Here is a 57,671-nt window from a genome sequence, read left to right on the forward strand (position 1 = left end):
CATAGAGCAGCGCATCAGCGTTCCCTCGGCGGGCGGCAAGGTTGTTGCGTCCCTCAGGCAGGCCGATTGCGCCCCGCCAATGGGGCGCGCTGTTCTCAAGGACATAGATCTCGACATCCGAGAGGGGGAGATTGTGGGGCTGATCGGACCCAATGGGGCGGGCAAGACGACACTGGCGGCGAGCCTGGCCGGCGTGCTGCGGTTGCGCGCGGGGCATCGGGAGGGGCCAATGGCAGGCATCGCCTTCCAGAACCCGGAGGCCCAGCTTGTGGCGGCGAGCGTGCGGGAGGAAATTCTGGGGGCGATGGACGGGGGCGGGGATTGCCAGGCTGTGCTTGAGCAATGGGGGCTTGCCGGGTTTGCAGAGCGGCATCCGTTCGAGCTCTCGTTCGGACAGAAGCGCCGGCTGGCGCTGGCGAGCCTGGATGCAGGTGGGCGTTGGCCGTTCGTGGTCTTCGATGAACCGTTTTCGGGACTGGACGCTGCGGGGGCGGCGATGGTTGCAGAGCATCTTCTTGCGCTGAAGGAAAAGGGGAAGGGCGTGGTGCTCGTCACGCACGACATGGACATGGCGGTGAAGCTGTGTGACCGGATCGCGGTGATCGCCGATGGCGGGATACTGGCCGAAGGCAAGCCCCTGGACATTCTGGGCGATGCCGCCGTGACGGAGGCGGCGGGGCTTGCGCGGCCGACTTTTGCGCCGGTGCTCGACTGGCTGGAGCGGGTGGGATTGGCGGCGCGGATGCGGGCGGCGGGGTGAGGCGGGATGGCTGTGCTGAATGAGAGGTTTTCGGGCGCACCGCTCGGACGGCTCAATCCGCTGACGGTGTTCGCCGTCTGCCTGGTGTTTTTCGTCGGGGTGGCGTCGTCGTTCGATCCGCTGTTCCAGGTGTCAGTGATTGGCGTTGTCGTGTTGGTGCTTGTCGGTATTCAGCGGGTACCCGTCCTGCTTCTTTTGGCGTTGATGGTGCCGTTCATTCTGTTCGGCATGGGATTTGTCACGACCAATCTGCTGTTTCGCCAGGATAGTGATTTTGCCATGCATATCGTGGGCGGGGATAATGGCGGTGCGGCCCTCTCGGCAGGGCTGACCTTGAGCCTGCGGGCATTGGCGATCGGGACGATTTCGATCCTGTTTGCGCTCAGCGTCGATCCGGGGGCGTTCGTGCGGGCGCTGATCGCGTATCTGAAATTTCCTGTGCGGCTTGGTTATGCGCTGTTCGTGGCGATGCAACTGGTTCCCGATCTTTTGGCCGAGGCGGCTCAGATGCGTATGGCGCGGGCAATGCGGGCCGGTAGGCCCATACGGCGTATTTCTGGGCCATGCGAGATGGCGGCGCTGGCCGTGCCGTTGCTGGCCTTCGCGGTGCGGCGGGCCGGACGGTCGGCGATTGCCATGGAGGCGCGGGGGTTCGGGGGGACGCGGGCACGCACTATGGTGGGCGTGCCGGGGTTTTCTTGGGCCGACCCGGCGTTCCTGATCGCCGGATCGGGTGTTCTTGTGGCGTTGCGGCTCGTTCAGCCCTCGGCTTGAGGGGTTTCGGGAGCCGCATCGGTTGCAGGAGCAGAGGGCGTGACCCGCGGATCGCCCCGACGCTGCGGCGTCAGTTTTTCGAGCTGGGTCTGGTCAAGGCTTCCGACAAAGGTCTCGAAGGTCGGTTGGAGCGTTTCGAGGGCTTCGGCGCGGGCGGTGGTCATGGCAACCATGCCGGCGAAACGGGCGACCAGATCGGGCTGGGCGGCGTCGTCTTCGGCGACTGGAGCGATTTCGTCGCGGGCGGCCTGAACGTCGTCATAGGCGCCAAGGGCTGCGGCACGGAGATCTTCGAGCAGTGCCTTCTGGTCATCTGTCAAATCGAGCAGATGGGTGAGCCGGACGACGGCGATATCGATCGCTTCGGCGCCACGGTCAGACAGGAACATTTCTCCAAGACCGCCGCCCTGACGGAAATGGCCCATCGGGTTGTCGCCGCCAGGGCGGAAGCTGCGTGCACCATCACCGTGAATTTGATGAACGCCGGTGTCGCGGGCGCCGCCGAAGGGTTGAGCGATGGCCGGAGCAAGCGTTGCGGCTCCGATCGAGGCGGCAGCGATGGTTATGATCGCGGTCCGTTTCAGATTTTTCATGTGTCGTCTCCTTTGCATGGGCGGCACAGCTTTTGCGCCGGTGGGAGGAGACTAGGGGATGCAAACTCACGGCAGGCTGTCCGGCAGATGAAATGTTGGACAGGATGGTAAGGCAAAAAAAGGGCCGGGGATTACCCAGCCCTTCTCCATCTTTTTTCGCGCTTTGGATCAGTTTGCCCATTCGCCCTTGCGGAAGACGGGGACGCGTTCGCCGTCCTGAGTGATGCCGTCAATGTCCATTTCGCCCGATCCGATCATCCAGTCGATGTGGATAAGGCTCGAGTTGCCGCCCTTTTCGGCGACTTCATCTTCGCTCAGCTTGTCGCCATCGACAAAGCACTCGGTGTAGCACTGGCCCATGGCAATGTGGCAGGCGGCGTTTTCGTCAAACAGCGTGTTGTAGAACAGAACGCCGGACTGGCTGATCGGAGAGGAGTGGGGCACCAGGGCCACTTCGCCCAGGCGGCGGCCGCCCTCGTCGGTATCGAGAACCTTGTTCCAGACGTTTTCGCCCTTGGTGGCCCGCACCTCGACGGCAACGCCATCCTTGAAGACCATTTCGATGTCTTCGATCACCGAACCGTTGTGCGAGAGCGGCTTGGTGGAGCGCACCACACCATCGACACGGCGGGCGTGGGGGGTGGTGAAGACCTCTTCGGTCGGAATGTTGGGATTGCAGGTGATGCCGTTCTTGGCGAGCGAGGCGCCGCCGGCCCATTCGTGATCGTCAGCGAGGCCGACGACGAGATCGGTGCCGGGGGCCGTAAAGTGCAGATCGCGGAACTTCATTTTATTGAGCCAGTCGCGGCGGGCGTGGATTTCTGCATTGTGCTGTTTCCAGGCTTCGACGGGATCGGCCTGATCGACGCGGGAGGCAGCGAAAATGGCATCGGCCAGCTTTGCGACAGCCTCGTCCTCACCAAGATCGGGGAAGACGAGCTTGGCCCATTGCGGGTTTGGGTATGAAACAATGTTCCAGTTGATCTCAAAGCCCGTGATCTTCTTGATGGCGGGCTTGTAAGCCTTGGAATTGGCGCGGTTGGCGCGGGAGACCTTTTCGGGATCCTGTTCGGCCAGCATCATGGGGTTGTCGCCGGAAATGGCAAGGCGGGCCGTGTTGGAGCCAAAGGCCTTGGCCATGCCTTCATAGAGCCAGCCGGCGGCGTGGTCGAAAGCGTCGTCATTGGCGTGCCTGTAGCGGGCCAGGGTGGCTTCCTCGTCCGAATAGAGCGTGGTCACGAGACCGGCGCCGGCCTTGTAGGCGTGCTCGGTGATCTTGCGAACGAGCGGCAGGGCCGAAAGCGGGGCGGTGATGAGCAGATCCTGACCGGCTTCGAGCCCGAGGCCGGTGTGAACGGCGACCTGGGCGAGCTTGTCGAGCTTTTCCTCGTTGACGGGAGCGTTTGAACGCGAGTCGGACATGATGGGTCTTCTTTGTTTTGGAAATGACTCAGGTTGAACGCCAAAACTAGCGGTTTGACAGCGGTGGCGAAAGGGTGTTCTGGGCTGGCCATGGACAAGCGTATTGCAATCATCGGGGGTGGACCCGCCGGACTGATGGCGGCCGAGGTGGTTTCGGGCGCCGGATATTTCGTGACCGTTTACGAGGGGATGCCGACCGTCGGGCGCAAACTGTTGATGGCGGGCAAGTCCGGGCTGAATCTAACCCATGCCGAGGCGATGGGGGATTTCTTTTCCCGGTTCGGGGCGGCGCGGGCGTTTTTGGAGCCTATCCTTGCAGCATTTGACAACGCGGCGGTGCGCGAATGGGCGGCCGGGCTGGGCAGCGAGACGTTTGTGGGGTCGTCGGGGCGGGTGTTTCCCAGGGCGATGAAGGCTTCGCCGCTGCTGCGGGCGTGGCTCGAGCGGCTGGCAGAGCAGGGCGTTGCCATTCGGACGCGACATCGCTGGGCGGGGTTCGAGGGCGACACGCTGGTGTTTGAAACGCCTGAGGGCGAGGTGCGCGAGCCATTCGATGCCGTGGTGCTGGCGCTGGGCGGGGCGAGCTGGCCCCGGCTGGGGTCCGACGCAGCGTGGGTGCCCTGGCTGAAGGCGCGGGGCGTGGCGGTAGATCCCTTCCGTCCGGCCAATTGCGGGTTCGATGTCGACTGGAGCGAACACTTCGTCGAACGGTTCGCAGGCGCGCCGGTCAAGGCCGTGGCGGCGGGGCCGACCCGTGGGGAGTTCGTTATCTCCCGGACCGGTGTCGAGGGGTCGCTGGTCTATGGGCAATCGGCGGCGCTGCGCGATGGGCTGGAGGTGGGGCCGACGGCGTTGGTGCTCGATCTGGTGCCGGACCGGACCGCCGAGCGGCTCGAGCGCGATCTGGCGCGGCAGCCGGCCAAGGCGAGCTTTTCGAGCCGATTGCGCAAGGGGGCAGGGCTCGATGGGGTCAAGGCCGGGTTGGTGAGAGAGCTGACCGGCGAAGCGGTGCGCGGGGACAATGGTGCGCTGGCCGGGGCGATCAAGGCCCTGGCGGTGCCACTGGTGCGGCCGCGTCCGATCGCCGAGGCAATTTCGGTTGCCGGTGGTGTGGATTTGAACGCTGTCGATGAGGGGCTGATGCTGAAAAAGCTGCCGGGGGTGTTCGTGGCCGGGGAAATGCTCGACTGGGAAGCGCCGACCGGGGGATATCTGCTGACTGCGTGCCTGGCGACGGGCCGGGCGGCAGGGCAGGGCGTGCTCGATCATCTCAAAGCATAGGACGTGCAAAACCATCCGACGGCCATAAGCCTCGGTTTATATAAGCGGTGCCCGAAGGGGCGGTGAACGGCGAAGCAAGCTTCATTCGTAGTGTAGTTTGTGTGCGAAGCCAGCTTCGTCGTTCACACCCGGGGTTTTTGGCTTATAGCGGCTCTCGGGCTGGGGTTTGTCGGGACGCCATCCTTGCAGATGGTTTCCACGGTGCCCCTCTCCCTTTCGGGAGTATGACGTGGATTTTACTCCTCGTCCGGCCATCCGTCCGCTTTGGGCCTCCGCTGGGGCGACCCCCATCGGACCCGGATCGACCTGTCGGATGGGATCGAAGTGCCCGGAGGCCGATGTGGTCCTAAGGCTCGGACCCATGCTCCCCCTTCTCCAATCCCGCCCTCACCGGAAGCTCGTTTGCAACCTCGCCCTGGTGCGGTCGTGAAGGGAGATTGCCATGAGGGGCTGGGGGCGGGGATAAGATTTTTGGAGGCGAGACCGGGATGGCGTGTCACAATTGTGATCGGCCCGGGCTTGTGCCCTGCGTGATGGGTGGGAACAATCCGGTCTATCTGATTGCAGGAGGGAAACAGATGCAGTTGGGAGCATTTTCCATAAGTCTGGCGGTCAAGGACATAACCGCCTCGCGCGCGTTTTACGAAAAGCTCGGGTTTGAGGTCTTTCACGGCGATGCCGAGCAGGGTTGGCTCATCATGAAGTCGCCAACTGCGGTGATCGGGCTGTTTCAGGGCATGTTCGAGAACAATATCCTGACATTCAATCCCGGATGGGACAGCGATGCGCAGCCGATCGGCGACTTTACCGACATACGGGACATCCAAAAGAAGCTGAAGGGCGCCGGTCTGCGCTTCGAGCAGGAGGTGGACGAGGCCGGCAGCGGGCCGGGCAGTTGCACATTGATGGATCCGGACGGCAACGCCATCCTGCTCGATCAGCACGTATAAACGATATTGGCATGGAACGGTTGAACTGGCGGGCAGGGCGCCTAAGTGCCGTGTTTTGGTATTGCGTGATGGAGGCAGCCATGGCCCGTAAGCCCCAGCCGATCAATGGAAAGAACGCCGAGGAGGCCGAAGCGCGGCTGCGCGATCTCAAGCGGCGGTTCGGCCGCGTTTCCGGCCGCTACGGGCAGCGTGGCGGTCCCACTTCGGATAGCAGCGGGTCTCGGGGTGGATTTTCGCTCACCCCGGCCGAATGGGCGATAGCGGCAGGGCTGGTTGTGTTTCTGGCAATAGCGGGTGCCATGGCCTTTGGGTAAGCGATACAGGTCGGGGCCGGGTCCCCGAAAATCCTGCCTTGCGGCGACGGCTGCCCAGGCGCGAAAGTTGCCTGTGTTTTGACAATAATCATGACGTCGGGAAAAAATCGCATGCTAATTTAGGCAATGCCAAGGGGGCGAGGGGCGAAACAATGATAGATGACGAAAAGGTCAGCATCGCTTTCGTTGACGATCATCCGATCTTGCTTGAAGGCATGAAGGCGCTTTTTCAGAACAAGGGGCAATTCAACGTCGTTGCGTCGGGTTCGTCAGCAAACGATGCCCGAAATATTGTAGAGATGCATCACCCTCAAATCCTTTTCATGGATCTGAGCATGCCCGGCGACGTCTTTTCGGCCATGACGGAAATCGTCCGAAAATCGGACTTCACAAAGATCGTTGTCTTCACAGCGTTTTCAAGCGTCGACTCGGCCATGCGGGCGCTCGAGGCCGGCGCGACCGGCTTTGTCCTGAAGGGCGCTACATTCGGCGAATTGTTCGAGGCCGTGAGTTCGGTGCTGCGGGGCGAGATGTATATCACCAAGCTTTATGCCAGCCAGGTTCTCAGCGGCCTGCGCAACCGGACGCGGCAGGAAAGCGTGGATCGCGGGGTCGATCTGAGCGTGCGCGAGCGCCAGATCGTGGCCTATCTGCTCCAGGCGCGCACCAATCGGGAGATCGCCCGCAGTCTTTCCATCAGCGAAAAGACGGTCAAACGATACATGACCAATCTCATGCAGAAGCTCCACGCGCGCAACCGGGTCGAGGTGGCCATGCAGGCGCAAAAGCTCGCCCAGTTCAAGCCGGGACAGCAGGCGTATGCGCTGAGCTAGATCGTTGTTTTGTCGCGCTTCCGAACCGGAAAAGTGGTTTCCACTTATCCTGGAAGCGCTCTAGGGATTGATCGGCAGCAGCACGTTGACGCTGGTGCCGCCGCCCTTGAGCTGGTCGATGAAGAATTCGCCCCTGAGGGCATTGACCCGATTTCGGATGCCGGCGAGCCCCAGCTGCTCACGCCCACCCACCGCATTTTCCTCGACGCGCATTCCTGGTCCTGAATCGGAGACCGTGAGATGGAGATGACCGTCTGAAACGGTGGCGCTCACCTCGGTGCGCGCATTGCGGGCGTGCTTATGGGCGTTGTTGAGCGCCTCCTGCACGACGCGGTAGGCGCAGGTCCTGAGCGGCAGAGGCGAGGTCTGGGGGAGACCGGAAAATTGCACGACTACCTTTGTCCCGGTGAGACCTTCGTGGCGAAGGACTGCGAGTTGCAGGGCATCGCGCAGATCGATCTCTGCGATTTCGGGAAGCACCAGCCCGGCCGAGATGGTGCGCAGGTCCGTTAGAACATTTTGTGCGATCAGGGCGTTCTCCCTGTCTGCCTCGAGCGTGCTTTCGTCCCCCTCCTCTTCGGCGGAGAGGCGCAGGGTCAGCAGGCTGAGCATCTGGATCGGGCCGTCATGGAGATCGGCACCTATGCGGCCGAGAAGCTGCTCGTTGGCCTCGCTGGCGTCGAGACGGGCCTTGTCGGCGATGGCCCGCAGGCCCTCGTTCTGCGCGGCCATAAGGTCGGCCTCTGCTATGCGCTGGTCCAACTGCTGGCGCTGGCTGGCGATTATCGCGCTGCTGCGCATGACGAGCAGGTACAAAATCCCGATCATGGCTGCGGTGGTGGCGCCGACGACGGCCCAGGTGAAGAGCCGGGTTCGCTCCAGATCCTCGGCAAGCCACGCTGCGTGTTCATAATATTCGCCGATCGCGACGATCTCTCCGCTCTGCGCGCTGTGCAGGGGGGCATAGATTTCAATCAGCGGCAGCCCGGTTTCACGCTCGCCCGCCCCTTCGTGATTGTCGAGCGCGTCGAAGGAGGCGACAACTTCTCCGCTGGCGGCCCGGTCGACGTCGGCGGTGTCGAACCGGCGACCGATCAGGTCCTTGTCGGTGCTGTAGATGATGGTTCCGTCGGTGCGCCAGACCTTGACCGAGATCAGGCGTTCGCGGAGCGGGGTATCGGCCAGCAGAGTGTCGAGTTGCGCCATCTGCCCGGGCGCCATCGTGCCGTCCGGCGCCATGTCCTGGACGGCGGGTTCAAGGAAGGTCTCGACAAACACCGAGCTCGATCTTGCGGCGCTGTTGAGGGTGCTTGCGGAAATGCCGGTGGTGATCCAGCTGCCGAGTATGGCCATGCTGACACATAGCGCCCCGCTCCCAACGATCAGAAACCGTGCAGAAAGGCTCAATCGGGCAAACCATCGGGGCAGGGCGTTCAGGTGAGACCAAGGTCCCATAGAAATTGTCCCTTTGGTCGCATCGTTTGTGGGGCCTGACGTCACATCACTTCGCTCGACTATCGTAGCTTACGCCGCTTGCAATCCGACGCGACACTAACAGCCTCGAATTATCGTGTCACCTGCGCCATGCCGGCCCGGGGGCACCCAGCGAATGGCTGTTCGGCCGACAACGGAGAGCGACTATGGTTACCTACATCAAGAGCGATCTGGAGTTCATTCTCAAGCAGATCAAGATATCCGAAGCGCACGCCCTGTATCTGGAATCGGACGGGGTGGACGGGGCACCGCTGTTCGGCGAGAGCCTGAACGCCAATCCGGCCTCCATCCCGGCGTACAATATCGCGTGGGGCCTGCGCACTGTCGATGGCACCTACAACCATCTGCTTCCGGGTCAGGAAACCTGGGGCTCGGCCGACCAGGAATTTCCCGAGTTGCTGGAGCCGCAGTATCGCACCGTTACGGCCATGGTCGATTTCGATGGCGACGGGCCAATGCCCGCCGTTCCCTTCGAGATGACCTATACGCCGGGGGTCGATGCCGACGGGCCGGGGCCGAATGCCACGCCGGGCGATGTCATCGATCCCTCGGTTCGCATCATCTCCAATCTGATCGTCGACCAGACGCTCGGCAACCCTGCCGCCATTCTGACGGCACTGGAGGCCGCTGGCGTTGACGATCCCGGGCTTGTCATCACCGGCCAGATTTCGACGGCATATGCGCCGTTGCGACCGTTGTTCATCGATGTTGCGGAGGCAGCGCGGGTCGAGGCTTCAGCTGCCGCCGCGGCGGCAGCCAGTCCCGGCAACCTTCTGCTGCAGCAGGCTGCCGACGATGCGGCCCTGGAACTGGCCAATGCACAAGCGGCGCTTGACGCGGCAGCCAGCGTTCCAGGCGGGCTCAACGAATTGCTCGATGCCAATGGCATTACGCTTGATGGTGCAAACCTCCATATCCCCAACGTCGCGCCCGACGAGGGACTGTCGGCGCCGTTCAACTCGTGGTTCACGCTGTTTGGCCAGTTCTTCGATCACGGGCTCGATCTGGTCAACAAGGGCGGCAGTGGCACAGTCATGATTCCGCTTCAGCCCGATGATCCGCTTTATGTCGAGGGCAGCGACACGAACTTCATGGTGCTGACCCGGGCAACGCGTGACGCCGGCCCAGACGGCATCATGGTCGATGATCCTTTGACCGCGGTCGATGAATCCGCGGACAATATCGGTCCCATCAACACCACAACTCCGTTTGTCGACCAGAACCAGACCTATACCTCCCACCCCTCCCATCAGGTGTTCCTGCGCGAGTACGAAGCGGGTCCCAATGGCCCGGTCGCGACCGGCAGGTTGATCGAGGGAGCCAATGGGGGAATGGCGACCTGGGGCGAGGTCAAGGCGCAGGCGGCCAATCTTCTCGGCATCGAGTTGACCGATCTGGACGTGGGCAGCGTGCCGCTGTTGCGGACCGATCCTTATGGCAATTTTATTCCTGGCCTCAACGGTCTGCCGCAACTGGTGGTTGGGCTCGGACCGGACGGCATACCCAATACCAATGATGATGAAGTCATGGAAGGCGTAATAGGCACGCCGGTGGATCCCACCGCGGTCGGTGCCGTTCGTACCAACCACGCCTTTCTTGCCGATATCGCCCATACCGCAGTGCCTGACGGGCTTGAGGATGGGGATACCGAAATTGGCGGCAATATTGCCGAAGACGGGGTTTACGATGACGAACTGCTCGACGCGCACTTCATTGCCGGTGACGGCCGCGCCAATGAGAATGTGGGCCTGACCGCCGTTCACCACGTCTTTCACGCCGAGCACAACCGGCTGGTCGAACACACCAAGGAGATGGTGATCGCAACTGGCGATCTCGACTTCATCAACGAGTGGCTGACCGAGCCGGTCGGCGCGGTTCCGGCCTCGCCGGACGGGCTCGAATGGAACGGTGAGCGCGTGTTCCAGGCGGCCAAATTCGGCACCGAAATGCAGTACCAGCACCTCGTGTTCGAGGAGTTTGCCCGCAAGGTCCAGCCGACGATCAATGCGTTCCTGGTGCCCGACGGGTTCGATATCACCCTCGATCCCTCGATCGTGGCCGAGTTTGCGCATGTGGTCTATCGGTTCGGCCATTCGATGCTGACGGAATCGATCGATCAATACAGCGCCGAATTCGTGCCCAACCATATCAGCCTGATTCAGGGGTTCCTCAATCCGACTGCATTCACCGGACCGGGATCGACGATACCTGATGAGGTTGCGGCGGGCGCGATCATTCGCGGCATGACCCGGCAGGTCGGCAACGAGATCGACGAATTTGTGACCGGCGCACTGCGCAACAACCTTCTGGGTCTTCCGCTCGATCTGGCGACGATCAACCTCGCCCGGGGCCGTGATACCGGCGTCCCCTCACTCAATGAGGCCCGGCGCAGCTTTTACGAAGCGACCAACCAGGACGTGCGTCTCAAGCCGTATGAAAGCTGGGTCGATTATGCGGGGCACCTCAAGCATGAAGCCTCGATCATCAACTTCATTGCGGCATATGGCACCCACGACCTGATAACGGGCGAAGCGACTGTCGAAGGCAAGCGCGCGGCGTCCATGGCGATCATCTTTGGCACCGAACAGGGGGTCGACGATGACGGCGATGGCATTGTCGATCGCATGATCGCACCACCGGCGGACGCATTGGACTTCCTGAACGGCCTTGGCGTGTATGCCGATGATCTCGGCGGCCTCGAAAATGTCGATCTCTGGATTGGCGGTCTGGCTGAGGAGATCATGCCGTTCGGCGGTATGCTCGGCGCCACGTTCAACTTCGTGTTCGAAGTGCAGATGGAAAACCTGCAGAGCGGCGATCGGTTCTATTACCTGCAGCGCCTCGACGGCCTGCATCTGTTCGGCGAGATGGAGAATAACTCCTTTGCCGGCATGATCATGCGCAACACGGACGCCGCCCACCTGCCTTCTGATGTCTTTTCAACTCCGGGCTTTATCCTGGAGGTCGATCAGACCCGGCAGTTCAATCTCGACACCGGCGTGTACCTGCCCGGTGACGACGGCGTGCTGGGCGACGATCCGGCAACTGTCGGCGTCGACGAGAGTCTCGACGATGTTGTCGATACCAGCGCGGATCCGGCGGGTGGCGGTATCCTGACGCCCCTGGTCGTTCGCGACGATCCTTCAACGCCGGGCGTTGATACCAACTATCTGCGCTACACGGGCGGTGATCACGTGGTTCTCGGCGGCACCGATCCTGGCAACGCGTCAAACCCGAGTGGAGACGATATCATCATTGGCGGTATCGGCGACGACACGCTCTATGGGGACGGTGGGGACGACGTGCTTGAAGGCGGGTTTGGCAACGACATCATAAATGGCGGCGACGGCGACGACATCATCACCGACAGCGGTGGTGACGACAACATCAAGGGCGGTGCCGGCAACGACGTTATCCACGCCGGACCGGGACTTGATCTGGTGCTTGCCGGGGCCGGTCACGACTTTGTCTTCCTGGGCACCGACGAGGGCTCGGAGGTGTTTGCCGGTGAAGGCAACGACTTTGTCTACGGCAACAAGAATGCCGAACGTATCCTCGGCAATGAGGGCAACGACTGGATCGAAACCGGTACCTTCGACGGTGCCCCTGGCGACAATTTCGACGAGATTTTCGCCCATGACGGCATCGACGGACACGATGTGTTCCTCGGCGACGGCGGTTTCGATGAATTCATCGGTGAAGGCGGTGACGATATCTTCGTGGGAAGCCCCGGTCGCGGCAAGATGGCCGGCATGTCCGGTTGGGACTGGGCGACATACAAGGACAGCGCCTTTGCTGTCGACGCCGATCTCTCGCTGCCGATCGTATTTGACGAAGCGCCCACGATCCCAAGCAATGCGGCGCTCGATGAATATCAGTCGGTCGAGGGGCTTTCGGGCTCGGTGCATGACGACGTATTGACGGGCACCAATATCCTCGCTGAAGACAGGCTGCCATTCGATCCCGTTACCAACCCATTGGGAGGCGCGGAAGGCTACCTTGGCAGTGCTATCGACGCTGAGTCCCTTGAGCTGATTTCGGGACTTGAGGACGTACTGGGGGCAGGGGTCACAGAGTTCAGCGCTGGTGACATCATTCTCGGTGGCGACGGTAGTGATATTATGACCGGCCAGATGGGCGACGATATCATCGACGGCGACAAATGGCTCGACGTGCAGATCGGCGTGTTTGCGCCCGGTGATACCGATCACACGGGAGAACCGCTGGAGTTGCACAACTCCATGACGACACTCGCCCAACGGATGTTCTCGGGCGAACTCAACCCTGGTCAGCTCTCCATTGTCCGGACCATCAGGCAAGCCGATGGGACAAATGACCTTGACGTGGCCGTCTTTGGCGACGTGATGGAGAACTACGACATCACCTTCAATCCTGACGGATCCATAACGGTTGAGCATGACGACGTCTCCGACGATCTAGAGTCCGACGGCACCGATACGCTCAGAAATGTCGAGATCCTGCGCTTTGCCGATCAGGACTTTTCACTCAGCGTGGCGGCGACGGGTGCTCCGGTGATCAGCGACACGACGCCGACGCAGACCCAGAATCTCACGTCGGACACGTCTGGAATAGCCGATCTCAATGGGTTGGGTGCTTTCTCGTTCCAATGGCAGTCATCGTTCGACGGGACGACATGGAGCGACATTGGAGGTGCCACCACCGACTCCTTTACGCCCACGGCCGGTGAGATCAACATGCAGTTGCGTTTGGTCGTAACCTTCACCGATGGTCTTGGAACGCTTGAGACGGTTATTTCCGAGCCGACAAGCGTGGTTGGGGCGACCTTCAATGGTAATGGCGCCGCCAATATTTTCAGCGGCACGGCCGGTGAGGATCACGTAACCGGTGCCGGTGGTGCGGATACGCTTTCAGGTGAAGGGGGAAATGACAGCATTAATGGTGGCGCGGGAGAGGACGTCATCTCTGGCGGTCTCGGCGACGACACCCTCAATGGCGGGGGTAGTGGGGACGTCATGGATGGTGGCGATGGCAATGATGCCATGATCGGTGGCGGCGGCAACGACGTCATGGAAGGTGGCGACGGCAATGACACCATGAATGGCAGTGGCGGCGGAGACCAGATGTCTGGTGGCGCCGGCGAAGACGTCATGACAGGAGGAGTCGGTCCAGACACCATCGACGGCGGCGCCGGCAACGATACCCTGAGTGGCGGCGTCAGCAATGATACGCTGATCGGCGGCGAAGGTGACGATACGATCGATGGCGGCGATGGTACTGATGCTGCCGTATTTTCAGGATCACTCGCTGACTACGACATCGCCTTGAACGGAACTGGCGGTATCGTTGTAACTGACAACGTCGGGGCTGATGGTGTCGACACGCTGGTCGATGTTGAACGCCTGACTTTTGACGGGCAACTCTTCACTGTCGTCAATGGCACTAACAACGCGGACGATCCAATCTCGAGCGGAGCTGGAGCACAGGTTCTGCTCGGCTTTGACGGCGACGACACCATCGATGGTGGCGGCGGCAATGACGCCATACACGGCGGTGCCGGGGATGACACCATCATCTGGTCGGCCGGCAGCGGCAGCGACGTTGTCAATGGCGGGACAGAAGGGGCCGGAGGCGATGTTTTCCAGATCAACGGGGGCGGCGCGACTGAGACGTTCAACATTTACACCCGGAATGCCGCCATCGCCAATATCGGCTACACCGGAAATGCCGAGATCGTCATTACCAGGGCGGTCGGAGCCGGGGCGGCGGTTATCATCGCCCAGTTGACCCAAATCGAGGAACTGGTGGTCAATACGCTGACGGTCTCTTCGCCAGGTGGCTCCGGCGGCGGTGTGGATGGCGGCGATACGATCGCGGTGTTCGGTGATTTTACCGAAACCAGCCTGAACATGAATACCATCACCATCGATGGCACCGCGGGCAACGACACGATCGACATTTCGTCCCTCGGATCGGCGCACCGGATCGTCTTCAAGTCCAATGGCGGGCAGGACACCATCATCGGGGCTCTGCGTGACCAGGATGTCATCGAATTCCCGGAAGGAGCAGTGCTCGAAGACTACGTGACGACGCAGGACGAAAACGGGGTCGTCACCATGAGCAACGGCACGCATTCGGTCAGCTATACTCCGGCTCCGGGCCAGTCGCCCCAAATCGGCGGTGTTGCGGACGAAACGGTCGATGACCCTGTCGAGGACGTGCCCGCAGAGGTTCCCGCAACTGTCCAAATCGGCGCGGACGGCAACGACGTCCTGACCGGCACGGCAGCTGCCGACCATCTGATCGGCTTCAGCGGCGACGACGTGATCGTCGGACTTGCCGGGGCCGACGTGCTGCTTGGCGGCGATGGTGCCGACTTCGTTGCGGCCTGGGCCGGAGAAGACATGGCCTTTGGCGGAGCCGGTAACGACACGATTCTGGGCGGCGACGATGCGGACCTCTTGTACGGCGACGACGGCGACGACCGTCTCTTTGGCGATGCCGGGGACGATATGGTCAACGGCGGGGCCGGCAATGACACCGTTGTTGCCGGAGCGGGCGATGACCGCATCGTGGCCGAGGCAGGGGACGGCGACGACTCCTATTTCGGCGACGAGATCAATGGCGGCTCCGGAATTGACACGCTCGACATGTCCTCGATCCTGGCGAACGTCTCGGTCAATCTGGGGACCGGTCTTGGTGGCTATGGCAGCGCCATGAGTACGCAGACCGGCTCGGACACGCTTTGGGGCATTGAGAACGTCGTCACTGGAGCTGGCAACGACACCATCGCCGCCAGCACCGCCGTCAACGTCATCGATGGTGGTACCGGTCAAGACACCTTCGTCTTCGGCTCTGCCGCTGCAGCACAGGGCGATATGATCGTCGGTTTCGAAGCGGGCGATAAACTCGATGTCAGTGCGATCGACGCCGATGCCGGAACGGCCGGGAATCAGTCCTTCACACTGGTCAACGGCGGACAGAGCGCTGGTGTCGGTCAACTGCTGGTGAGCCACGAAACCCGTGCCGATGGCGATTACACAGTGGTTGAAGGCAATTTGGGTAACGGAAACGAGGCGGACTTCAAGATCAGCCTCAAGGGAACCCATGACCTCGTGAGCACCGATTTCTCGCTCTAGATCCATTGCGGCAGCCCCCAAAGGGCTGCCGCATCTTTCTGTTTTCCCCTTTGGGTCTAAGGATTTCGGAAAATGCGTACATCCAATGTCAGGGCACTAGCAGAGCGTCGCGTGGACGATGCACTGAAACAAGAATTTCGCGGCATCACCGCCTACCTCTTCACCGTCTCGGGTCTCATCAACATACTGGCGCTCACCGGCGCCTTCTACATGCTCCAGATCTATGATCGGGCGCTTACCAGCGGCAGCGTGCCGACCTTGCTGGCGCTTTCAGCGCTGGCGGTCGGCCTTTACCTTTTCCAGGGGCTGTTCGACATCGTGCGCTCGCAGGTGCTTGTGAGGGTGGGGGCGAGGCTCGATCGAAAATTCGCGCCGCTCGCCCATCAGGTTGCCATCGACATGCCGCGATTTGGCTTCTCCACATCGGAGTCGCTCGAGCGCGGCCGCGATGTCGACAACCTGCGCGCTTTTCTCGGCAGCCAGGGGCCCATGGCGCTGTTCGACATGCCGTGGATGCCGATTTATGTCCTCTTTGTATACCTGCTCCATCCGCTGCTGGGTGCCCTGACATTGGGCGGCGCGGTGATCCTGGTGTTTCTTGCCATCCTGGGCGAACTGCTGTCGCGCCGGCTGGCCAATGACACCCAGCAGGCAATGATCAAGCGCAATGCGATTGCCGATTCCAACGCGCGCAATGCCGAGATTCTCAAGGCCATGGGCTTTGCGTCGCGGGCCATCGACAATTTCCGGACCGCCAATGGCGAACACCTCAAGCTTCAGACCAAAGCCAATGATGTGGTTGGAACGCTTGGCGCGATCTCGCGTGTGCTGCGCATGCTGCTGCAATCGGCCATCCTCGGGCTGGGCGCCTATCTGACCATTCAGGGCGATCTTTCGGCCGGCGCCATCATCGCCTCGTCGGTTGCCGCGACAAGAGCACTGGCGCCGGTCGATCTCGCCATCGGCAACTGGAAGAACGTCGTGTCGGCGCGCAATGCCTTCAAGCGGCTGCGCGACACCATGATCGCCATCGGAGAGGCAAAGCCGCCGATGACATTGCCGCCCCCCGCCTCCTCGCTGCGCGTCGAGATGCTGACCGTTGCCGCGCCTGGGTCGGGCCGGATTCTTCTGACCGACGTGGCCTTTGAACTCAAGGCAGGGCAGGCTCTCGGCATTATCGGGCCGAGCGCCGGCGGCAAGACAACGCTCGTGCGGGCGCTTGCCGGCATCTGGCCGCCCCTGCGCGGAGCGGTACGGCTCGATGACGCCGATCTGAGCCAATGGCCGGATGAAAAGCTGGGCGGCTATGTCGGTTATCTTCCCCAGGAAGTGGCGCTTCTCAATGCCACGATCGAGCAGAATATCTCGAGGTTCAACCCTCAGCCCGACAGCGCCGGGATTGTCCGGGCGGCCAAGGCGGCGGGTGTTCATGAGATGATCGTGCGTCTCGATAACGGGTACGACACCCTGCTCGGTCCCAATGGAGACGCTCTCTCTGCCGGCCAGCGCCAGCGCATCGGCCTTGCCCGGGCGCTTTACGGCGATCCGTTCCTGGTCATCATGGACGAGCCGAACTCGAACCTGGACGGCGAAGGCGAGGCGGCGTTGACGGAAGCGATCAAGGGTATCCGCGCACGCGGTGGCATCGCCATCGTCGTCGCCCACCGGCCGAGTGCGCTGGCGGCGGTCGATCTGGTGGCGGTTATCCAGAACGGGCGCATGACCACTTTCGGTCCCAAGGAGGAAATCCTCGCACCGCATCGCGTGACGTCGATGACCGAGCGTCCGTCAAGGGAGGTGACGGCATGATTGAGGTCAAAGGCACACGGCAGGTTGAAGGCGAAGGGCCGAACCCGGGCGATCGCTATGGGTTCGCCGATGCACAGCGGCTGAACCGCATACCGATGCTGTTCGGGTTGCTGATCACCGGTATTGTCGCCTATCTCAAGCTTGCGCTGACACCGGCCCAGGCGGCACAGCCACCCGATACGCCAACTCCTGAGCCCGAGCAGGACCTGGTCATCCAGGCCGCGGCGTCGAGCGCGCCGGAAAAACTGGACGACTATCGCAAAAAGGCAGGTATTGCGGACCCGGCGCACCACCTTGCGCCGCCTCTGCCCATGGAGCCGGGTCAACAGATCAATAACGTCGTCGGTTTTCCCGGGCCGCGCTTTGCGTTGGCTGACTCATCGGTGATCGATTTTTCTGGTCCTCGGCCGGCCACAGTGAAGGGCGGCGACGGGCAGAATGGTGGGCCGCCGGCCCCGGTGGCGGTCCGTCAGGTCGCTAGAGAAGAGTCGCCGCCCGATGAGACGGGCCCGGCACGGCCGCCCACACAGGACCGAGGCAACAGGGCGCCTGAAACCGGCGCGCCCGTGCGGCTCAACAACATCGTGGCCGGCGCCGCCGTGCTGATCGGGCTCGACGAACTGCTGGCCAATGTCGTCGATGCCGATGGTGACGTGCTCAAGGTCGCCAATGTGCGCGCGTCCACAGGGTCTATCGGCAGAACCGAGGATGGGTGGGTCTATTCGAGCCATGCGCAAACGCCCGCTTCGGACGTTGTCATCACGTTTCAGGTCAGCGATGGGGTCGCTGCAGTAACGCACAGCGCCTTTTTCCGGCTGGAGCGGGGCGGGGATATGGTGGGCACGGACGCGCTCGACCACCTTGTCGGGGTGAACCTTGCCGACACTATCGATGCGCGGGGCGGTAACGATCTGATCGATGCGCGCGGCGGAGACGACGTGGTTTTCGGCGGGGCCGGGGACGATCTGATCGTTGCCGGTGCCGGCCACGATCTCGTCTATGGCGGGCTCGGCAATGACAGGATTTTTGGCGGATCGGGCAATGATATCCTGAGCGGTGGCGAGGGGGACGATCAGCTGTTCGGCGAAGACGGCGATGACACGCTTCTCGGCGAAGATGGTGCCGATCGATTGTTTGGTGGTGCAGGCGACGATTTTCTCTCCGGCGGTGCCGGGGACGACATGCTCAGTGACGGCGGGGGCGCCGACAAGCTGTTTGGCGATGCGGGCGACGATACCCTTGTGGCGTCCGCCGACGCTGCCGCCGATGTGTTTGACGGCGGCGCGGGGACCGACACGCTCGATCTTTCTGCCGCAAAGCTGGCTGTCGCTGTCGATCTGGACGGGCAGAGCGCCGTGGGCGAAGAGATCGGCGAGGATACTGTCACCAACATCGAAACGGTTATCGGCGGCTCGGGTGACGATACCATTGCCGGCGGTGGCGGGGACGAGACATTGCATGGGGGCGCCGGGGACGATGTGATCGACGGGTGCGGCGGCGATGATGAGATCCATGACGGCTCCGGCACCGACACGGTGACGGGTGGTGAGGGCGACGACCGGGTTGTGGTCGCGCTCGATGGCGACGACGATTCGTTTGACGGCGGGGACGGGGCGGACACGCTCGACCTCTCCGACACCAAGGTGGGCGTCTCCGTCGATCTTGCGACCGGGCAGGTATCGAGTGCCGAGATCGGAGATGATACCGCGACCGGGTTTGAAGAGGTGGTGGGCGGCGCGGGCGACGACATGTTCCATGTCGGGGACGAGGCGGTCGTGCTGACCGGCGGCGGGGGTGCTGACACCTTCTCGTTCGGTCTTCCTCTTACTGACGCGACAGACCGGCCGCAGGTCATTCACGACATCCTCGATTTCCTGGTCGGCGATCGCATTCTGGTGGCCGAATACGAGTTCTCCAAGACCGGCCGCGACGGCGAGGAAAACCGGTTCGACTATTATTTCCAGGGCGAGGATGCCGAGGACGACCAGAGCGGTCTGCGGCTGAGGATTCGCTATGAACTGGAGGGCGATGAGGAGCGGACGCTGCTGGAATTCGACTACGACGGCAATCAGAACTACGACGTTGTGGTCGCCATCCACGGCCAGCATCAGCCTTACCTTTACGAACACGCGATCATCTAATTTGAAGGGCTCGGGGAGCACCGATCATGACAAGTATTGACGCTGGACCATTGAGCGCAGGGCGACGCCGCCGGGGGCGGGCCGAAGAGTCCACCTACAGTCTGGGGCTTCGGATCGCCGTCAGCGCGTTTTTCGGGTTCCTGCTGGTGGGGGTCGTCGGCGGCTGGGCCGCCACGGCCACGCTGACCGGGGCGGTGATCGCGCCCGGCACGGTTGCGGTCGGCCAGCACGTCAAGGAGGTGCAGCATCGCGATGGCGGCATCGTCGGCGAGATTGCAGTGCAGGAGGGCGATTTCGTCGAAGCCGGCGAAGTGCTGTTGCGGCTGAGCGATGTGGAGACGCGCGCCGAGCGGTCCATCGTGCTCAGCCAGCTCTATGAGCTGCAGGGGCGGGCGGCCCGGCTGCTGTCGGAGCGGGACGGGCTGACCGAAATCGATTTTTCCACGGTGCTTGCCGCCGAAGGCCCGGCGCGTTCGGCCATCATCGGCGGGGAAACCACACTGTTTGTCGGCAATCTCCTGGCGCGGGCGCGCCAGAAAGAGCAGCTCGAGCTCCAGCTTGGCCAATTGAGCCAGGAGATCGTGGGGCTCGAGTCGCAATTGGGAGCGCTCAACGAGGAGATCGAACTGGTCAGCACCGAGCATGCCAGGCTCGAAGAACTGGCCACCGCCGGGCTGATCGAGGGCGCGCGGGTCTATGCCATCAACCGCGAAATCGCGCGGCTGACCGGCGAACGCGGCGAGGCACTGGCCAATATGGCGCGGGCCGAGGGCCGCATGAGCGAAGTGCGGCTGCAGATCATCGCCACAGATGAAACCGCCCGCAACGAGGCGCAGCGCGAGCTGCGGGTCGTTCAGGCGCAGATCACCGAGCTGTCCGAGCGCCTGCTTTCGGCCGAGGACCGGCTGGACCGGGTCGATATCCGCTCGCCCATCGCCGGCATCGTCAACGAGATGAACGTCACCACCGTTGGCGGGGTGATCACCCCGGCGCAGACGCTCGTTACGATCGTGCCCGACGATGCCGATCTGAAGATCGAAATGCGGCTGAGCATTGTCGATGTCGATCAGGTCTCGGTCGGCCAGCCGGTCAAGCTGCGCTTTTCGGCCTTCAACCAGCGCACCACCCCCGAGCTGGAGGGCGAGATCGTCCATGTTTCGGCTGCCGCGCAGCGCGACAGCGCCACGGGCGAGTTGTTCTATCTGGGCGAAGTCGAGATCACCGACGATATCGGCAAGCTGGGGAACGTGACGCTGATCCCCGGAATGCCCGTCGAGGTGTTCGCCCAGACCGCCGAAATGACCGCGTTGAGCTATCTGGTCAAACCGTTTCTCGACCAGGCGGCCCGCGCCTTCCGCGAGGAGTAGGCGCGCGAAAGTGACCGATGGCCATAAGCCCCGGTTTATATAAGCGGTGCCCGAAGGGGCGGTGAACGGCGAAGCAAGCTTCATCCGTAGTGTAGTTTATGTGCGAAGCCAGCTTCGCCGTTCACACCCGGGGTTTTTGGCTTATAGCGGCTCTCGGGCTGGGGTTTGTCGGGACGCCATCCTTGCAGATGGTTTCCACGGTGCCCCTCTCCCTTTCGGGAGTACGACGTGGATTTTACTCCTCGTCCGGCCATCCGTCCGCTTTGGGCCTCCGCTGGGGCGACCCCCATCGGACCCGGACCGACCTGTCGGATGGGACCGGAGTGCCCGGAGGCCGATGTGGTCCTAAGGCTCGGACCCATGCTCCCCCTTCTCCAATCCCGCCCTCACCGGAAGCTCGTTTGCAACCTCGCCCTGGTGCGGTCGTGAGGGGAGATTGCCATGAGGGACTGGGGGCGGGGATAAGATTTTTGGGAGGGCTTTCGCCGACGTCGTTCCTGCCGCGACTCGGGTGCGTGGCGGTCGGGGAGAGAGGTGGGGTCGTTTTCGGCGTTCGGGCCTGAACGTCTGAGGTGCTGCGCAGCAGCGGTGCGGATCCCCGGGTCAAGCCCGAGGATGACGGTGGTGGGGTGGGGAGGTTGGAGATCCCATTGAGCTTTCAGTTTTGGGCCGGCGTCGTTATGACGACATCTTGTCGTCTTTGGCGGTATTGGGTCTCTGGAACATCATGCGGCGCAAAGGTGACTGCAGCGCCATCAGCCCGGTTATGGCCCGTTTTGGCCGTGATCTTTCCCCACTCACCGCGTCATCCTCGGGCTTGACCCGGGGATCCGCTGCCTTTCGAGGTCCACCGAAGATGGTTCGATCTTGACGCTTGCCACGGCCTCGTTCTCATAATCGGAAATGGGCGGGTTCGTTTACATCATGGCGCATCGGCGGCGCGGGGCGACCTATATCGGGGTAACGAACAACCTCGTGCGCCGCATTTACGAGCATCGCAACAGCAAGGGTGGTGGGCATACGCGGAGTTACGGCATTCACCGGCTGGTGTGGTTCGAGGAGCACGCGGACATTCGCGACGCCATCCACATGGAAAAGCGGCTCAAGAAGTGGGAGCAGGCGTGGAAATTCGAACTGATCGAGAACGCCAATCCGCACTGGGATGATTTGTGGGAGGAGGTGGCGGGGTCGTTTTAGGCGGCCGGGCTCAAACGTCTGAGGTGCTGCGTAGAAGCGGTGCGGATCCCCGGGTCAAGCCCGAGGATGACGGGAGCTAAGTTTAGTCTCCATTCCATCGCCGGGCGTTTCGAGCCATTTCTTTGGCCGCTGCGTTATAATCGCCAGTGTCGAATTTTTCTGCGACCGCCAAAACAATGCTTCCGTCAGGTGCCAGCTTAACCGGCGGCAAGGGCTTTCTCTGAATGCCATGCCGAATCCGATAACGTTCTTGCAGGGTCTTAAGGCGGTAATTCGCCATTGAAAGGGAAACGCCAAACCTGTTTGCCAGTGTTCTGGCGCTGGTCAACATGTCTACGTCTGCAAGTTTCTCGGGCACCAGTATCGCTGCGGCAATCTTGTCCGCTTCGCGCTCATTCTTTTTCACCTCGCTGCCAAACTGCTGCCCATGATCCACGCGTCTGTGTCTCGTGAATTTATGACCGGCGAGAAGATGCGCAATTTCATGAGCGACGGTAAAGCGATGCTGTGGCATCTGTTTGCGCGCGCAAGTATGGCTTAAGTGCATGGTGCGAGTATCTGGTGCGTAGTACGCCTCTGACATTCCAAACTGACCGTCAGGGAAAAATTGAACATCAAGTATCATGTCTTGACGTTTCATTTTATCGAGAACTTCAAGCATATTGGGAATGAAGTCGTGCTCGATGGCGACGTCGATACGAAACTGTTCTGCCAACGATTCGATTTGGTCGTCAGTAAGCATCTTGATCTCCTAGATCATAACTACTCGCCCATAATCTATCTACGCAAAGGATGCCCGACGAAGGATCGCCGGGCAACTATAGGAGTCCGCTCACTCGTTGCCTTTGATGGTGTGGGAAAGTCATAAAAATCAAAGGGTTGAGATTCCAGTGTTTCGCAAAGTTGCCATTACGTCCGCTGATTGATTGCCTTTTTGTCCAGTCAGAATTGCCTCTCGCGCGGGACGTCATGCGGCACGGCAAAAAAAAGAGCCCATGGGAGGGCTCTGAAAATTGCTCGGTTGAAGATGACTTAGTTTCGGGCGAAGAAATACGCCCGTGGCGGGAATCCAGGTGAGGGCTCGACACCGCGCTCCTTGAGGAGGCGTTGCATCCGGCGAGGCGCTATGTTGGCCTCGGATGCAAGATCGCGCAGACTAACATACTTCGACCGAAAGCTTTGGTATGATGCGCGATCGACAACCCGCTGCATACACCGTCGGGTGGGATGCCTGATCTCGCGCGTCTCCAAGTGATTTTCGACCAGCTCTTTTAGAGCAGAATGCGGGAATCCGAGGTCAAGGGGCAGCGAGCTCATCAAGATGCCGTCCAGTTTCCTCCCTTGAACGAAAGGTCTTATTTCTTTGGGGTCGACCAGAACAGCGGCATAGCCTTCGACTGATGCCAGACGAGATACTCTATGCAGCTTTGCGTCCAGGATTAGTCCCAACACCTCCATTTGGCTGCACTGAAGCGTCAAACGACACTTAGCAATGGAAACCATGCCAGAAGGCGCAATTTCGCATGGTGTCGCCAGCGAATGCAACCAATCAACAAAGCCATCAAGCTCCACTCGATCGTAAGCGAGAAGCCCACCCCGTCTGGTGACGGCCGACATCCGGCGGTATTGGCACCCGAGAATTTGTGATGGGTGTTATGTTCTATGTCTACGACTATGCCTGGAGATGGAAGTTTTCATATGATCGAGGCGGTGCCTGATCGTATGGAGGGCGCGCCTGTCGCTCGGCGGCGCCGGTGGTCGGATGCGTTCAAGGCCGAGATGGTGGCGCGCTGTCTTGAGCCTGGGGCCAACGTGTCGGCGCTGGCGCGCGAGATCGGGATTTCTCCTTCGCAGTTGTTCGGTTGGCGCACCGAGGCATTCAAGCGCGGCGAGGTCGCAAAACGCGATGACGATGCAGGAGTGGTAGCCGCCGCAAGGTCTGAGCGCGGTATGATCGAGATCGTGGTCAGTGACACGGTGGTCCGGGTTGGCTCCGATGTCGGAGACGCCCATCTGCGGCGGGTAATCCGCGCTGTGCGGTCGGCATGATCCCTACGGGTGTAAAGGTTTATCTGGCCAGCCAGCCCGTGGACTTTCGCAAGGGGCCAGACGGTCTTGTTGGTCTGGTGCGCGATGCTGGAGCGGACCCCTTCAATGGCGCGCTCTATGTCTTTCGCGCCAAGCGGGCCGACCGGATCAAGATCGTGTGGTGGGATGGCACCGGACTTTGCCTTTACGCCAAGCGGTTGGAGAAGGCGGCGTTCTGCTGGCCGCGGATTGGTAATACTCGGGTGCAGATGAGCTACGCACAGCTGCTGGCACTGATCGAGGGGATGGACTGGAAGCGGGTGCGAACAGTGCCGGTGAACCGGCCGCAATCTGCTGGGTAAACGTCTGCGGCAGACTGACTCAGGGAGCGCAAAAAGCCAGGCAATCGGGGGTGTTTTGTGCCATGATCGCGGCATGAACCCGGCCGATTTGCATGCGCTCCCCGATGACGTCCACGCCCTCAAGGCGATGATCGTGGCGGCCCAGGACAGGGTGGCGTCGGCCGAGCAGCGGCGCCGGGCTCTGGAAGCTGAAATCGCCGCGCATGAGGCCGAGATTGCCGCCATGAAGGCGGACAAGGCTGCCGACGCGGAAAAGATCGGCCGGCTGGAATCCATCATCGCCCTGCTGCAGCGGGCCCAATACGGCACTCGCTCGGAAAAGCTGCGGATCGCCCCCCTTGATGACGAGCAGATGGCTTTCGCCTTTGATGAGTTGCGGACCGGTCTTGGCGAGATCGAGGCCAAACGCGAAAAGCAATCCGGACAAGCCGCGCTCCGTCCTCCGCGTCCCCGGAAAGGGTTTGCACCGCACCTGGAGCGGATCGAGGAGGTGATCGAGCCCGAGGTGCCGGCCGAGTGCGAAGGCCTTGATGCCGTGCGGATCGGTGAGGACGTCACCGAGCGCCTCGATGTGACGCCGGCCAGGTTCCGCGTCATCGTCACCCGTCGCCCCAAATACGCCTATCGCCTGGCGGACGGCCAGGATCGCATCGCGCAGGCTCCGGCGCCCAACCATCTCATTGCCGGCGGCATTCCCACCGAGGCGGTGCTGGCCCAGGTGGCGGTCAGCAAATACGCCGATGGCCTACCGCTCTATCGCCAGGAAGAGATTTACTCTCGTGATGGGGTGGAGCTGGATCGGTCTCTGATGGCGCAATGGATGGGGCGGCTGAGCTTCGAGCTCGAGCCACTCGCCCACCATGTTCTCAAAACCATCAAGCTCGGTGAGCGGGTTTTTGCCGACGAGACCCGGCTTCCGACCCTGGCGCCTGGCACTGGCAAGGTGAAAACAGCTTGGCTTTGGGCTTATGCCCGGGACGACCGGACCTTTGGAGGATCAAGTCCACCGATGGTGGCCTATTGCTTCGAAGACAGCAGATCAGGCGAATGCGTCGCCCGGCATCTGGACGGCTATCGCGGGATCCTGCAGATCGACGGCTATGCTGCCTATAACCGACTGGGCAAAGCGAGTGGCGCCAACGACGCCATGACGCTCGCCGGGTGCTGGGCGCACGCACGGCGCAAGTTCTTCGATCTCCAGGCCAGTGACGGTTCGCCCTTTGCCGGTGCCGTGGTGACGGCGATGGCACCGCTGTGGGCCATCGAAGACGACATTCGTGGTCACGACCCCGATCTGCGCGCCGCCATCAGAGCCGAGAAGTCCGCGCCGATCGTGAGCGACCTGCTCGCCGTTCTGGACCGGGAACTGCCCCGCATCTCGGGGAAATCGAAACTGGCCGAGGCGATCCGCTACACGCTCGCCCGGCGTGCCGTGCTCGAACGCTTCCTCTCGGATGGCCGCATCGAGCTCGACTCCAATATCGTCGAGCGCGCCATCAGACCCCAGACCATTACGCGCAAGAACAGCCTTTTTGCCGGCAGTGACGGGGGCGGCCGCTCCTGGGCAACCATCGCAACGTTGCTCATCACGGCCAAGATGAACGATGTCGACCCACATGTTTGGCTCACCCAGACCCTCGAGCGTATCGCCAATGGCTGGCCCAACAGCGACATCGACGCCCTCATGCCCTGGAACTACGCCGGCTGAACGGTCCTGCCTTCTCGCTTACACTCGATCGAAGATCGGATTGATAGATGCTCCTTGGACGATTGGACGAACGTGCCCCTCCTTCATCAGCAATGGGAACACGGTCCGTTCGCAGTTAATATATGTCCGCGCGCTCTTTAGTGACATCGCGCGGCTCAGCTGATCCAGCAACTTTGCGTTTGGCTCCAGCGGGAACAGCACGTGGTTGTGGAATGGCGACGGGTCGGCTGGGACGACCCCGGCCGTCGCCAGGTATGACCGCAGGGTCTGCGGGTGCAGTCCAACGTCCTTGGAGGCGGTCCAAATGGAATGTATTATCCGCTTCTCAACGGGTCTACCGAGGATAGTGTCTCCGGGGCCGACTGGCGTCGAGTCAATTAGATGCTGGCGGACGATGTCCTTTATCGGCTCGATGTCCGGATCGCGTGTTTCCGTCAACCAGAGGTAGAAATTGCCGAAATCGGATCTGGCGCCGTCACGGGAATCCCGGCCTTCCTGGGTTTGCAGATCCGACAGGAATGCCTGCAGCGCGTCGGGACCATGCCGGACAATTTGGTAGCCAGCATCACCTGCAGTCCGCCATTGATTCCGCGTATGCTCAATATGGGTTGCCCAGCGCCCAAAGCTTGCGACAGACCCCAGTATTTCGCACAGGCGAATGGCCATAGTGAAACCGATAGTGTCGATCCATTGGTCGCCGCGTTTAGTCATGCGGGCGTAGATGTAATGCTCGAAATCGGTGGCAGGACGATGCACAGATCCTTCCGTCAGTTTCTGCAGGTTCGGCAAATGAGGGAGGATTTGACGATGGAAGTCGTGACCTCGATCGCTTCTCGGCACCGTAGTCTGATGGAGAGGCAGCGAATGGCGATGACAAGTCATGTAAGGGCGTGCCGACCAAACATAGCGGAAGTAGGGTGCCAAGTGGACACGCCGGTCGTAAGCAGCCATGTCTTCTTGCAGACACGAGGGGCAGAACTGCATCACGCCATGCAAACGGGCGAGCGGGGACAAATCGTTGCCGCGAAACCGCAGCGTGCGTCGGTCCTGACGAACGAATAGGTTGGCCAGCAAAGGTTGCGGATCCGTTCGCGTCAACCGTGCGAGTGTCAGAACAGAAGAGCGTTCACCATTGACGAGGGCCTTGAACGGAAATCCCATATCGTCACAAAAGTTGACGGCCGAGGGTTGAAAATTGCATGCGCCTGTTCGGCTCCCGAACGAAGGCACCGTCTCGTCTTGGGCATGCTCCACCGTAAGTCGAAGATGATTTAGTATGGCCCTTCCTCCCGTTTCTGGCGCCGCTTCTTTGCTGCTGCTTCCGGCTCCGTGCGCATATAGCTGAGTGTGTCGATTGACAACCAATCCGACACCACGAATGGATTGGCATCGGGCTCACAGCGGGTGCGTAGGTGATAGGCCTGCTCGAAGTGCTGCAATGTGAGCTTGGAGTCTCGGTCGAGAAGCGCCACTTCGATGGCTTCAAGAACCAGGTCCATCGTGATGCCGAACTGTCGTGTGCTGGCGTGTATCAAACGCTCGATCAAACCGCTGAGTGAATTGTCCAACTGCAATTCGCTCAGTCGCACATACTTTGCGACAATTCGTTTGACGTTGGCCGCGTCCTTTACTGCGTCCAGCTGGGGACAATGAACGGGAAGGAACCTGCGCCTCATCTCGTACTCGTCGACGATCGCCTGTACACGCGGAATACCCGACAATATGAGAATGGGACGATGGCTGTGGGCCATCCAGCGCTTGAAAGTGGACCGGAGGACCTTCAATGTATTGGGCCCACCGTTCGTGAGGTCGTGCGCCTCGTCGATACAGAGTCCCCACACGCCAAGCTCCTCCGCCATATCGCGGAAAGTCGCCCAGATGTCGGCGTTGTTGTCTTTGTCATCGGTCGTGGGAACAACCGGGTCATTACGTTTTTGTGGATATAGACACCGCAAGGCTTCCAAACCCAGGCTCTTGTTGGACACCGGGCTCGGCACATCCATCGAAATTAGTGGACATTCGGCATCTTGCTCACCGTAGCCCGGCAGCATGGTGTGATTGCTGAAAAAGTTGCGCAGCATACGTGACTTTCCGGCCCCGGAATCGCCTATGACCAGCAGCCCTGCATGCTTGCGCTCTGGCGCTGGAGCGGCCCGCAGATCTAGCAAGCGCTGAAAATTGCTTGCGAGGATGTGATCGCGCTGAGTGTTGACATACAGCTCCTGCAGTTCAGCAATCTTGGACGTGACGGTCGCGACATGCGCCTCGTCGTCCGACCTCGTGGACGCTCTACGCCCCACAGGGGGGTCCCACTGATCCAGTGCGATGACCCCCCTGTTCCCATCTTTAAGTGCCGTCATTTGTCTGTAAAATCCCAGTCATCCTGCTGAGGGGAGGAAGGTTGTGTGGCGTTCTGGTCCTCTTCACTGATCGTCTCGACCGCCTCTCCAAGCTGACCGTCCACGACAGGCATATCGTCATGCGCCATCGCGTATTTGCCAAAAATTCGTTTTTCGGCGCGGTCGATTTGTTCAGCGGAGACCTCACTGTAGAGAATGGTTGCCCGTGAGCGGGCGTTGTCCTGGATACCCCGAATAGCCTGCTTGGCAGCGTGCCGGGCCATAACGCGTCTTTCCTTATCCTCGTCCTTGATGTGCCGCTCTGCCGCGCAGACCGCCTGCCAATCCTTGATTGAAACCCCTTTCATGTCTGGATCTAGACAGGGGGCAGCTGTCCACGTGTCGGTGCGGACCGAAATGTATCCCAGGTCGTCTGGGTCATAGGCGATCTCAAGTTCACCGCCCCCATGAAGGTAGTGCTTATCGATCTCATCATTGGTGTAGTGCAGACCTTGATGAGTGATCCCATAGCGGGTCGCGCGCTTGCGCTTTCGAAAGCCAAACGCTACGCGTGTATGGTTTGCGTCTGGGCGACCCGTGACGCCGTAACGATCCGTTTGTTTCTCCCAGGCCTCATAGGGTGTTTTGCCGTTCAGTTCCTTGTGCGGCATATTGTGATAGTACCCAACCACACCGGCGACCATCACTCGAGCCAACTCGTCATCGGTAAGCGATGCAAATGCCTTACTTGGATAGTCGCCGCGTTCGCGGACGTTGGAAAACGTCCGACCATCCACGCGGGGATAGACGTATGTGCCAACGGTTCTGAAAATCCGTTCACCTACGCCTCGTTGTGCAGGATCGCCGGCCGGAGCATAGAGAACCTTGACACCCAAGTCCGAAAGGGCAGTGCGGGTTCGGTCGCTGATATTCCCCGATCCCTGATCCATAACGACCTGCGAAAAGCCGCCGCATTGATGCCAACTGAGATTTTCGCCTTCCAACCCGCCCAACAAATGGGACTTGTCCTCCAAGATCATTTTGAACGTCGGGATAGCTGCTTCGGTCGAGCCCTTGTTTGCAATGTGCATTCCGACAACGCAGCGCGTGGCCACGTCAATTGCCACACCCAGCCAGCGCCGCTTGCGCTTGATTTTCGCGCGCTGTTCTTCTGACAGCACGGTCCAAACGCCAGACAATGTTGCCAGGGTCAGGAGGTCGACCGGGCTTTCATCGAACTCGATGCGTTGGAGTGGAACCAGCGTCTCAGTGCTGCCGCGGACGGCGGGCATTCTTTTGACGGCGTAGTCTATGCCATGCCGCCCACACATTACTGTAAACTTGTCGAGCCGATTGATGGCTGCCAGTATGGTTTTTCGGTCCGGAACCCGAAGAAGCTCAGGTGGTTCACACTCCTCGCCCTTGGAGACCTGTTCCAGATGGGAATGGCGTCTCGCGACGTTGATAAGGACAACGCGATCCTGCGTGTCTATTACGATCTGAGACTTGTGGGGCTTTGCCAGAGTCGCGTATTTGGCCACTTCTTCCGAAATAATCGCAGCCACTTCGGGTTGTAGCAAACTGCCCCCGCAAAGCGGTTTCCGATCGCCGAGATGCAGGATATCTCCGACGTTTTTGAGATAGTCCCGCCGCCATTGAAGAACCCGACGTGCCCCGGGCCGCTTACGAAGCCGATAGCTTGTGCCGCCACCCGGCTTGTCGGCGCGAAGCTGTCGTTCCTTTTGTATCTCATCAACCTTGTCGCCCAATGAGCCAGCGATGGCTATCGCCACCGATTTGTGGGTGAGAGATACTTCGCCTTGTTCGTGCATTGCGATCAGAGTCAGCACATAGTCTTCACGCCAACGCATCATAGAAGTTGACTGATCCGACAGGTCGCCCATCAGCATGGCGCCAAGCGCGCTATGAGCCTTTACGACGTCGGGGTGCAACCCTTCGGGGATACGACTGAAATTTGCGGTCTGTCTGATTTCGTCATACTGGGCGTGAGTGAACGCCGCACTCACGTCGGGGCGGTCGATCTCACGCAGTACTTGACCGTCCTTCGTGCTGGATTGCACGGAATACTTCACGGCGTTGATCGTGATCATGTCATGGAGACCAAGCCGTTCCCACGGCTTGGTCAAACCAGTTGCATCGCGCTGTTCAGACATCGCGATCCCTCACGGTCTCAATTTTGGAATCGGGATCGAGACGCGTGACGGAGCGTTTCGCAAGTTTGCCGGCGGCAATCAGACGAACAACCGAACCGAAGAAGCGTGGACCGACTCCACTGATTTTGCGAAGCGTCTTGAGCGGATATATGCCGTTCAAAGTGTGTGCAGCTTCCAAAACAGCGGCGTCAGCCTCGTTGTCGGGCCGGCGAAGATAGTGGAATGTCAGCTCGGCATCGCGGTCCTGCACGCGACTGAAGCTTTTTTCCGTGACGATGCGGACCTCGTGACCACACGCGCGCCGCACGCGGGCCATCTGGTCCACAAACGGGCGAAAGCCATTCTCCTCGACACGGTATGCACGATCGTGCGGTTTGACGGCGTAACCAATCTGTTTTCCGCAAGCATAGGTTACAAGAAAATCGAAGGTGTGCGTGTGGCTCTCGCCAAGCTCGTCAAAGTAAGTGACCGGGGGCGCCTGATCCCAGATATCGACGACGTGACGATCAGTCAGCAAGACGTGCAAGGTCGTGCACTCAAGCAGAGATTCATATGTAAAGATCCGTTCCGACCCGCGGAACTTCCAGACCAGAGCGCCACGAAAGCTGAACCGACCTCGCAAGCTGATCTTGCGGGTTGCACGGGAGGGTTCGACGGGGTGAAAGGGCATTCCCCCGTCATGATGGTGAGTAGACATAGCATTTCCACATAATCAGGCACCGCCCGCACAGAGCACGGGACGTTTGATGCCTTGCTGAGATTGTGTCGAAAGCCCTTGCAAACACTCGCGTAGGTACGCTACGGCTGAGTTTCTTCTGGTTGCAGTGGACTTTGGACGCTGAAACCGAGCGCATGTCTCGCGTCAACGGGACATGCGCTTTTTGATTCTCGGACTACTCGTTCATGGCGCGCTCTCCTCAGGTTGGGCTCGGGACCGAATGGCATTTTGCCTTCGATGGCAGGGGCCCTACACCAGGTTGTACTTCGTCTGCAACACCTTTTTCAGAACCCATTTCTGAGAATATCTCACTTTTATCAAAGGATTAAACCGTATTCCTTGTGTGAGAATTTAACCTTCACGGATCGCTTCAATGCGGTACGTCACCGGCAAATGGCTCCCTATGTCGAGGCGCCTGGACAAGGATTTCCTGCAGTGCTGACATCGGTCATCTTGGAGGATTGGAAGTCTGCTCAGGAGGCTAATTTTTTTCGATAAAAGGACGTTTTTTTTTCCTCAGTCGCACTTTTTGTGCCCGGTTTGGCCTATCGGCGTGAGAGACGAGATGCCTTTTGCAATGACGGGTTGCTTGACCAAAGCGGCGACTTCGGCGCCGGAAACTGAGCTACTCCCCGAAAATGGGACGCTGACGTAAGCTAGGAATTGTTGTCTGCTGGTCTTCGACGATGGAGATCAGAGATGTCGAAACGCAAGCAGCATTCGCCCGAGTTCAAGGCGAAGGTCGCCCTGGAAGCATTGAAGGGCGAAGAGACGGTATCGGAATTGGCGAGCCGGTTCGGAATTCACCCCACGATGATCCACCAATGGAAACGGGCGTTGCTCGAAGGGGCATCGGGTGTGTTCGAGCGCGGCGGGCGCAAAAGGCCTGAGATTGACGATGAACAGGTCAAGGATCTGCATGCCAAGATCGGAGAGCTGGCCGTCGCCAACGATTTTTTGTCCAGAAAGCTCAAGCCTTGGGGCGGGAAGTGAGGCGAGGGATGATAGAACCTGATCACCCCGTGCTCTCAATTGGCAAACAGTGCACGCTGCTGTCGATCGCGCGCTCTTCGTTCTACTACACGCCGAAAGGCGAGACCGAGATCAACCTTGCCCTGATGCGCAGGATCGATGGGCAATTCCTGGAGACGCCCTTCTTCGGAGTCCGGCAGATGACCTGGCACCTGCGCAATGAAGGTCACGTGATAAACGAGAAGCGCGTGCGTCGGCTGATGCGGCTCATGGGCCTGATGCCGATTTATCAGAAGCCCAATACCTCGAGACCAGCCAAGGGGCACAAGATCTGGCCCTATCTTCTGAAGGGGTTGAGGGTGGAGCGCCCGAACCAGGCCTGGGCTGCGGATATCACGTATTTACCGATGCGCCGGGGCTTTCTCTACCTGGTGGCCATCATGGACTGGCACACCCGCAAGGTCTTGGCATGGCGCATCTCGAACACGCTGGAGGCAGACTTCTGCATCGAGGCGTTGAACGAGGCGGTCCACAAGTTCGGTCCGCCCGAGATCATGAACACCGATCAGGGGAGCCAGTTCACGTCCTTTGCCTGGACCGATCGGTTGCGACGAATGGGGGTGCGCATCTCCATGGATGGCAAGGGCCGGTTCCTCGACAACATCTTTGTCGAGCGGCTCTGGAGAACCCTCAAATACGAATGCGTCTACCTGCACGCCTGGGAGACCGGGTCACAGGCCCGCGCCGGCGTCCGCGAATGGGTGGACTTCTATAATAACCGACGCCCTCATTCCGCCCTTGGCGGAAAACCGCCTGCCGTGATCTATTGGCAGCGCATTGACCAAAACCAACCCGACCAGCAGGTGCAACGAGTAGCTTAATTTACGCCAAAAGCTGTCCAACGATTGGGGAGTAGCTCAAACCTCCCTTTGGGACTTGAGCTCGCGAGCGACTGCAAGAAGCTTGTCTCGGTGGTCCGAGAGTAGGGATCGCGTTTCTGTATAGAGCCTATTCAGGTGGCCGTTGACGCCCTCCCGGAAATCAGAATCTATTGTCATGAGCGATCCCCACACGTTTGAGCCGCCGCGGTAGGCCAGCGTTGGTCCGAACCCGAAGCTTGCGTGGAGCGATGCAATGCTTTCCGTAGCGACCGAAATGTCGGAATCTTCGCGTCCGCCCCAACCGAGGCAAGCTTCTCCCAAGAGGAGCTCTTCGCTAATCCGGCCGGCCAGCAACACTCTTGATTTTTTTTCAAACTCTGCCGCGGTTTCGATACTGCTGTTGGAAAGGTTTAAGGTTGCCCCACCGAATTCGCCTGCCGACCCTACCACCGATACCGACGTCAAACTGATGTCTAGCAATACGGCGGCTACGGCATGTCCTGCTTCATGCACGCAAACTCGCCAATCCTGCTCCGATGAGAGCTTGGGTCGGCGGGGAATCTGCTCCGCAAGGTCCTCCAAGACCATATCCCGTTTGTGACGCCTGGCAGTGCGTCGCGCAGCCCGCACCCATTCCATGACATTCGCCCCGGTTGCCTGCGACGCGGCACCTCTTTCCGCGACCTCGCGCAAATCAAAGTCGCTGAGTGTATCCCGCAGATGATGCCGAAAAATCCGTTCGATCCCCCTCGCAGTCGGCGGTCCGATTTCGATGGCTCGTTCCAGCCGCCCGGGCCGCAACAAAGCGGGATTGATATCCTCGATCCTGTTCGTCGCCCCGATCACGATGACACCGTCGCGATCAGCCATCGCTGAATCCAGCAAATTGTAGAAATCGAGGATCACAGGCGACCACCAATCTTTACCTCTGCCTTCGAGGTGGGTGATGTCGGGTAGGGCATTGATCTCATCGAGAAACAGTATCGAAGGCGCCAATTGTCGAGCTCGGTCAAACGCCGCTCTTTGAGCTTTAATGACCGAGTCCAGATGGCCCTCCGTGCTGGCGAAGAATTCGCCCATGGAGGTGGCGACCGTGGAGACATCGCAGAGCGGGCCGAGGGCCTGGGCAAAGAGGGATTTCCCAGTCCCCGGAGGACCAAATAAAACACATCCGCGATCGACCTCAGCCCATGTGATTTCGCCGCGTCGTAGCGCATCGAGATCATCGCGCAGGGTCAGGGCCCATTCGCGTGCCTGCCCGTATTCGACAGCGTCCCGCAAATCGGGCAGGTCCTGACGCGTCACCATTGATGTTTTCTGGCTGGCAACGTTGCCCAACAGATTGACGATCTCGGAAGCACGCCTGCCTGGCGTCAAGACTGCCGCCAACTCATCGAAATCTAGGACATCAAGGCGCACCTTGTCGAAGCCGGGTGGAATTCGGCCTCTTGCGATCGTCTTTATAACCTTGCGAACCATTGAGTGATCGGGCTTAGCGACCGTCACGCGCGCCTCCGCAACAGTTTTCAACAGGTCAGGGAGGTAGCGCTCAGGATCCTGCGAAACGCCGACCACTACCTGTGCGCGATCAAACCGGCTTAGAAAGCTTGCTGTCTGCCGCGACGGCTTTACTGTTCCTGTCGCCAACTCTACGTGCATACGAGATTGGGTTTCGAACGATGCGATGACTGAATTCTGTATTGGCTCAGCCCAGGCAACACTTGGCACCTCGATGATCAAGGTGAGGGGTCTGCCCTCTTTGATCTTGCGGCGTAAGGCGACCGGCAACGCCTTATGGAGGACGAGGTCAGAGAGGAACTCTGCTGCATCGTTGTCTTGGATGTCGGCGGATGAAATTCTGGAAAATGCCATTGGTAGCCTCTTGGGGGTTGTGTCGATCAGGCGCTGGGCACCGCGAGGCTGATGATGGAGTCAGGCAGCAAAATTCGTGACAGATCGATTGTCAGAACACCCTCCGAGATAAGTTGGAAAATCGCTGCCACTGGATCAGGATGGGTCAGGTCATTGGCGCAGTCATTGATCGAGGCGCTCCCACCGCTTGCGATGATGTGTGCAAGAATCTGCATGCGGGCGGTTGGTGGTATGTGCGTGCCGACAGCATCGGCGATCGCCAGCGCTGTATTCAGCCGGGGCTGACGCTGGACGGCAGATTCCGGGATCAGGACGACCCTTTGACCCCCATCTGCAGCTGCACGTTTGAGTGCCATGAGCTGCGGTCCATCCCGATGCCACGTCAGATATGGAGCGCAGACCAAAGTTACGGCGCGGCAGCCAATGCGAAGCGCTTCCACCGCCACGTCGAATGGCCGGAACCCAAACTGACGAAGCAAAACTTCCAATCGAGGAGTATTCTCGATGAGGTGGACGTCGGGACAGAGCGCTATCAGGGCACGGAGATTTCGTGACAGCCGATCGTGTCGGCGCTTTCTGGATGCAATACTCGAAGTTGAGAGAGGCGCGTGATCGCTCGACGACGGGATGGCCGTGATCATGGACATGACAGATCCTTTCCCCGACCAGCAACGGCGGGTAGCGAAAGTTCAAAATGGTGAGTGAAGGGGGGGCTCTAGAGGAGCTCAGGGAGAAGGAAAGTGTCCGGGGGGAAGGACGGCGCCGAACTCATTCGGTGTATGGGGAGAGAGCGGCCCCGTAATTGTCGCCGGACGCAGCAGCAGATCTAGTGTGAATTCTCTCTGACGAGTGAGCTTGAAATGGATACCCACTTCGTCCGCGAGTCCAGTGAGCTTTTTCAGCTTCGCCCTGGCTGTATTGTGATGCCAAATCCGGTCGGGCAACATTGCCAGGATGTGCGGTGCTCCATCGGCCGTCAGTCGTGCGGTCACGAAATCGTAACTGGCGAAACCAGCCTTTTTCGCCAGACCTCTGAGAACGCGATGTTGGCCGTGCCATGTGACATTGGGCGTATTGGCAACTACGGTCCGCAGAGTGCCGAGGAAGTATCGATGTTCTCTAATGTGTCTGGCACGCCGCTGATCGTAATGGGATAAGTCGGAGCGTCGCGGGTATGCGTCTTTGACCATTTCAATCCCCCTAGCTGGGTGTGAAACGAAACGTCACGACGCTGAGATGCGATGTGCGGGAGCCTTCCCGCAAGGCGGGTGTTCTGTCGCTTTCCCTAAACTAAGCAGCGATGAAAGTCAACAGAAAATGCACATTATGAGCAATTTAGCTTTGTGCGGATTTTGATAAAAAGCTGTATTCTTCCGCGATGAAGCCACCAAACGATTCGATCCATACCATTGATATCACCGCCGAGCAGGTTCGAGCAGCGCGCGCGTTGGTGGGATGGAGCCAAGACGAACTGGCGAACAGGGCCGGAGTGACCCGGCGCACGATTGCCGCTTTTGAGAGCGGTGAAAAGGTTCCCCACCGAAGCACAATGTGCCGTATCCTTAGCGTCTTTGAGGATAGCAGGGTTAGCTTCATAAATTCCGGCGAGGTGATTGGCGTGGTTAGGAAGGCTCAGGCCTAGAGAGTTAAGGCTGTTCTTGAAGCTACCCATCTGAACTGCCCCACAATCAGCATCCGAGTTCGATACGATCGCTGAAATGGGAAAAGGCGCAACATTCCTCTGTTGCGAACAAAACAGGAATGCGTTTCCATCGGCTCATGCTTGCCGACGATCGATTCGCCGCCACCGACACGACCTATCTCGACGCGCTCAACGCCAATCAGCGTCGGGCGGTGGAGCATGGAATAGCGGCTTCCACGACAGGTCCGCTGCTGGTGATCGCCGGCGCGGGTTCGGGCAAGACCAACACCTTGGCCCATCGTGTCGCCCATCTAATGGTCAATGGTGCCGATCCGCGACGCATGTTGCTTTTGACCTTTTCGCGCCGTGCCGCCACCGAAATGAGCCGGCGGGTGGAGCGTATTGCGGCGCGCGTGCTGGGCGTGGGTTCGGGCGCCGTGACCGATGCACTGACCTGGGCGGGCACGTTCCATGGCATCGGCGCGCGGCTCTTGCGCGAACATGCCCACCAGATCGGGCTCGATCCAGCGTTCACCATCCATGATCGCGAAGATGCTGCCGACCTCATGAACCTTGTGCGTCACGAACTCAAGTTGAGCGAAACCGCCTCGCGGTTTCCCACCAAGGGCACGTGCCTTTCGATCTATTCACGGGTCGTCAATGCTCAGGCCGATCTCGATGAGGTGCTTGAAAAGACATTTCCCTGGTGCGCCATGTGGTCGGCGGAACTCAGGACCTTGTTCGGTGCCTATGTCGCGGCCAAGCAGGCCCAGAACGTTCTCGATTACGATGACTTGCTGCTCTATTGGGCCGCGATGATGGACGAGCCGGCCATCGCCCAGGCGGTGTCCGATATGTTCGATCATATCCTTGTCGACGAATATCAGGATACCAACAAGCTCCAGTCCGCGATCCTTTTGGCCATGCGTCCGAGCGGGCAGGGGCTGACGGTGGTGGGTGACGACGCCCAATCGATCTATTCGTTTCGGGCGGCCACGGTTCGCAACATTCTGGATTTTCCCGCTGCGTTCACACCCAGCGCCGAGATCGTTACCCTTGATCGCAACTATCGCTCGACCCAGCCCATCCTCGCCGCAGCCAACGCTGTCATCGAGCAGGCGACCGAACGCTTCACCAAGAACCTTTGGTCTGAACGGCAATCGGAAGCCAAGCCCCAACTTGTGACGGTCAAGGACGGTGCCGATCAGGTGGGTTACATCGCCACCTCGATCCTGGAGGCGCGCGAGGCCGGAACACCGCTCAAGGAGCAGGCTGTGTTGTTCCGCACATCGAGCCATTCCGGTCCGCTCGAGATCGAGCTGACCCGCCGCAACATTCCTTTCGTCAAATTCGGTGGGCTGAAGTTTCTGGACGCCGCACACATCAAGGACATGCTGTCCGTGTTGCGCTGGGTGGAAAATCCGCGGGATCGTGTTGCCGGGTTTCGGGTGCTGCAGCTGATGCCCGGCATCGGCCCGGGCACGGCAGGTCGGGTTCTTGATGCCCTCGACACAAGTTCGGACCCGGTCTGGGCTCTCTCCGAGGTGCCGGCGCCAGCAAAAGCCGGTCAGAACTGGACCTATCTCGTCACGCTGTTTGGTCGGTTGTCGGGACGGGACATCTCATGGCCGGTTGAACTCTCCTATGTCCGCCAGTGGTATGAGCCCTTGCTGGAAGCCGGGTATGAAGATGCACACATGCGCACGGCCGACATCATTCAGCTCGAACAGATCGCAAGCGGATATCCGAGCCGGGATCGCTTCCTGACCGAACTCACCCTCGATCCGCCCGATGCCACGAGTGACCAGCCGGGCGTCCCGCTTCGCGATGAGGATTACCTCATCTTGTCGACCATTCACTCGGCCAAGGGTCAGGAATGGAAGTCGGTGCATGTCCTCAACGTGGTCGATGGGTGCATTCCCTCAGACCTCGGCGTGGGAACGACCGAGGAGCTCGAAGAAGAGCGCCGGCTGCTGTATGTCGCCATGACCCGGGCCAAGGACGAGCTGCACCTGCTGGTGCCGCAGAAATTCTACGTGACCCAGCAATCGCGCTATGGCGATAGGCACCTCTATGCTCAACGCACCCGCTTCATCCCGCGCGCCATGACCCATCTGTTCGATGACGTCTTGTGGCCCCCGGTAACGCCGGTTCGAGCCGACCTGGGACCGTCACAGCCCACACGTGTGGATGTGGCGGCAAAGATGCGCAGCATGTGGTGAGCACGCGCGCAGCACCTTTCGGCTGACTTACAACGCCAAGCTCAGCTGCTCGGCATCATCGGCACGATCCGACCTGTCGGCAAAGCCCGACAGGCTCACCCCCAGCAGCCTTATGCCTTTTTTGACCGGAAACACCGGCTCGAGAAGAGTGTGGGCGACGGCCTCGACGTCAACGCGTGTTCGCAACGGGTGCGACGTTGTCCGACTGCGGGTGATGATCGCGAAGTCGGAATATTTGACCTTGAGCGTCAACGTGCGGCCATAGAGCGCCTTGGCCTCGGCATGGCGCCAGACCTTGTCGATGATGGGCGCCAGTTTTTCCTTGGCCTCGGACAGATCGTGCACATCGTCAAAAAAGGTGTTCTCGCCCCCCACCGACTTTCGGATGCGATCGGTTTTGACCCGGCGATGATCAACACCGCGGGCAATCCAGTAGTAATAGCTCCCCGATGATCGGAATTTCTCCTGAAGGAAGGGTAGGGGCTTTGCCTTGAGATCGGCTCCAGTCTCGATGCCTAGCGCTTTCATGCGGGCTGCCGTGGCTGGACCAATTCCGTGGAATTTCTCGATTGGCAGAGTCTCGACAAACGCCGGGCCCTTCGCCGGCGTGATGACGAACTGGCCGTTGGGCTTGTTGTATCCGGACGCCATCTTGGCCAGGAACTTATTGTAGGAAATCCCGGCAGAGGCAGTCAGCCCTGTCACCTCGAATATCCTGGCCCGGATTGCTTCGGCGATTTCGCTGGCGATCGCCATGCCCTTAAAATTCTCGGTGACGTCGAGATAGGCCTCATCGAGCGAGAGGGGTTCAATAAGGTCGGTGTATTGGCCAAAGATTTCATGGATTTGCGCCGATACTTTCTTGTAGATTTCGAACCGTGGTTTAACGAAGATCAGATCCGGGCATTTGCGTGCGGCGGTCACAGACGGCATGGCCGAGCGCACACCGAACTGGCGGGCCTCATAGCTGGCGGCAGCAACCACACCGCGCTTTTTTGCGCCGCCCACGGCGACCGGCTTGCCACGCAGATCGGGATCGTCGCGCTGTTCGACCGAGGCAAAGAATGCATCCATATCGACATGGATGATCTTGCGGATGTCTCCGTTATCGCGATCTGATGTCGGCTTATCCCCAGGCTGCACGCCGATAAATCCTTGTAAGTGCTGATCAAGCTGCGCGCGTTATATCCGCTCGCACAAGAGTTGATCGGAGACCAATTGACTCTTGCCTTGCGTTGCGCGAACAAAAGAGGAACATACCTCCTGTTCTCGCAATTGGAAAGACACGCCGAACGGCGAAATCATGGCCTCACCCTCGAAAAGCAATGCCATTGCCGAGCTGCGAGATCGTATCGCCGATCTCGAGGGCCAAAATACGCTCGTGCGCAAAGCACTGGCCTTCGGGATTGCTGCAATCGACAGCCGTCTGCCCAATGGCGGCTTGTCTCTGGGTGGTCTGCACGAGATCGCCGGCGGCGGCAATGGCGCCATTGATGGAGCGGCGGCTGCCCATTTTGCGGCGGGGATCGCTGCACGAACGCGCGGCAAGGTGCTCTGGTGCGTGACACGCCAGGACCTGTTCGCACCGGCGCTCGAACAGGCGGGCCTTGCTGCCGATCGGGTTGTCTATGTCGAGGCCGGAGATGACAAGACACTTCTCGCCTGCATGGAAGAAGGCTTAAGGCATGGCGGGCTTGGTGCGGTTGTGGGCGAGATTGCTCGATTGTCGATGACGGCGTCGCGGCGGCTGCAGCTGGCCGCCGAAGGCACGGGAACGATCGGGATCGCACTGCGGCGCTGGCGACGGCAGGCCGAAGCCATGGATTTTGGGCAACCAACGGCAGCTTTGACCCGCTGGCGCATCTCGGCCCTACCGTCTCGACCATTGCCGGTCCCAGGTGTCGGCCGGGCACGCTGGCTGGTGGAACTGATCCGAGCAAGGGCAGGGGAAAGTCTCGATATTGAAGTGGAGGCGTGCGATGGCTCGGGTCATCTCGGTCTTCCTGCCGAACTGGCCGATCGATCGGCTGCGGCGGGGGGCTGGCGACACAGCGCCGCCAGTTGACGTGCCCCTGGTGGTGGCCGCCAGGGAGAAAAACAGACTTGTGGCGGTGGCAGCGGATGCAGTAGCACAGGCGGCCGGTGCGCGCGTGGGAATGGTGCTGACCAAGGCTCAAGTCCTGGTGCCAAATCTGGTTGTCGTTGATCACGACCCCAGAGCCGATGCTGACAGCCTTGAGCGGCTGGGCCTCTGGATGCTGCAACGCGTCAGCCCCATCGTGGCCCTCGATCCGCCCGACGGGCTCATAATCGATTCCACCGGCGCCGATCATCTCCATGGCGGCGAAACCGCGTTGCTTGAGACCTTATTGGGACGGCTGACGATGTCGGGTGTAACGGCAAGGGCGGCAATTGCAGACACCTGGGGTGCTGCCCACGCCTTGGCGCGTTTTGTCGCCAGCCCAAGCTTTGTCGCGCCTTTTGGGCAAGGCGAGGCCATATTGGCGCCTCTACCGCTGGAAGCGCTGCGTTTGCCGGCCCAGATGGCGCTCGATCTGCGCAAGCTCGGGTTCCTCAGCGTGGGCGACGTCCTGGCCCAACCCCGCGCACCTCTTGCCCTGCGGTTCGGACCGGAGCTGGGGCGTCGCATCAATCAGGCCTTGGGCGAAATCGGTGAACCGATCGACCCGATGCGAGCCGAGGACTTGATCGAAGTCCGGCGTCCTTTTGCCGAACCGATCGGCGCCCCTGAAACGATAGCCCGGTATGTCGGCAAGCTGGTTGTGGCGCTGTGTTCCGAGCTTGAACTGCGTGGCTTGGGCGCCCGGCGCCTCGATCTCTTGTGCCACCGGGTCGACAACACGATCGAGGCGGTCCGTGTCGGCATGGCAACGCCGGTCCGGGACATCAAACGGTTAACCCGTCTCTTGTGCGACAAGATCGAAACCATCGCACCAGGGTTCGGTATCGAGATCATGTGTCTCAGGGCGACCATCGTCGAACCCTTTGACCAACACCGATCGGCCAACAGTCTGCTTGAGGATACCGATCCCGACATCTCTGATCTGATCGATACGCTTTCAAACCGGGTCGGCAGTCGAGCCATCTATCGGTTTTCGCCCGTCGCCAGCGATGTACCTGAACGCTCGGTGGCCCGTATTGCGGCCCTGGCTCCCGAGCTCGGAGAAGGCTGGCCCAGTCACTGGCCGCGGCCAACACGGCTTTTGCTCCGACCCGAACCGATCGAAACCATCGCTTTGCTGCCCGACAACCCGCCGGTCTCGATCACATGGCGTGGGATCCGGCGCCGGGTCAAACGCGCTGATGGCCCCGAGCGCGTGTTCGGCGAATGGTGGAAGGCTGATATCGAACTCTCGGCCGTCCGCGATTATTTCCGGATCGAGGACGACACCGGTGAGCGCTACTGGGTCTTTCGGACCGGAGATGGTGAAAACGCCGAGACCGGTTCGCACAAATGGTTCTTGCATGGAATTTTCGGATGATCGCCCGCTACGCCGAACTTCAGGTCACATCTCATTTCTCCTTTCTGCGTGGCGCGTCCTCGGCTCAGGAACTTTTTGCCACGGCGGCGGCAATGGGGATCGACGCGATCGGGATCGTTGATCGCAATTCTTTGGCCGGCGTGGTCAGAGCCTATGAAGCCGCCAAGGTAACGGGCGTGCGTCTTGTTGTGGGATGCCGCCTCGATCTGGTCTGCGGGACCTCAATACTGGTCTATCCCACCGATCGACCCGCCTATTCGCGCCTATGCCGACTGCTGACCCTTGGAAAGCATAGGGCCGGCAAGGGCAAGTGTGATCTCCATTGGGATGATCTGGTTGCCTATGGTGAAGGCCTGATCGCCATTCTCGTGCCCGATCTGGCCGATGAGACATGCGGAATGCGGCTGCGCCGCTTGCGCGAAGCTTTTGGGGATCGGGCCTATCTCGCCCTGACGCTGCAGCGCCGGCCCAATGACCAGATGCGGCTCTATGAACTCTCGGTTCTGGCGACGGGAATGAGGGTTCCCACAGTCGTTACCAATGACGTGCTGTTCCATGAGCCGGGCCGCCGCATGCTGCAAGATGTCGTGACGGCCATCCGGCACAACACCACGATCGATGCGCTTGGCCTGAGGCGGGAACGCCATGCCGACCGCTATCTCAAACCGCCCGAAGAAATGCATCGCCTGTTCGAACGCTATCCCGATGCCTTGGCCCGCACGCTCGAGATCACCAGGCGCTGCACCTTTGATCTCAGCGAACTGGCCTATCAATATCCCGAGGAACGCGACGATCCAGAGCTGACACCGCAAGAGACGCTGGAAAAGCTGACATGGGCGTGTGCCGGTGAGCGTTACCCCGAAGGGGTTCCCGATGAGGTCGTTGCTACCCTGCGGCACGAACTGACGTTGATCGGCAAGCTCAACTACGCGCCCTATTTTTTGACGGTCAACAACATCGTTCGCTACGCCCGGTCCCAGAACATCTTGTGCCAGGGTCGCGGTTCGGCAGCCAATTCGGCGGTGTGTTTTGTTTTGGGGATCACTGCGATCGACCCGGGTCGTAATGATCTGCTGTTCGAACGGTTCGTGTCCGAAGAACGCCACGAGCCCCCCGACATCGATGTCGATTTCGAGCACGAACGGCGCGAGATGGTCATCCAGTGGGTTTATGAAACCTATGGGCGGGATCGGGCGGCGCTGTGCTCGACCGTGATCCGATATCGCACCAAGGGTGCCCTGCGAGATGTGGGCAAAGCGCTGGGGCTGACCGAAGATCTGATCAAGACGATTTCGGGCCAGATCTGGACGTGGTCGGAAGAGGGGGTGCAAGATGCACACATCAAGGACCTCAACCTCAAACTTGCCGATCGCCGACTACGGCTCACGCTCGATCTGGCGCGCCAACTCTCCGGCGCGCCCCGCCACCTCTCCCAGCATCCGGGCGGGTTCGTCCTTACCCATGACAGGCTCGATGACCTCGTGCCGATCGAACCGGCATCAATGGACGATCGTCAGATCATCGAATGGGACAAGGACGACATCGATACGCTGAAGTTCATGAAGGTCGACGTGCTGGCACTGGGCATGCTGACCTGCATGAAGCGCGGCCTTGACCTTTTGGCCACCTACAAGGGCGCCACTTACGATCTCTCAACGATCCCTGCCGAAGATCCCCGAACCTATGCCATGATCCGCAGGGCAGACACGCTCGGCACCTTCCAGATCGAATCCCGGGCGCAGATGAGCATGCTGCCGCGTCTCAAGCCGCGGACCTATTACGACCTTGTCGTCCAGGTCGCCATTGTGCGGCCCGGACCAATCCAGGGCGACATGGTCCATCCCTATCTGCGGCGCAGGGAAGGGCTCGAGGCAGTGGAATATCCACGGCCCGAACTCGAAAAGGTTCTCGGAAAAACACTCGGTGTCCCGCTTTTTCAGGAGCAGGCAATGCGGGTGGCGATCGAATGCGCGGGGTTTACGCCTGGCGAAGCCGACATGCTGCGCAAATCCATGGCGACGTTCAAGTTCACCGGCGGGGTATCGAAATTCCGCGATAAACTGATCGATGGCATGGTGTCCAATGGCTACGAAAAAGCCTTCGCCGAACAGACCTTCAAACAGCTCGAAGGGTTTGGCTCATACGGATTTCCCGAGAGCCATGCGGCATCGTTCGCTCTGATCGCTTACGCAAGCGCCTGGCTCAAATGCTGGCACCCCGATGTCTTTTGTGCAGCACTACTCAACAGTCAGCCCATGGGGTTTTATGCGCCGGCCCAGATCGTGCGCGATGCCCAGGAGCACGGCATTGACGTCCGACCGGTGTGTATCAACACATCGCGCTGGGACTGCACTTTGGAGCCATCCAGCAATCCCGATAGCGACACATTTGCGGTCCGGCTCGGCCTGCGCATGGTCAAGGGGCTGTCGAACGCCAACGCGGCATCGATCGCGGCGGCCCGTGCGGACAATGATTACGCCAGCATTGATGATCTCTGGCGCCGGGCAGGGGTGCCGGTTGCCGCCCTTACCCAGATTGCCGAGGCCGATGGATACCGCACGAGCTTTGGCCTGTCTCGCCGCGATGCGTTATGGGCGATCAAGGGCTTGCGCGATGTCGAATTGCCTTTGTTCGCCGCGGCTTCAAGACGTGAGGGTACGACCGTTCCCGAGGTGAGCGAACCCCCGATCGCTTTGCGTGCCATGAGCGATGGCAGCGAGGTGGTCGAAGATTATCGCCATGTCGGCCTTTCGCTGCGCACCCATCCGGTATCTTTCCTGCGCCCGGACCTGACAAAGCGGCGCATCGTCACTTGTGCAGATGCGATAAAGGCGCGCGATGGGCGCTGGCTTGAAACCGCGGGCATCGTTCTGGTGCGCCAGCGCCCGGGCAGCGCCAAGGGCGTCATGTTCATCACCCTCGAAGACGAGACCGGTATTGCCAATCTGGTTGTGTGGAAAAAAGTGTTCGAACAGCACCGGCGTATCATCTTGTCGGCTGGCATGATCTCGGTGCGGGGCAAGATCCAGCGAGAAGGTGAAGTGGTCCATCTCGTTGCCCATCACATCCACGATCTTTCTGCTGATCTGGCCAGCGTCGGGGAGCGCGACGCGCCGTTTGCAATGCAGCACGGACGGGGCGATGAGTTTCATCATGGATCGGCAACGCCCGATCCGCGCAGTCATCCACCCAAGGGCTTTCGCACCCGAGATATCTATATTCCGGACCTGCATATTGACACCATCAAGGTGAAAACGCGCGACTTCCGGTAGATCGTGTGCGGCACGGGTGTCTTGAAAGGGGCTCAAGTACGCCTGACGGCATCCGAAAACCTTCACCACAGCGGACTGACCGGTTTCGGCGAGAAACTAGGGAAAGCTGACGTTCCGCAGTCGACCAAATATCCGCCTTTTAGCGCGCATCTGAGCTTCCTCAGAAGTTGCCTTTCAGGCCCTGGACTAAACGGAGTTTGTATCAACACCCAGAAACTCAAGCGCTTCTCTCAACACCGGTTCGAAATTGATCAGTATCGCCCGGCCTTCAGCATCACCCAAACGAGACAACCGTTCTGCTGTCGGTATTTTATATTCGGACTTGAAGTCGTCAGTTACAAGGTATGCCCACTCCTCATTAAGCCCGTCTTCGAGACGAGCTTGACCTAGAATGATCCTCTCTAAGCGATGCTTCGGCCATACTTTCATGGCGTCTCGACGGCTAAGCTGGTCTTGCCGCTTGGCTTCCGTCCAAACGTCTCGTGGATATAGTGTTTCCAGTGTTGCATGTACCTGAAAATGGGCGGCGCGAGCCGCCTGTATTGATGGCGTCAGCGGATAAACTAGGCACTTGGCAGACTTCACGTTGTCGGGTTGCTTGTTGAATGCCTTTTTTGCGTCAGCCGCATCACCGTCTACTATCCCGACAGCCTTGGGGCGCTCTGGGTGATGTTTGTGCTGTGAACGCCATCCGAGAAGCATATCAATAACGTAGGAATGACCTGCTCCGTCGCGCTTGGTTGCAAATCGGACTTTGTCCACCGCCGCTGGGAAGAGAAGCTGAAGCGCCCTCTCGAGCACTAATCGGTCGCTTTCACCCTCAACGAAAATTCGCGGACAGTTTTCTTCCGCCAAACGCGCGGCTTCAGAGTTTGCCGCCTCCTGCTGCCGAACTTGGGCAATCATCTCGGAAATGCGAGGAGCAAGCATTGCCAGTGTGCCGAGACTTTCGTCAATGCCTTCCGAGCCAGACTTGGTCACTGTGCCGTCAGTGTCTGACGTGCGCGTCACGAAATTCAGAGCCACCTCTCCCTCACGTTGGCCAAGATCGTAGAATGCTGGGGAATGCGTCGTTAGAATTAACTGCGCAATTGCCTGTTTGCTTAGGGCGTGGAGTTCGTCCGCGAGTTGAACCGCGCTGCCGATCTCAAGGTTGTTCTCGGGTTCTTCGTACGCCCAAATGCTGCTTATTGGCGGTCCCCCGCGACGCTGGAGTGCGGCTTTCTTTTCAGCCATGAAGCGCAAGATCAGCGGGATATGGCGGGCTTTGATACCATCACCTCGATTATTGAGAGAGATCGCCTTTTCGCCGCTCAGAAAATCGAGCCGCTCAAAAATGTGATACAAGTCGCGAGGCAACGCCAGCCTTGTGTCGAACCCGAGCGAAGCAGTGATGTTGGTGGTCAACTCGTTCAGGTGTTCGCCTATCGATTGCTCAAATGCCGTGCTGGACTGGTGAAAAGAACGAGCGGCCACCTCTGAAATGATGCCATAAATGCGACCGCGAAGATCGTTGAAGTAGTCTGCGTCCTTGATCGCTGGCACATACTCAAACTCTATCTTCCGCAGCAATGAGTGCACATTCGACTTGTCGGATATAACCACGTCTTCACGAACTTCCTGTCCTCGCCGACCTCGCTTGATTCGTTGTCCATAGTAATCGTAATCCTCACTCCAGAGGCCGTCCTCACGCCAGCGCTTCGTCCAGATAATAACGTCGCCATTAGTAGCGCGGTATGACGTAGGTAACGAAATCTCTAGTGTAACCACGATTTCTTTAGCCTTACGCGCGCGGACTGGCGCAAAGAAGTTGTAATCCTCTCCGAAAGAGAAACCAGTGTTCGGATTGGTCTGATCGTTGAAGAATAGGTTGAGTGCCCTCAGAATGTTGGACTTTCCGCAATCATTCCTGCCTACAAAAATAGCTAGCTGTGAAAGCTTGGCGTCGATCGATCTAATCGATCGAAAATTCTCTATCCGTATTGAACTGATTATCGCCGCCATTGTGACCCCCGCCTCCTAATAGAATCGGTGCAGACCGATCTAGAGGACTTTGCACATTGGCTCCCGCCTTTCTAGGTCCCGCCTTTGGACTGGCCTCGGGCTGGCAGTGGTGTGTAGAAGCGACTAGAGCGGACCGGCAGATTTTGGGGCGCGCTCTGAGACAAGCTGTCGTTTGCAACGACGTTCGCTAACCAGCATCCAATACTCCGATCGCGCGATGAGTTCACTATCGTAATCATTGAGTGGCCACTAAAGCCGATTTCCCAAAACGCATCTCGGTGTACAATTAGCTTCACCGAGAGCGACTGTCAGTGTTCAGTTTTCAGGATCTCCGCAAACTCGTCAGTCGCTAATACGTGGAATTCATTGCATTGCCAGCCGCGTTTAATGGGTTAACCTGCGCGGTCTTTACATTAGGTTGGGCAAGAGACCCTTCCAGGGAGCGAAGAGGAGAACTCTTGGAAGCCAACGCAAATCGCCTCGCGTCGGATCTAGGCGGCTCTACCGAACTCGGCCAGCCGGCCGCAGCATTGCGTCGAAAGCTTCATGATCAACTTGAGAACGCCGTCGACGCGGTGACCAAGGGCCTGGGAACTTATGAGAGCCTCCGGAACCTCAGTGAGGTAATCGGTGGGGAGTACGGCGACCGGGTCGTCTTCGAGTTGATTCAGAACGCTCACGACGCGCACCGGGGGGGGCATGACGGGCGCATCCTCCTACGGCTCGTGGTCAGAGGCAAAGCCGAAGGGGATTTATATGTAGCTAACGGTGGCACGGGCTTCGACTGGGACAACGTGAAGGCGATCCGGAATGTTGGCGTATCGAGCAAGACGGTCGGCGAGGGGATCGGCAATAAGGGCCTCGGCTTCCGCAGCGTGGAGACACTTACGAACGACCCTCGGATCTATTCGCAGACTCGCGCTCGGCCCAACGAAGTTTTCGACGGCTTCTGCTTCCGCTTCGCCGGTCCGGACGAAGTCTTAGCGGAGGTTTCCGGTCTCGCCCGTGCTGACGTGGCTCTGGAAGTCGCCCAAACACTGCCCCGCTATCTCGCCTCCGTTCCCATCCTTGACCAGCCGGTCGATGTCACCGCCTTCGCTCAAGAAGGCTTTGCCACCGTTGTCCATGTTCCGATATCTACAGAGGTGGCGCTTGCAACCGCGCGAAAGCAGGTCTCGGGACTTCTCGGCGCCGAAGCTCCGTTGCTTCTTTTCCTCGATCGCCTCAGCGAGGTGAAAGTTGAGATTGTGGAGGGGGGCACAGTTCAGCGCAAGATATTGACTCGCGAGGTCAAGGAGCGGCTTCAGCCGAACGGGGGAGGCGGTAGCGAATATGAGATCGTTGAGATCCTGCCGGCAGGTGAGCGCTACCTTGTCGCCAGAAGGTCTGTTGATCGGGAGAGGCTGCTCGCCGCCGTAGAGCTCAGCATCCCACAGGAGCCGCAACTGGCGCGGTGGCGGGACTGGCGCGGCGAGCCAAAGGTCGCAGTCGCGGTCGCCCTCGATAGGCTGGAAGCCTGTCCTGGGCGCGTATACAACTTCCTGCCCATGGCCGCAGAGATGCCCTCCCCGATCGCCGGCCACGTAGACGCCCCGTTCTATGCCAGTATCGATCGGAGGCGTGCGAATTTCGAGTTGCCACTCAATGCGTTCTTGCTCGACGTGCTTGCCGAGACGGCAGTTATCGCGGCGTCGGAACTCAAGCCGTTTTCGGCATATCTCGGACGTGGACCTGTATTTGATCTTGCCGCGTGGGATCCAGCGGACGCAAAGCGGTTAGCGTCGGCATGGAGGACCTTGGACGTGCACTGGTCCAAGAGTGCATGCATCCCGGCGGCAGGCGGTGAGGCTTGGACTTCGCTGGCCGCCGCATGGCTATGGAACGAGACCGGTTATCGTCTTTTCCGCGCGAGGCGACTCGTCAAGGCGGGGGTGGACCACCTGGCCGATCCTAATCTGGGTCCATTCCGCCTCCATCGGCTGGCGGAACTTATTCGCGCGACGGGAAGGTCGGCCGAGCCAAGCGGAGACACTTTGGCCGAATGGGCGCAATTGGTTGCGGCTGCTCTGCTCCAGGAAAAGGCATCCTCCAAGACGTGGGGTACGTTCTATGAGGAAATCCGCCGCGCGCTCAACGGCGTGCACGTTTTGCGGATCCTCAAGGGAAAGTTCGTCTTGAAGGGCAGAGACGGCAAGCTGCATGCGCCGCCCACTGCTGGCAGCGGCGATCGTGCGATCTACATCCGCCAGGACGGAGTTTCGCGCCGGCGGGATAGGGAGCGCGCTCCGTTACCGCCCAATAGCCTCGCGCGGAAACTAGCAATTTTCGATGAGAACGTCTTGCTCAAGCCGGAAGTCGTATCTGATTTCGTCAAGGCGGGGCTGGTTCGACGGTATGACGCGCTCGAATTGCTCGAGGGTCTTCCACAACTCTTCGGCGATTACCCGGCCCCCGGTCGCCGTGCCGACGCCCTGCAGTGGGCATTCAATGTGTGGCGTGCAGAGGGAGACAAGGCCGAGAAGGCTCTGAAGCGCATCGACCTCCATGTCGAAACGCGGGGCGGTTGGCGTCCGGCAATCTGGTCCTTCTTCTCCGCTGCATGGACTTCCGACGGACGCAAACTGGCCACATACCTCGCCGAAGCAGCCTCCTGGTCGGCGGACTGCCGCCGAGCGGCCGACGCATTGCTGGTCGACGAACCCGCTTGGGCGCCGCGGTACGATGCGGGACGTCGAGAGTGGATAGCCTTCCTGAAGGTTGTAGGAGTTCGGGACGGCCTTCCCCTCATCGCCGACGATATTGCGCCGCAAGCAGGAACTCCTGGCAACCTGTGGTCCGGGTTCCTCCACAATGTCGCACCACAAGTCGGGCGCGACGCAAGTTGGGTGAAACTGCACAATACCTTTCGTCTGAAGAACCCAATGACCATTTATCAGCGAAGAGGCGAGCTTTGGCGCCTACCCGGCCAATTGGAGCACGAGCAACTGCCCTCCGAGGCTCGCGAACGCCTGGCCGACCTGATCCTTGTCATGCTGAAGCAGGAGAACCAAGACTGGCTTCGCTGGCGGCTGGGCCGGTACGATCGCTGGGAGGGCGAATGGAACGAAGTTCGGCCGCACACCCCTGCCGGCTCATTCGTGCTCACCGCTGCATGGGTGCAGACGGACAGCAGTGACGAAGAATTCGAGGTACTAAATAAGCTTTGGGCGACGAGCAACTCCATCGTCCGTGTCCCGAGGTATGTCCGGCGGCCGCGCGAGAGGATCGCCGACGTAATTCAGGGTGATCAGCGACTGACCAAATTACTAATAGGCGGCGACACCGGCCTCCGCGACTGGGCATTGGACGCGGAGGCGGGCCAGCGGCTCGCCGAGCTAGCAGAAGGCTCGCGCAAGCTTGAGTCCCGCGACCGTGCTTCGTTCCGCAAGACCTATGAAAGGGCGTGGTCGCTTGCGGTGGAGGCGAAGGTCGAACTCCCTCCGAGCTTGCCACTCACTGTCTGGCAGGGCGCCGGCATGGAAGTTGTGGTCGGTAATCGGGCGACGCCGCCCCGTCTTTTCGTCGCTGCAGAGGCGCAGCGCCCAGAGGCTCGCGCGGTGATTGCGGCAGGCCTTCCCTTACTGGAGCTTGGGAGGGAGGAAGACGTCGATCCTGCGCTCGCGATGCTTAACGCCTCTGGTGGCTTCGACGCAGTTCGAGTCGAAGGTGGCGAGGTTGTCGTTTACGTAGATGGCGAGCCGTTCGTTCCGAATCTTGGCGACCCTCTATTGGCGGCAGATGGACTGGAGTGGCTGTCGGAGGCTGCGCTGTTGGCGAACGAAGTGCTCGGCAGAGAGTTGGAGCGCGCCATCTCGATGGCCGCCGTCGACGACCGGCTCCGGCGCATTCGCCTCAAGCTTTGCGGGACTCTTTCCTTGAGGGTCGGGGATGCGGACGGTTACGAGCCGCTTCGGTTCTACGCTTATCCCGACGAACGGATGCCGACCCTGGTAATTGCCGACACGGTGGAATTGGACTGGAGTTCGTTGGCAGAGGCGGCGCCGCATCTTGCTTCCCTCCTGGATAGGCGCATGCGTTCGCTTCAGCGACTCCTGCCTCTGCTCGCCGTCCGCTCCGGTGGCGGCCATCCTCGCATCCGACCGGCGGACGGGGCCTTCGCGCGCGCACTCGACTGTAGGCCGGAACTCGTCCGCGAACTGCTAGAGTCGAAAGGTGCTGACTACGAACTGCTCCTTCGACGGCTGCCGCCGATCGTCGCCTGCTTAACCGACGAGGCGATCGGCCGAGAGCTTGAGAGAGTTCTCGGCGATGCCGTCACGCGGCCCCGTGCAGTTGCCGAACTTGAGAACATAAGCAGTCATCTGCCGATGTCTGGGAGCCAACTGGTGGATATGGTCATCAGTATACGCGACCTCGCCGAACTACGCCGCCGGTTGGGCTTGGAGTTCGGTCGATTCAATCACATCCTGCTCTCGTTCAATCAGCAGCCGTTGAGCAACGAGCCCGAACTTAGGCGTTTGTTTGAAACGTGGAAGGACGATCTGCGCCCCACTATCGTCGACCGGATCCGCCGCCACTTTTTCGAGGACTACAAGAAGGGACATCCGCTCGATAGGTACGCCTCGCTCCGCTCGCTCGACTTCGCAGAATTCCCCACCGAATGGATCCTAGAAAGGGAGGAAGTCACTCGAGACGAGGTAGCGCAACTCCTTGATAAGTGGCTCAATCGGACTGTCGGCACCGACCTCGACATGGCGTTGGAGCCACTCGCAATGGTCCGCTCTAAGAACGGGAAGATGCTCCGCATTTTTTTGGACGAAGCCGCTCCAATCGTTACCGCGTGGCTGATTAGGAATGGCGCGGTCGACGAAGTCTGGGGTGGCGGCGTCCAAGCGGTCATCAAGGTGCTCGAGCAGAAAGGCGTGCTCGATTTCGAACCGATCGAAGCCAACGGCGAACTCCCGCTCTTGGCCGCAGCGGGCCTTTGGCCCCGAGCCATGCCGGCCTCGCTTGATCTCGGCCGACTTGGGCTTACGTCCGACGATCTGGCATCAGAAAAGAGGAAGAAGGAGGAACAGAAGGAAGCGGCTGCCAGGCAGCGTCGGTCCTTCACCTTCGCTGGCGCGGATCTGGACACCGCAACTATCGATTTCGCGGATCAGCTAGTCCAGATCGCGGAGGCGGCGATGGAGGATGAGGAGTGGCTCCGCAGGTCGAGACGACGGTTCAAGCTTGCTGAGATGCCTCCTGGCTCCAGTTCGTCGGGACCATCCGGAGCGGGTGGTGGGCAGCGGAAGCGCACGGAACGCATGTCGGACGACATCAAGGCAGCCATGGGTTTCGCCGGAGAGATTGTCGCAGCTCGCTTCCTTGCCGCCAAGCATGGGGTTCGCTTCGACGACGCGTGCTGGGTATCGCGCAATAGGGAACTCGTCCTTCGGGATGGAGAATTCGGCGACGACGGCCTCGGTTTTGACTTCCGCGTCCGGACCAAGGAGGTGGAGTGGCGATACGAAGTTAAGTCGAGCCTCGACGAGTCATTCGAGTTCGAATTTACACAGAACGAGATGCGGGTCGCAGCCGAGTGCGCGGCCGACGGCTCTCGTCGCTACAGGATACTTTACGTGCCCTATGTCAACGATCCCACCCGCTGGCGAGTGATGGAACTCTCGAACCCGATGTCCGAGGCCGGACGCGTGCTTTTCCGTACGGTCGGCGCGGGCGCCACCAGGATGCGTTTCGATCCGACCGGCTGATCGGAGTGATGCGTCACGCCGAACGACGCCTTTGACCAGGTCGGAAACGTGGCCGCCGCCGACTTCCTTACCGCAGCAGATGTCTGGCACTGCCCCACAACAGTTCGCGACCTCCGTTTGTGCATCGCAGGAAATATTTCCAGTCGGATCCGTCACCGATAGCAGATAGGGAAATTTTTGGCGATGACGGTATCGAAAGCCGCCCTTGAGTTGACACGACACCCGCTGCGAGCCTCCCCTTACATCTCTTCCAGCTTTTCGGCTGCTATGAACTATGCAAGCAAAGGCCCCTGAAATGTATTGCTTTCCAGATTCCAAGAATTTTGCGACCCTACGAATCACTGTAACGTGGTGCGCCGATCTTTGGACGAGTGGCCGAGGACTGCAGTTTTTGCGTAATTTCATTGGCCGCTGTTAAAATATTGTTTAATTGTGGCCTGTATACAATATAATTGAAAATACAGTGGGCGCGGATGAAGTTTATCGATCTATTTGCCGGACTTGGTGGCTTTCATCAAGCATTGTCGCAGCGCGGAGCAGAGTGTGTATTCGCCTCGGAGTTGGATGAAGCTCTTGCTGACCTTTACGAGAAAAATTTTGGTATCCGCCCCGCAGGGGATATCCGCAAGGTCGACCTCAAAACCATTCCTGAACATGACCTCCTGTGTGCAGGCTTTCCGTGCCAGCCCTTTTCCAAGGCGGGGGATCAGTTGGGGCTTGAATGTCCTCAGTGGGGCGACCTGTTCGACTATGTCGTCGCGATACTTCGCCTGAAAAAGCCGCGGCATTTCATCATTGAAAATGTTCCCAATCTCGTTCGGCACAATGGCGGCGCCACCTGGAAGACCATTTGTTCGCGACTGACGAAGCTCGGCTACGATATCTCTTACGCCAAGCTATCTCCGCATATGTTTGGCGTTCCCCAGAAGCGAGAGCGCGCATTCATTGTCGGCGATCGCCAAGGGCTGCAGGGTTTCGATTGGCCAATCCCAGATCTGCTGCCGGAAGTGTCCATCAGCGATGTGCTGGATACAGAGCCGGCAGAGGCCCTCAATATCAGTGCTAATCACGTTCGCTACCTGAATACATGGCAGCGGTTTTTGAAGGACTTTCCCGAGGACGAAGATCTGCCAAGTTTTCCGATATGGGGAATGGAGTTCGGCGCCGATTATCCGCTTGAGGGAAAGACGCCGCACGAGCGCGGCTACAAGCTTCTCGGCCAATATCGTGGCGCCTTCGGGGTGCCGCTGGACGGCATGAGCCCAGAGGAGGTGCAAGCAAGCTTGCCCGGTTACGCGCAGACCAAACTGGCAGAGTTCCCCGACTGGAAAATAGACTTCATCGAGAAGAACCGCGCCCTCTACAAGCGACACAAGAAGATCATCGATCCTTTGCTTACTGAGCTCAAAACCTTTCCGCCGAGCTTCCAGAAGCTTGAATGGAACTGCAAGGGCAGCGAGCGGGACATCTGGAAACACGTCATTCAGTTTCGGGCGAGCGGCATCAGGGTGAAGAAATCGACTACCGCGCCGTCGCTGATTGCGATGACGACAAGCCAGGTCCCAATCATTGCGTGGGAACGGCGGTTCATGACGCCGCGCGAGTGCAGCAGACTTCAAAGCATGGGTGGCCTCAAGTATTTACCAGAAACCAAAGATGGAGCCTACAAAGCGTTCGGAAATGCTGTGAACGTCGACGTGGTTCGCCACATATTTGATGCGCTAACCAATCGTCGTTTTGGCGAAGCGGCGCTCATGGCGGCCGAGTGATGGAGAAGGTAAGCACCGTCAACATCCGCCCAGGCGTAAATGTTCTTTCTGTGCTGCCGCACCTTAACTACAAGGCTTGGTTTGCCCTGGCCGAGTTCGTTGATAATTCGATCCAGAGTAGCCTCGATCACCGCAAACAGTTGATACGGGCCGAGGGTGAAGGTTTTCGGCTCCGCGTAGATATAGAATTCAGATCGAACGAAAACACCATCGTCATTCGGGACAATGCGGCGGGGATCGCATCATCGGATTACAGCAGGGCATTTCGGCCCGCCGAAATTCCACCAAACGCGTCGGGACTTTCGGAATTCGGCATGGGCATGAAGAGTGCCGCCTGCTGGTTTGCTCCGAACTGGAGCGTTCGTTCGACGGCCATTGGTGAGAGCATCGAGCGAACAGTCATCTTCGACATCGATCAGATCGTTCACGACAGCGTGGAGGAACTTCGCGTTATCTCGTCGGAGGTCGCTGCCGGGAAGCATTATACTGAGATCAGGCTTGAGCGAATTCGCAAGTTCCCGCGCGGAAAGACTATTCAGAAAATCAAGGACCATCTCGCCAGCATCTATCGGGTTTACCTACGAGACGGCGCGCTCGAACTCTTTGTCGATGATGAGCCGATGCGCTACGATGAGCCGGCGATCCTGAAGGCACCGAGCTACCGCGACCCAAGCGGTCCGGTCGTGGAGTGGAAGAAGGATATCGACATCAATCTCGGTGACGGCAGAACAGCCACCGGATTTGTCGCCATCCGGGAAACCGCTAATACTAGGCTGGCGGGGCTGGCGCTCTTCAGGCGCAAGCGTCTTGTGCTCGGCAGCGCCGATGAAGGCTACCGGCCCGAGGACATATTCGGGCGGCCCAACACTTACCCGTATCAGCGTCTCTTCGGTGAAATTCACCTGAAGGGATTTTCGGTCAGCCATACGAAGGACGGGGTAAAATGGGAGGAGAGCGAGGATGAATTCCTGCGGCAACTCCGAGCCGAACTCTCCAATGATCAGTTGCCGTTGATCCAGCAGGCACGTGAGCACAGAACGAAAGCAGGCGCAAAAGCAGTCCGCCAGGAAGCCGCAGCGGCGCTTCAGGCAGCGGCAGCCAACCTGAACAACAAGAGTTTGTATGCGCAGGCTGAACTCGCGGCCCCGCCGTATAGTCCTCCCTTTCCTGCCGCAGTGCCGGACGTCGGCTCGGATACCGAACTGCCGGTATTGCCGTCCGAGGATGTGGAAGAAGCCGAGGTTCGCCTGCAGTTTCGCTCGGAACACTGGATTGTCAGGTTTGAATTGTCCTACGCGGATGAGAAAGCCGACTGGCTGACCATCCGCGACCATCCTTCGATCACCGACCCGGAGCCACGGGAAGTGGGGGTGCGGATCTCAATGCTGCATCCCTTTATGGCGCAATTCCCGACACTCGATACTGAAGGTTTCTCGGCGATTCTGAATGTCGCCGCCGCGATGGCGCTCGCGGAAGTGGCCGCCACGGAACTCGCCGACCGGCATCCATCAGCCGTTCGCCGGTTCGCCAACGAGATACTTCGCAACCACATGTCGAAGAGTATAAGCGATGAATAGCACGATCCGCGTCATGCCCGCCCAAGCACCCGAGGGAAAACAATGGTCGCCGGTTCAAGGTTCGACATTCACACGGTTGCTCAACTCCAACAGCGCCCTCAGTTCGGATGAGAAAGAGCAACTCACAACCGAAACATTCTCTATTCTTTCCGACTGCATCGACCCGTGTGCTCCTGCATCCACAAACACCGGCCTGGTCATCGGCTATGTCCAGAGCGGAAAGACTCTATCTTTCACCAGCCTCGCCGCGCTCGCACGCGACAACAAATACAGGGTTGTGGTGCTTCTTGCCGGTACGACGAACAACCTCGTCGAACAATCATTCGATCGCCTGAGAAAAGACTTGGATATCGACGGCACCCGCGAGTGGAAGCTCTTCACGACCCAGCAGAAGGGTTTTCAATCCGGCGAGCTCGACCGGGTGAATATGGAACTCTCAGCCTGGCGCCGCGGCAGTCCTCGCGCGAAGACCATCATGATCATCGCGATGAAGCAGCACCACCATCTCGATCATCTGGCGAAGCTTCTTTCAAAGCTGGATCTTTCGGATGCGCCTACCCTCATTATCGATGATGAAGGCGATCAGGCCGGCATCAATACGAAGGCCAAGAAATCCGAGCAGAGCACGACATATGCGACGATTCTTGCATTACGCGCTCGTTTTCCTCACCATAGCTATGTCCTTTATACCGCGACCCCGCAGGCCCCGCTGCTGATTAGCCGAATTGATACGCTCTCGCCGGATTTTGGCAATGTGCTCACGCCCGGCTCCCAATATGTTGGCGGTCAGGATTTTTTCGGTCAGGGCGGTGCAGCCTA

37 protein-coding genes (2 of these 37 only partly in view) are annotated in these 57,671 nt (G+C 59.7%); 23 read left to right on the top strand and 14 right to left on the bottom strand.

Annotation, left to right across the window (positions count from 1 at the left end):
- Window positions 1-760, top strand: partial view of an ABC transporter ATP-binding protein gene (locus V6617_RS08985; protein WP_338610572.1) — the final stretch only. Its footprint begins 890 nt before the window's first position; 760 of the gene's 1,650 nt are visible here — the last part of the coding sequence; its start codon lies off the left edge, out of view; the stop codon is at window positions 758-760.
- 6 nt (window positions 761-766) lie between these two features.
- Entirely contained in the window at window positions 767-1,534 is a 768-nt protein-coding gene (locus V6617_RS08990) for an energy-coupling factor transporter transmembrane component T (protein ID WP_338610574.1), read from the top strand.
- On the opposite strand, the gene V6617_RS08995 is transcribed toward V6617_RS08990, so the two are convergent.
- Window positions 1,519-2,127: a Spy/CpxP family protein refolding chaperone gene (locus tag V6617_RS08995; protein ID WP_338610575.1), complete on the bottom strand. Its 609-nt coding sequence runs from the start codon at window positions 2,125-2,127 to the stop codon at window positions 1,519-1,521. The two genes, V6617_RS08990 and V6617_RS08995, sit on opposite strands and share 16 nt — an antisense overlap.
- A 168-nt stretch (window positions 2,128-2,295) precedes the next feature.
- On the bottom strand, window positions 2,296-3,549 hold the full coding sequence (locus V6617_RS09000; RefSeq protein WP_338610577.1) for an aminopeptidase: 1,254 nt from the start codon (window positions 3,547-3,549) through the stop codon (window positions 2,296-2,298).
- Between the two features lie 90 nt (window positions 3,550-3,639).
- Between V6617_RS09000 and V6617_RS09005 the strand changes: the two genes are divergently transcribed.
- From V6617_RS09005 to V6617_RS09020, 4 genes are all read left to right on the top strand, one after another.
- Entirely contained in the window at window positions 3,640-4,830 is a 1,191-nt protein-coding gene (locus V6617_RS09005; RefSeq protein WP_338610578.1) for a TIGR03862 family flavoprotein, read from the top strand.
- 578 nt (window positions 4,831-5,408) lie between these two features.
- Entirely contained in the window at window positions 5,409-5,780 is a 372-nt protein-coding gene (locus V6617_RS09010) for a VOC family protein (protein ID WP_338610579.1), read from the top strand.
- Window positions 5,781-5,860: 80 nt separating this feature from the next.
- On the top strand, window positions 5,861-6,094 hold the full coding sequence (locus V6617_RS09015; RefSeq protein ID WP_338610581.1) for a hypothetical protein: 234 nt from the start codon (window positions 5,861-5,863) through the stop codon (window positions 6,092-6,094).
- A gap of 152 nt (window positions 6,095-6,246) precedes the next feature.
- Window positions 6,247-6,927: a response regulator transcription factor gene (locus V6617_RS09020; RefSeq protein ID WP_338610583.1), complete on the top strand. Its 681-nt coding sequence runs from the start codon at window positions 6,247-6,249 to the stop codon at window positions 6,925-6,927.
- 60 nt (window positions 6,928-6,987) lie between these two features.
- Here V6617_RS09020 and V6617_RS09025 read toward each other — a convergent pair whose 3' ends face one another.
- The gene (locus V6617_RS09025; protein WP_338610584.1) at window positions 6,988-8,382 is read right to left on the bottom strand and encodes a sensor histidine kinase; all 1,395 of its coding nucleotides are present in this window, start codon (window positions 8,380-8,382) and stop codon (window positions 6,988-6,990) included.
- 185 nt (window positions 8,383-8,567) lie between these two features.
- On the opposite strand from V6617_RS09025, the gene V6617_RS09030 reads away from it, so the two are divergent.
- The 5 genes from V6617_RS09030 to V6617_RS09050 all read left to right on the top strand — a co-directional run bounded on the left by V6617_RS09030 (window position 8,568) and on the right by V6617_RS09050 (window position 22,053).
- Window positions 8,568-15,539, top strand: a complete 6,972-nt coding sequence (locus V6617_RS09030; RefSeq protein ID WP_338610585.1) for a peroxidase family protein — start codon at window positions 8,568-8,570, stop codon at window positions 15,537-15,539.
- A 72-nt stretch (window positions 15,540-15,611) separates the two neighbouring features.
- Complete coding sequence (locus tag V6617_RS09035) at window positions 15,612-17,348, top strand: type I secretion system permease/ATPase (protein WP_338610587.1); 1,737 nt, start codon at window positions 15,612-15,614, stop codon at window positions 17,346-17,348.
- A complete protein-coding gene (locus tag V6617_RS09040; protein ID WP_338610588.1) occupies window positions 17,345-19,489 on the top strand; it encodes a calcium-binding protein in 2,145 nt (714 codons plus the stop codon). Before V6617_RS09035 ends, V6617_RS09040 begins: the two co-directional genes overlap by 4 nt.
- A 26-nt stretch (window positions 19,490-19,515) precedes the next feature.
- On the top strand, window positions 19,516-20,856 hold the full coding sequence (locus tag V6617_RS09045; RefSeq protein WP_338610590.1) for an HlyD family type I secretion periplasmic adaptor subunit: 1,341 nt from the start codon (window positions 19,516-19,518) through the stop codon (window positions 20,854-20,856).
- A gap of 903 nt (window positions 20,857-21,759) precedes the next feature.
- Window positions 21,760-22,053, top strand: coding sequence for a GIY-YIG nuclease family protein (locus V6617_RS09050; protein WP_338610592.1), 294 nt, complete (start codon window positions 21,760-21,762; stop codon window positions 22,051-22,053).
- Window positions 22,054-22,135: 82 nt separating this feature from the next.
- On the opposite strand, the gene V6617_RS09055 is transcribed toward V6617_RS09050, so the two are convergent.
- Window positions 22,136-22,795, bottom strand: coding sequence for an ImmA/IrrE family metallo-endopeptidase (locus tag V6617_RS09055; RefSeq protein ID WP_338610593.1), 660 nt, complete (start codon window positions 22,793-22,795; stop codon window positions 22,136-22,138).
- Window positions 22,796-23,751: 956 nt separating this feature from the next.
- Between V6617_RS09055 and V6617_RS09060 the strand changes: the two genes are divergently transcribed.
- From V6617_RS09060 to tnpC, 3 genes are all read left to right on the top strand, one after another.
- The gene (locus V6617_RS09060) at window positions 23,752-24,102 is read left to right on the top strand and encodes a transposase (RefSeq protein WP_332717534.1); all 351 of its coding nucleotides are present in this window, start codon (window positions 23,752-23,754) and stop codon (window positions 24,100-24,102) included.
- On the top strand, window positions 24,099-24,443 hold the full coding sequence (tnpB, locus tag V6617_RS09065) for an IS66 family insertion sequence element accessory protein TnpB (RefSeq protein WP_332717533.1): 345 nt from the start codon (window positions 24,099-24,101) through the stop codon (window positions 24,441-24,443). The genes V6617_RS09060 and tnpB overlap by 4 nt, the downstream gene beginning before the upstream one ends.
- Before the next feature lie 73 nt (window positions 24,444-24,516).
- Window positions 24,517-26,151 carry an IS66 family transposase gene (gene tnpC / locus V6617_RS09070; RefSeq protein WP_338608582.1) on the top strand — a complete coding sequence of 545 codons (1,635 nt, stop codon included), beginning with the start codon at window positions 24,517-24,519 and terminating at the stop codon, window positions 26,149-26,151.
- 18 nt (window positions 26,152-26,169) lie between these two features.
- On the opposite strand, the gene V6617_RS09075 is transcribed toward tnpC, so the two are convergent.
- The 4 genes from V6617_RS09075 to V6617_RS09090 are packed head-to-tail and all read right to left on the bottom strand — an operon-like array spanning window position 26,170 to window position 31,361.
- On the bottom strand, window positions 26,170-27,405 hold the full coding sequence (locus V6617_RS09075) for a TniQ family protein (protein WP_338610595.1): 1,236 nt from the start codon (window positions 27,403-27,405) through the stop codon (window positions 26,170-26,172).
- 17 nt (window positions 27,406-27,422) lie between these two features.
- Window positions 27,423-28,511 carry a TniB family NTP-binding protein gene (locus V6617_RS09080; protein WP_338610597.1) on the bottom strand — a complete coding sequence of 363 codons (1,089 nt, stop codon included), beginning with the start codon at window positions 28,509-28,511 and terminating at the stop codon, window positions 27,423-27,425.
- Window positions 28,508-30,664, bottom strand: coding sequence for a Mu transposase C-terminal domain-containing protein (locus V6617_RS09085; RefSeq protein ID WP_338610598.1), 2,157 nt, complete (start codon window positions 30,662-30,664; stop codon window positions 28,508-28,510). Before V6617_RS09085 ends, V6617_RS09080 begins: the two co-directional genes overlap by 4 nt.
- Window positions 30,657-31,361, bottom strand: coding sequence for a TnsA endonuclease N-terminal domain-containing protein (locus tag V6617_RS09090; protein WP_338610600.1), 705 nt, complete (start codon window positions 31,359-31,361; stop codon window positions 30,657-30,659). The genes V6617_RS09085 and V6617_RS09090 overlap by 8 nt, the downstream gene beginning before the upstream one ends.
- 720 nt (window positions 31,362-32,081) lie before the next feature.
- On the opposite strand from V6617_RS09090, the gene V6617_RS09095 reads away from it, so the two are divergent.
- Window positions 32,082-33,235 (top strand): IS3 family transposase gene (locus V6617_RS09095; protein ID WP_220303547.1). Its coding sequence is split into 2 segments (ribosomal slippage): window positions 32,082-32,354 and window positions 32,357-33,235, totalling 1,152 coding nucleotides; the frame shifts between segments, so codons are not numbered across the junction.
- 36 nt (window positions 33,236-33,271) lie between these two features.
- Here V6617_RS09095 and V6617_RS09100 read toward each other — a convergent pair.
- From V6617_RS09100 to V6617_RS19010, 4 genes are all read right to left on the bottom strand, one after another.
- Window positions 33,272-35,107, bottom strand: coding sequence for an AAA family ATPase (locus V6617_RS09100; RefSeq protein ID WP_338610601.1), 1,836 nt, complete (start codon window positions 35,105-35,107; stop codon window positions 33,272-33,274).
- Between the two features lie 26 nt (window positions 35,108-35,133).
- The gene (locus tag V6617_RS09105; RefSeq protein WP_338610602.1) at window positions 35,134-35,754 is read right to left on the bottom strand and encodes a hypothetical protein; all 621 of its coding nucleotides are present in this window, start codon (window positions 35,752-35,754) and stop codon (window positions 35,134-35,136) included.
- A gap of 78 nt (window positions 35,755-35,832) precedes the next feature.
- Entirely contained in the window at window positions 35,833-36,297 is a 465-nt protein-coding gene (locus V6617_RS09110) for a hypothetical protein (RefSeq protein ID WP_338610603.1), read from the bottom strand.
- Between the two features lie 134 nt (window positions 36,298-36,431).
- Window positions 36,432-36,779 carry a hypothetical protein gene (locus tag V6617_RS19010; protein ID WP_422394819.1) on the bottom strand — a complete coding sequence of 116 codons (348 nt, stop codon included), beginning with the start codon at window positions 36,777-36,779 and terminating at the stop codon, window positions 36,432-36,434.
- A gap of 89 nt (window positions 36,780-36,868) precedes the next feature.
- Between V6617_RS19010 and V6617_RS09120 the strand changes: the two genes are divergently transcribed.
- Window positions 36,869-38,971, top strand: coding sequence for an ATP-dependent helicase (locus V6617_RS09120; protein ID WP_338610605.1), 2,103 nt, complete (start codon window positions 36,869-36,871; stop codon window positions 38,969-38,971).
- Between the two features lie 27 nt (window positions 38,972-38,998).
- On the opposite strand, the gene dinB is transcribed toward V6617_RS09120, so the two are convergent.
- The gene (gene dinB, locus V6617_RS09125) at window positions 38,999-40,045 is read right to left on the bottom strand and encodes a DNA polymerase IV (protein WP_338610666.1); all 1,047 of its coding nucleotides are present in this window, start codon (window positions 40,043-40,045) and stop codon (window positions 38,999-39,001) included.
- A gap of 229 nt (window positions 40,046-40,274) precedes the next feature.
- Here dinB and V6617_RS09130 point away from each other — a divergent pair, with 229 nt between their 5' ends.
- The 3 genes from V6617_RS09130 to V6617_RS09140 are packed head-to-tail and all read left to right on the top strand — an operon-like array spanning window position 40,275 to window position 45,746.
- Window positions 40,275-41,036, top strand: a complete 762-nt coding sequence (locus tag V6617_RS09130; RefSeq protein WP_338610607.1) for a damage-inducible protein — start codon at window positions 40,275-40,277, stop codon at window positions 41,034-41,036.
- Complete coding sequence (locus V6617_RS09135; protein WP_338610609.1) at window positions 40,951-42,474, top strand: DNA polymerase Y family protein; 1,524 nt, start codon at window positions 40,951-40,953, stop codon at window positions 42,472-42,474. The genes V6617_RS09130 and V6617_RS09135 overlap by 86 nt, the downstream gene beginning before the upstream one ends.
- Window positions 42,471-45,746, top strand: a complete 3,276-nt coding sequence (locus tag V6617_RS09140; RefSeq protein WP_338610611.1) for an error-prone DNA polymerase — start codon at window positions 42,471-42,473, stop codon at window positions 45,744-45,746. Before V6617_RS09135 ends, V6617_RS09140 begins: the two co-directional genes overlap by 4 nt.
- A 186-nt stretch (window positions 45,747-45,932) precedes the next feature.
- Here V6617_RS09140 and V6617_RS09145 read toward each other — a convergent pair whose 3' ends face one another.
- Entirely contained in the window at window positions 45,933-47,750 is a 1,818-nt protein-coding gene (locus V6617_RS09145; RefSeq protein ID WP_338610613.1) for an ATP-dependent nuclease, read from the bottom strand.
- A gap of 458 nt (window positions 47,751-48,208) precedes the next feature.
- On the opposite strand from V6617_RS09145, the gene V6617_RS09150 reads away from it, so the two are divergent.
- From V6617_RS09150 to V6617_RS09165, 4 genes are all read left to right on the top strand, one after another.
- Window positions 48,209-53,506 (top strand): DUF3883 domain-containing protein, encoded by a 5,298-nt coding sequence (locus V6617_RS09150; RefSeq protein WP_338610615.1) that lies wholly within the window; start codon window positions 48,209-48,211, stop codon window positions 53,504-53,506.
- Window positions 53,507-53,979: 473 nt separating this feature from the next.
- The gene (gene dcm, locus V6617_RS09155; RefSeq protein ID WP_338610616.1) at window positions 53,980-55,275 is read left to right on the top strand and encodes a DNA (cytosine-5-)-methyltransferase; all 1,296 of its coding nucleotides are present in this window, start codon (window positions 53,980-53,982) and stop codon (window positions 55,273-55,275) included.
- Entirely contained in the window at window positions 55,275-56,852 is a 1,578-nt protein-coding gene (locus tag V6617_RS09160) for an ATP-binding protein (protein WP_338610617.1), read from the top strand. The genes dcm and V6617_RS09160 overlap by 1 nt, the downstream gene beginning before the upstream one ends.
- Window positions 56,845-57,671: the start of a Z1 domain-containing protein gene (locus tag V6617_RS09165; protein WP_338610618.1), read on the top strand. It continues 1,366 nt past the right edge of the window; the window shows 827 of its 2,193 coding nt (coding positions 1-827); its start codon is at window positions 56,845-56,847; its stop codon lies off the right edge, out of view. The genes V6617_RS09160 and V6617_RS09165 overlap by 8 nt, the downstream gene beginning before the upstream one ends.

This window comes from Pelagibacterium nitratireducens (assembly GCF_037044555.1).
In the GTDB taxonomy this organism is placed as follows: Bacteria; Pseudomonadota; Alphaproteobacteria; order Rhizobiales; family Devosiaceae; genus Pelagibacterium; species Pelagibacterium nitratireducens.

Excerpts from the sequence above, each read along its gene's own strand:
- V6617_RS08990 (WP_338610574.1), top strand. The coding sequence starts at position 767 with ATGGCTGTGCTGAATGAGAGGTTTTCGGGCGCACCGCTCGGACGGCTC.
- V6617_RS08995 (WP_338610575.1), bottom strand. The coding sequence starts at position 2,127 with ATGAAAAATCTGAAACGGACCGCGATCATAACCATCGCTGCCGCCTCG.
- V6617_RS09000 (WP_338610577.1), bottom strand. The coding sequence starts at position 3,549 with ATGTCCGACTCGCGTTCAAACGCTCCCGTCAACGAGGAAAAGCTCGAC.
- V6617_RS09005 (WP_338610578.1), top strand. The coding sequence starts at position 3,640 with ATGGACAAGCGTATTGCAATCATCGGGGGTGGACCCGCCGGACTGATG.
- V6617_RS09010 (WP_338610579.1), top strand. The coding sequence starts at position 5,409 with ATGCAGTTGGGAGCATTTTCCATAAGTCTGGCGGTCAAGGACATAACC.
- V6617_RS09015 (WP_338610581.1), top strand. The coding sequence starts at position 5,861 with ATGGCCCGTAAGCCCCAGCCGATCAATGGAAAGAACGCCGAGGAGGCC.
- V6617_RS09020 (WP_338610583.1), top strand. The coding sequence starts at position 6,247 with ATGATAGATGACGAAAAGGTCAGCATCGCTTTCGTTGACGATCATCCG.
- V6617_RS09025 (WP_338610584.1), bottom strand. The coding sequence starts at position 8,382 with ATGGGACCTTGGTCTCACCTGAACGCCCTGCCCCGATGGTTTGCCCGA.
- V6617_RS09030 (WP_338610585.1), top strand. The coding sequence starts at position 8,568 with ATGGTTACCTACATCAAGAGCGATCTGGAGTTCATTCTCAAGCAGATC.
- V6617_RS09035 (WP_338610587.1), top strand. The coding sequence starts at position 15,612 with ATGCGTACATCCAATGTCAGGGCACTAGCAGAGCGTCGCGTGGACGAT.
- V6617_RS09040 (WP_338610588.1), top strand. The coding sequence starts at position 17,345 with ATGATTGAGGTCAAAGGCACACGGCAGGTTGAAGGCGAAGGGCCGAAC.
- V6617_RS09045 (WP_338610590.1), top strand. The coding sequence starts at position 19,516 with ATGACAAGTATTGACGCTGGACCATTGAGCGCAGGGCGACGCCGCCGG.
- V6617_RS09050 (WP_338610592.1), top strand. The coding sequence starts at position 21,760 with ATGGGCGGGTTCGTTTACATCATGGCGCATCGGCGGCGCGGGGCGACC.
- V6617_RS09055 (WP_338610593.1), bottom strand. The coding sequence starts at position 22,795 with ATGCTTACTGACGACCAAATCGAATCGTTGGCAGAACAGTTTCGTATC.
- V6617_RS09060 (WP_332717534.1), top strand. The coding sequence starts at position 23,752 with ATGATCGAGGCGGTGCCTGATCGTATGGAGGGCGCGCCTGTCGCTCGG.
- tnpB (WP_332717533.1), top strand. The coding sequence starts at position 24,099 with ATGATCCCTACGGGTGTAAAGGTTTATCTGGCCAGCCAGCCCGTGGAC.
- tnpC (WP_338608582.1), top strand. The coding sequence starts at position 24,517 with ATGAACCCGGCCGATTTGCATGCGCTCCCCGATGACGTCCACGCCCTC.
- V6617_RS09080 (WP_338610597.1), bottom strand. The coding sequence starts at position 28,511 with ATGACGGCACTTAAAGATGGGAACAGGGGGGTCATCGCACTGGATCAG.
- V6617_RS09085 (WP_338610598.1), bottom strand. The coding sequence starts at position 30,664 with ATGTCTGAACAGCGCGATGCAACTGGTTTGACCAAGCCGTGGGAACGG.
- V6617_RS09090 (WP_338610600.1), bottom strand. The coding sequence starts at position 31,361 with ATGTCTACTCACCATCATGACGGGGGAATGCCCTTTCACCCCGTCGAA.
- V6617_RS09100 (WP_338610601.1), bottom strand. The coding sequence starts at position 35,107 with ATGGCATTTTCCAGAATTTCATCCGCCGACATCCAAGACAACGATGCA.
- V6617_RS09105 (WP_338610602.1), bottom strand. The coding sequence starts at position 35,754 with ATGTCCATGATCACGGCCATCCCGTCGTCGAGCGATCACGCGCCTCTC.
- V6617_RS09110 (WP_338610603.1), bottom strand. The coding sequence starts at position 36,297 with ATGGTCAAAGACGCATACCCGCGACGCTCCGACTTATCCCATTACGAT.
- V6617_RS19010 (WP_422394819.1), bottom strand. The coding sequence starts at position 36,779 with ATGGGTAGCTTCAAGAACAGCCTTAACTCTCTAGGCCTGAGCCTTCCT.
- V6617_RS09120 (WP_338610605.1), top strand. The coding sequence starts at position 36,869 with ATGCGTTTCCATCGGCTCATGCTTGCCGACGATCGATTCGCCGCCACC.
- dinB (WP_338610666.1), bottom strand. The coding sequence starts at position 40,045 with ATGGATGCATTCTTTGCCTCGGTCGAACAGCGCGACGATCCCGATCTG.
- V6617_RS09130 (WP_338610607.1), top strand. The coding sequence starts at position 40,275 with ATGGCCTCACCCTCGAAAAGCAATGCCATTGCCGAGCTGCGAGATCGT.
- V6617_RS09135 (WP_338610609.1), top strand. The coding sequence starts at position 40,951 with ATGGCTCGGGTCATCTCGGTCTTCCTGCCGAACTGGCCGATCGATCGG.
- V6617_RS09140 (WP_338610611.1), top strand. The coding sequence starts at position 42,471 with ATGATCGCCCGCTACGCCGAACTTCAGGTCACATCTCATTTCTCCTTT.
- V6617_RS09145 (WP_338610613.1), bottom strand. The coding sequence starts at position 47,750 with ATGGCGGCGATAATCAGTTCAATACGGATAGAGAATTTTCGATCGATT.
- dcm (WP_338610616.1), top strand. The coding sequence starts at position 53,980 with ATGAAGTTTATCGATCTATTTGCCGGACTTGGTGGCTTTCATCAAGCA.
- V6617_RS09160 (WP_338610617.1), top strand. The coding sequence starts at position 55,275 with ATGGAGAAGGTAAGCACCGTCAACATCCGCCCAGGCGTAAATGTTCTT.